Genomic DNA, 45,050 nt, shown 5'->3' with positions numbered 1-45,050 from the left:
CTACTTCATAACATTTCCGATACAGCGGCCTCCCGAACCATGTGCCGATCCTCTGCTCCTCGGTGGAATAGGTCTCCAAGCTGCTTCCCCCTCCAGAACCGCCGCCATCGTCCACGAAGTAGGTCCCGCTGGCTTTCTGCTCTTCCGTGAGGGCGTCCCACTCCGCCCGGGTCAGGATGCCCCGGACCGGGTTGTCCACGTTGAGGGTGTCGCCGTCTTTGCTCAGCCCGTCTCCAGCGGTGATATCGGAGCCACTGCCAGCCGGGCCGGGAGGCCCCTGTTCTCCTCGTTCTCCCTGCGGCCCCACAGGACCTTGCGGACCTGGTTCTCCCTGTGGACCTGGATCACCCTTGTCGCCCTTAATAGCTCCCGCCCCAGCCATGGTTTCGGCGGCGTACTTTTTTGCTAGCTGCAAGGTTACAACATCCATCTGCGTACCCCCTTACTGCAAAATCCACGTTTTGCTCTCACCGTCGAAGGCGTAGACGTCGTGGTTCCCGTCGATTTCGTAGAAAGTACTCCCATTTGGAACGCCCTCTGTGGGCTTCTCGTCTGTGCTCTTGCCCCGAATATCCCAGATTCCAGAGCCTGAATTTGTGGTTGCGCTGACCATTGTATCATCTCCTTTACAAAAATTTCCTTGCCTTGCCATTTACGCCGATATAGCCCTTTATCACCTGCCTGGCCTTTCCGTTTACGCCGATATAGAGCTTGTCCACCTTGCGGGCCCTCCCACTGATTCCCACATAGGCTTTCAGCTGGGAGACCGCTGCGGCGGGCCCGGTTACATAATCTTTAGAGGTAAAGCCCATATTATCGGAGGCCTGAACCCGGAACCGGATATTAGCCGTCCCTTCCGGGATGGTGTATGTGGCGGAGGTCGCTGTTGTGGTTTTCAGGTCGGTCCAGCTGCCGTTATTGCGGCTGTACTGATACAGGTAGGTTATCGTTCCTCCATACTGATTGGAGTTGCTGGGAGAAACTGAAACTGTGATTTGCTTCTCTGCCTCCAGGTTTTCGGTCGGATAGCTTATGCTTTTGGGGTCAATATTGTCGGAGCCGCGGTAGGTATACCAAAACTCTTCTTTCCTTGCACCTCCGGAATCCGTTGGGTAAGCATTGCTGACCGAGGAAGATACATTGTTTATAAATGCACCTTCTTTGTATTCAAAACTTGTAACTTTAATTGGTATGTTGGTGCCTTCGTATTCTTTTGTACTTACATAAACGCTTGGGGCCTGACCGCCTGGGTTAACATGCCAGTATCCCCCTTTTGTGTAGTCCGCAGTTACAAAGGCTTGAACATTTTCTGTTCTTCTAAATGCAAAAAACACTGTGAACGCAACATGTGGGGCGCCATCAATGTGTCTTAGAGAAGTAATGGTGCCTTTTAAATTAAATCCTTTAGGGATTCCAAATTCATCATATACTGTATCCGGTGTTTTATCGGCGATATAGCCGATTACAGTATAAGAATCTGTGTACCAGGTTTCGGGATACGTATATCCGGTTTTGGTAACCTCCTGCATCTGTGCGTCAATATGGGATGCTTTCCACACATATCTTGTGCTCATATCTTGCCCCCTTACTTATAGACCAGGTAGACCGTCCCGGTATCAAGGGAAGAGCTTCCAGCGGTCAAATCGGAGGTCCCGTAGGTAATAGGGGTCCAGGTACTGGGACGGGCGCTCACGTCGGCAGCGGAAAGGGAAATATCTGACGTAAGAGCTTTATTGTTAATTGTCCGGCTTGTGGGGACCTTCCCGTTGATGACTGCCTTAAGGGCGTCGTCTGGGGTGGCGTCAGAATCCAGGCCCAGGAGGGTGGCGGTGCTGTCCTGGAGCATGGTCTCCTTATTGAGAGGGGTGCCCTCCTCCACCGGCACATCGGCACGGACCATGTCATATGTATTGGGGGCTCCGGCTACCGGGGTCAGAGTCACCCGTCCAGGGTAGGTAGGAACTCTGTTTTTCATGCAATCTCTCCTGCGTAAATCTCGCCCGAAAACATCCAGGCGGCCTCTATGTTGTCCATAATCCGGTTTATATTCACCAGAATTTCCTCAATATCGTTTGCCTCCCGATAGGTGAGCATATCCATATCCGGGGGAACCTGTGGTGTACCGGGAAGGGTGGGAGCGGCCCCCCGAACAGCCCGGAGATTGTCCAGATACCGGCTCATCTGCTCCAGGACGGGGATATCGTCCTCAGTCCACAGGGGGCCGTCCTCCGTGGTCACGGCATATCCCCGTTCCCGCAGCCGCCCGGCAATATACTTCACGGCGCTCTCCACCCGGTTTAAGTCCTCCGCCCGGTAGATGCCTTTTTCGGTCAAAAGCCGCACGTCATCGTAGGTCCGGTCGGTCACCAGTGTATCAATGATGCTCATAATCACACCTCACCAGAATAAATGTCTCCAGCGTAGTAGAAATAGGCGGATGCGTTATCCATACCCCGGCCTTCGTAGCTGCCCCGAAAGGCCCCGTTCCAAGTGTATCTCACCGTGGTGATGAGCACCGTGGTATTGGCGAAGCGGTTCTGATTGCGCACCATATCTAGGGGGTCCAGCCGAGGGTCGGCCCGGTAATTGCCGGACAGGGTGCGCCGGTTTTGGAGGTAGTCGGCGGCCCAGGCGGCGGTATTGGGTGCCTGTTCGTCGGAGATGAGGGGGTTTGAAATTGGCTGGGTCTCCCCTTTTAAGCCAACGGCAAGCTCAAACTGTCCGTTGTTGACATTCACCGCCTTTAGCTGTCGGGACAATGCGATCTCCGCATACTCATAGCTGACAAAGCGGTCGATGGGGTAGTCAGTCAGGGCGGGATTTAGCTTTTCTATATGCAGCTTCCCGGCCCTGTCCTGATAGAACACACAGCACCCGGCATTGGAAGCGTACTGCAAAACCTCGGCCACTGAGTAACGGCTCAAGTCCAGCCCCTCCGGAGCCTGAATATTTTCCAGGGAGGAGCTTACTGCCCAGCGGTCTGTTCCGTCTGACATTTTGGATAGACCAGATTGTGTAAAAGCCGCCTCCGCAATCTCCTTCAAGGTCCCGGAAGAAGGGCCTGTATAGGGGTCTCCCATCAGCTCCAGGGCGTCCCGGGCGGTAAAGGTGGCGGTGATACCATTTTGGGGGGCGTCCCACTGGCTGAGGTAATATGTACCGCCGGAAATCCACTCGTTTGCCCCCTCCAGCTTATAGCCGTACCGGACGTTTACCTCCTGCCGCTCCATGAGATACCGCCCCTCCCCCTTAAGGTTGTCCAGGTTAAACCTGCCGTCTCGGTTGTCCAGCTCAAAGGTGATTTCCGATTTGGGCAGTGCGGCGGACAGGGGGTCGGCGAACATAGAGACGGAATACTGGATGATATCCTTTTTGGTGTAGGTGCTCTCGATGCCCAGGAAAACACTCTCAATTCTGGCCCGGCGGCGGGGGGTGCTCCACTTCAGGACCTCTATGGTGAGCTTGTCGTAGCCGCCGATGTCGCCCTCTAAAATGGTCTGGGGGGCGGTGCCCTCCATGGTCCCGGAGAACACCGCGCGTCCGCTGTGGTAGGCGGTCACCCGGAAGAGGCTGGCCCACTCGTCGTATACCGTAGACCAGGTTAGGGTAAGGCCGGGGAGGGTTTCGGGGTAGGATTTGGAGAAGGTCAGGGTGATTGTGGGAATGGGGGCAAATACGCCGTCTTCCCCACATAGCCAGGTGCCTATGTAGCCGTTGTTGCCGTAGTCCATTCCCTCACCACCATCTCACTGTATTTCCTGTGGGACCCGCCCAGGGGGGGCGGGTCATCCCCTCTCTTGGATTCCTCTTTGCCTGTTGGCCCGCCGTGGGCGGCGGGCCCCACTTGTTGCTTGGGTTTTTATTTCCCGGGCCCAAGTGCGCTGCTGTAGGCGGCATTGCTACTGTTATAGCCCGATACTGCAACAAACGTTCCGCTTCCGTAGGTAACGTTATCCCAGGTTTCGGAGAACGGAAGTGTCGTCGCTGTCCACGTCTTCCCGTTGTCCGTGCTGTAGGCGGCATTGCTACTGTTATAGCCCGCTACTACAACAAACATTCCGCTTCCGTAGGTAACGTCACTCGAGTTTGTGGAGAACGGAAGTGTCGTCGCTGTCCATGTCTTCCCGTTGTCCGTGCTGTAGGCGGCCTTGCTGTTGCTGTTGGCTACTGCAACAAACGTTCCGCTTCCGTAGGTAACGCTGCCCCAGCTTGCGGAGGACGGAAGTTTGGCTTCAAACCAATCTATCCCCGCTCTTGTCAGCGTTCCGGTCAGCTTCACGCCGTTCACGTAAGCGGTTTTCCCGTAGACAATCTCTGCGGCGGAGGCGGTGGCGTCGCTGGTATCTACTCCGCTCTCAATCGCCAGAATATTGTCGTGCATGGTCTGAAAGCTTGCGTCCGCTGATGTATCCACTCCCTTGTCAGTGACAGCGGACGCAATCAGGGCTTTGCCCTCACTGACAGAGGTTTTTAAATCGCTGATGTCAAAGGAGTCACCGGACAACTGAAACCGGACATCTGGTGCTTTGATGACAAGGGATTCAATTTCGCTTAATGTAGTAAGCTGGATAGAATCGCCTGCCCCCAATACAATCTTAGGGAGAGGGTCTACGATTACACCGCCCGCTCTGGCGGAAGCTGCGGAGGGGTTGATAATCAGGTCTCCGGTCAATGTACCTCCGGAAATGGGAAGAGCCCCCACCATATCGGCGGTGTAATCGTTATTGCCCGGGGTGACCGCCCCGTCCCGTCCGTTAAAGGAGGACACGCCTGCGGTAACTTCTCCGCCACTGGAGCCGCCCTGACCATCCATGACGTCGAAGGCTTTGGGGCCGGAGGCGTCTGTGATGGTCACCCGGTGTCCTCCAGCGATATCGGAGACGGCCACTGTGGGGGAGAAGCCGTCCTCCCCAGGGTCGCCCTTGGCTCCAGGGTCCCCGTCCGAACCGGGAGGGCCCTGGGGCCCTGGAGCTCCGTCCTTACCGTCTAACCCGGGAATCCCCTGAGGGCCTGGAGGCCCTACTAGGTCGTCGGTGTCCTGTGCCACTGCGTTCCCGGCGGCATCGAAGCCCACCACCAGCCCAGGGGAGCCCACAAGCTTCTCCTGCTTTCCGCTCCAAATAGTCTTGTTGTCCCGCACGGCCTGGACTGCTTCGTCGATCTCCTGGCCGTAAAACTTGCTCTGGTATGCCATGCAATCACTCCACTACTAAAAATTCCTGCCCGTCCGCTGTTTTCAGTGCGGCAGTCTCCCTCGCCGGGATAAACAGCCCCCGATTTTCAATGGGCGGGTCTACGGGCGTCCAGTCCCCGCCTACAATGCGCCGGGTGCCGTTCAGTATCCATATTCCTGGCTCTAAGGTGGCGTAGGGTACGGGGCTGTTCACGGTCTCCTCCACAATCTCCTGAGGGGTGGCAAAGAACTCAGACCCGTTGCTGGATACCTCCGCGTCACTCTGGGCCTCCGGATTGCCGATCTGGAAGGAAATCTCCACAAAGCTCTCAGAAACTAGGGTTTGCCGCTGATTATTTTTCCACGCCTGACTTGTTGCTTGCATAGACTACACCTCAATCAGAGCCAGTCTGGCCCCGGTATGTCCCCGGATACTGCCATCAGGGCGGCGGAGGAATACGCCGCCGGTCCTGTCGGACACATACATTTCCCGGGTCTCCCAGTCGTTGGAGTCCTGGCAGTAGAAGGTGACGGAGTTGACGAACTTCCCGCCCCGCTTCATGCTGAACAGGCGCAGGATATTGGCCCACTCCTCGGCGGAGATATACTTCCAGGTGGCCTCCACCTTCCCTACGTCGTCCCGGATCACCGATCCAATCATCTTCCCCTCGGCGTTGCGACCGCTGTCCACTAGGGTGGAGGTGGTCCCATTATAAACGGAGGGGTCGGGGATGGCCGCCCCCGCGATGGTAATCATCGGTCTCATCCCAAAATACCTCCTCCCATAATGTTGGCCCCCCGCTGCCGCTGGGCCCGTTCAACGGACTGCATTAAGGTCCTTCCGTCCAAGTGCGTTCCGTAGTCCTGGCTGTTGATTGTCTCAATGAGAGCCTGAAATCCTGCGTTTAGGGCGGCAATTACGTCGCTGTTGTCGTTCCCCTGTGCGGAGGGCGGGGAGTAGCTGGAAATGCTGTTCCCGCCCGCTTGGGCATTGGAATAGCTGCCGGACAGCTGAAGTGTGGGCAGGCTGGAGAATTTCGGCTCCACCGGCCCGATGTTCCCCAGGGCCTGAGACATTTTCCCGGCCAGTTCGTTGGCCGCCCCCACAGCCTTGTAGGTGTTGTCCTTAATGCCCCGGGACATCAGGTCCAACATATCGGGCATATAGGTATGGAAGTCGCTCAACGGCCCAACGTCGGGCTCAGAAAAATGGAGGCGGTCACGGATACTCTGGGCCAATCCAGTCGCTGCGCCGGCAACCAGGCCTTTTCCAATCCCTTCCATGCCATCAGAAAGGTTTTTACAGATATCCTCGCCCCAGGACTTGGCGTCCTTTACTACGTCATCAATGGGACTCCTGATGTTATCCGCAACTCCCTTAAAATCCGTGGTCGCCTGGGTCTGGATTTCTCCGGTCTTTTCGTGAATGTCGGTCTTCATGTCCTCGAATGCGCCGAAGGTGTCCTTTCTTGCATTATCCCAAGCGGTTGTAATGGCCGTCTTTACCGTGTCAAACTGGGTGTTCACGTCAGTGTTGATACCGTCCAGGCTGTTATTCAGGTCTCTGGTAATATTGCTCCACTCAGTATTGGTGTTAGTGTTAGTGTCTTTCCAGGCTTGCTCAACGGTCCCCACGATCTCGCCCATGGTCTTATCCATTCCGGTCTTCATCCCGGACACAGTGTCGTTAGCAATGGTGGACATTTCAACCAGCTTCAGCTCTGTGTCGCCGTTGATCCAGTCCCAAGCCTTGCCGATGGCGTCGGCAATGGGGCCGAATGCGCTCTGGAAGAATTGGACAATGCTGTCCCAAACAGATTCAATTCCATCGCGAAGTCCTTCTATCAGGTTAACCCCAATGTCCGAGAATACTTTTGACGGAGAGTGGATACCGAAAAAGTCAAGAATCCAATTGAGCAGCGCTCCGAATATATTACGCTGAATCCACCCAAAAACTCCGCCGCCGGCCTCCCACTTGGCCAACATTCCATCCCAAAGTCCTTTTACGATATTTGCGCCTACGTCAAGAATCCCGGAAACGTCAATCAGTTTCATCTTTGCGGTCATGAACTCGCCCAGCAGCTGACCCCACTTGGTCAGCAAAGTATCCCAATCTATGTTTTCTAGGAACTCTGCAATATGTCTTCCAATAGAATCCCAATCAACCTTCTGCATGAACTCAATCATGAAGTCAAGGGCCGATTCAATCCCCTTACTCAGCACCTGGCCCGTCTCGGCCCAGTCTATCTTGTCGAAGAACTCATTGACCTTTTTGGCGATTCCGGAAGCAATTTCCTTCATCTTCGGGGCAATCGTATCAATCAAACCGCCTAATGCTCCAACCGCCGCTGTAATGCCGGCCGCGATCACATCGGTCAGACCGCCAAATACCTTCACCCAATCAATGTTGATTAAAAAGTTTCCGATGTCCCGCCCGATTTTCGGCCAGTCGATATTGGAGATGACATCTACTGCGAATTTCAGGGCGGTAATAACCATATCGCCCAGCGTTTTTCCAAGTCCGGGCCAGTCCACGTCTTTCCATGCGTTGTTGATAGCGGTATAAATCTGCTTAGCTGTTTCATTCCACTTCCAGTTCACAAGGAAAGAATCAATGGCTTTTTTCAGCGCCGCAAGGCCCTTGGTAATAATGTTTAGCCCGCCGTAGATAGCTCCGTACCAATCCACCTTATTGATGAAATCGGCCAGCTTTGTACCCAGCACGTCCCATTTGGTCTCCGTAATAGCAGTGCTGATGGTATCAAAAATACCAACAACAAACTTTGATACTGCCTCTGCCGCCTGCACGGCGTCCAGCTCGTCTAAAAATCCGTTGATTGCCTTCGCAATGTCAAGGCCTATCTCGTGCCACTTCAAGGTGGTGGCAAATCCGTAGATGAAGTCGAAGAGGGCGTTCCACTTGGCGGCGAAGGTGCGGCCCAGCAGGTCCCAATCCACGGTGTCGAAGATTCCGTTCAGCCCGTCAGCCACCTTGCTGCCCAGTTTTTCGAAATCAAATTTAGTCAGGAAGCCATAAGCCACATTGAGCCCGTTGTTAATAAGGCTGCCCAGCTTTTGACCCCAGGAGTAGGAATCCCAGCTTTCCACAACCTCGTTGAGCTTTTCTGCCACCAGCTCTCCCACAGACCGCCACTCACCGTTTTCGATGGCCTCCCGTATCTGCTTCACCCAGTCGAACTGGTCGGTGGGGACCTCTACCTCTTCAAACATAGAACCAAAGTCGGTAGCAGCGCCTCCACCGCCGCCAGCGGAGTCGTTGAGCACATTGAGCTCGTCAATGCCAAGCAAAAAGTCCTTGGTGGCCTTCGACGCCTTATTGGCCGCCTCGCCGTATTCCACGGCGTGCTTCTTGGCCTGGGTGTACACGCTCTTTCCGGTGAGCACGGCAAACGCCTTGCCGATGACGTTGATGAGGGCCACGAACTTGTCAATGAGGAAGTCGATAGCCGGGGCCAGGGCCTGGACCAGAGGAGCGGCCATAGCCCCCAGGCTGTTCTTTAAGTACAAAGCGCTGGTTGCTAGCGAATTCATAGCCGGGGCAAACTCTGTGCCTACTAACCGGCTGTATTCATATAGATTTGTGGCCCCTTCTTTTAAGCCGTTTGAAATAATGCTCATGCCTCTAAAAACTGTACTATAAAATAGAGCACTACTGAGCATTTGTTTCCATTTTGATATTTTTTCTGCGGATTTTGTAAATGGGCCTGTTACATTTTTTATGATTGATTTCCCCAGCGATTTCAGCCCGGATATCGCCTTGCCGATCCCGCTGGTCACAAGATTTATCAGCGCAGAGGTTAGTTTTTTTACCCCGGCGGCCAGAAGCTCAAAGCCCTTCCTCGCCGCAGATGCCGCAGACTGGGCTAGACTTTTCATCCCTTTACCAACTGTTTTTGTGGCGATTGTCACACCAACCAGTGCGGCGGCTAGAATCGGGTGAGCGGCGGCCACACCAAGCATTTTGTCCCGGAGACCTCCGAAGGCCCCGCCCAAGGCGTTTACCCCGGAGGCGGCCCCCTTGGGGATTAGCGATTGCATAGATAGGTCCTTGCCTAAAATGCCTTTTAAGCCCTCCACAGACCCTAGGCTTTTCCCGATAGAGCCGTTGGCGCTAATCCCCTCAATGGTCTCCCGTATTTTTTGCAGGACACCAAGCTTCTTTTGAAGGGAGGTCTCAGACTCCACCATCTCCGTCTCGGGCTCCACAGCCTGGCTTGCCGTATCCTTCAGCTCGGCGATCTGACTCTGGAGCTTTTGAATCTGGCTGGTGTAGTTGGCGATCTGGGTCTGGTTGCCCTTCTCAAAGGCCCCGGTCAGCTTCTCCCGCAGACCCTCCATCTTGACCTGGAGGATAGATGCCTGATCCCCCAGCTCCACCATTCTGCTGACGGCCTCGTCGATGGTGGCGGCGTCCCCAATAATCTCCCCCAGGGTGGAGTCCTTCATCTTCTCCTTAATCTCCGCCCAGGGGTCCGCAGTCTGCGTTTTAGTCTCCGGCGTCGTCCTTGCCGCATTTGCCGCCTCTATCTGCTTCCTGAGTTCATGGTATTTATCAGAAAGCCGGTCTACCTCTTGTGCGGCTTTATTTATCTCTTTTGCTTCATCGTCATACAAGAAACGGGTTTTGTGGATTTCCCGCTCGCTAGCCTTTAACTGCTCAAACTTGCTCAGAGCGGCGTCAAACGCCTCGCCGACTTTTCGATATTCAGCTTGCAATGCTTCAAGGTCAGGGGTATTATCCAGCGCACCATTGGTCTTGCTTCTGCCTGTCGCCCGGTCCAACGCCGCCCGCTTCTTTCTGGTCCTGGCTACCGCCGGGGATACCTCGGCGGAATCGCCCAGCCCCTGAATCTGCCTCTGGATATCGCCGAACCTTCCTTTTGTGGCGGCCTGGAGGCTTTTCAAAGCGCTGGTGAGCGCATTCAACTTCTCCACGGCCTTCTCGGACGAGGCTTCAATTTCAATTTGCAGACTGTCTACGGTCACGTCGGCCATGCTGTCACCTTCTTTTACTGTGGAATTATTTGTGATATGATTTAGGCGAAAGGGGGTGAAAACTATGCCAGAAACTAAAAAGTCTCAGTACGAAGCCGGGGAATTTCCGCCGCTTGGTGTCTATATCTGCATGAACTGCGGCGGGCATACTGTGCTTGTCCCGGAAATGGTTAAGAAGCTTCCAACATGCAGTAAGTGCAAAGGAACGATCTGGATGAAAATCTAACTTCCAGCGGTGGCCGGTGTCTCGGTCACCGCTCTTTTTTCTCTATAATGGAAGGACCTAAACCCAATTTCTTCCCAATTTGGTTCCTGGGAATTTGGATCAAACTCTTTTACGATCTCAAACTTTCCAATAGCTTTTGCTCCAAAAATGCTTTTTTGTACCACTACGATTTTTCTTTTCCCGTTGCAATCGGTCAGTCTGGTTATAAATACCGGATTTTTAATGCTGGATAAAACAAAACGTATTCTTTTTATGGCTTTTTTGAGTTCCATTCCTCCACCTCCTTTCCTTGAAAGACAGAGTAATGTGTTATACAATACTTTTGCCGGGTGTGCAGAAAGGAAAAATTTTGTTTAAACTTGCTTCTGGGTTTTGCCCCGTCCAAAACAAACAATGCTCTATAAAAGCAAAATACATAGACGGGTCTACACTTGTTGAAACTCTCTTTGTAAAAGATACTTTTGAATGCGATTTTGTAAAAATCGGGGAGAAATGCACCGCAGATGAATGCCCTATTTTTTCGGAGCTTCCACAGGAAATTCATCCGTAGTCTCAATAGGCCTATAAAAAGACTTGAAGACTTCCGGAAGGGCTGGGATAAACCCATTCCCATCTATAAATAGGTCTGTCCCAATCAAATCTAACCTTACCATTGGAATGCTACCTGCGTCATGGTGAACAGAATAACTGCGCACACCCGGCATTTCTTTCCCGTCCACCAGAACTTTTCCTTTTACGCCTTCCGTTTTGATTTCAATTTTCGCCATATTCACACCTCCAAACGCAAAAAATCCCCACCACCTGAATACAGATAGCGGGGATTTCGATGTATTTAATTAATGAAGCAGTTCCCGGAGCCGGGCCACAGCCTTTTCGTTGTAGCGCCATGTTGGGACTTGCTTTGCGCTGTGCTTGGACTTGTCCCAAACTTCGATGCCGTACTCATCGGTTTTCAAACCGTGCTGGTTTGCCACTCGGCCTATCATGTTTGCGCTGATGCCGCCCAGAAGCTCGCCTACCTCGGCGGCGCTGTAGGTGCGTTCCTTCACCTCCGGCAGGGGCAGGACCGCCTCTCCGCCGGTTAGCTCGGCGCTGGCGTAGTGGGCACATATCTGCTGGAAGGTTGGGATTGGGTTGGTCTGTGCCAGCTTCAGCCAGATCGACGCTACCCGTGCCCGGGCGTTCTTCACCTTCGCCTCAGCAAGCCCGGCCTTCGGGTCAGGCAGGGCGTTCGTGCTGTATGTACCTGTCTTGCGGATGGTGGGAAGGACGGTGCCCGTCACCCACTTGCGGAAGGGCTTGGCCTCCGGCTTGTCGGACCGGAGGATGACGTTGTAGAGGCCGGATTCGTTGATGAACCAAGTATCCTGTTTCCCACCAGGGGTCGGAATCTGATTCCGCCCCTTTTCATCAGGGTCCAAACGCTCAGCCACCTTATGGGGGCTGCTGAGGTCCAGCACCCGGCACACATCCACCAGACAGAACCACGGTTCCCCGTCCTTCATGATGGTGCGGACCTCGTTGCTCTCATAGTTGAAGATCTGGAGGTCGTTCATGCAGACACCTCCTTGATGGGCTTGGCAGCAATGTGGATCTCAAAGCAGTCCGGCTCGCACGAGTTCATGATCTTACTGACCTGGTACATCCCGAAAGCGTCCATCATAAGTGCGTCTTCCGTGTCAAGCTCACGGACTGTACCCTCCCAGGACAGATAGAGCTTCTTTGCTCCAACGAGAATGTCTGCGGCTTCTCTTACTGTCATACCGCCGCCCTCCTCTCCGCCTTGGCGGCTCGGTAGCCTTTGGACATACCGTAATCGAACGCAAGAGAAATGATTTCAATGGGGAGATCGCCACAGGCATATGCTTGATGTGCAAGTTCAAACGCCTCTGAAATATTCATCTTGTAGGGACTGGCTCCGGCTATGTTCATCTTCGTCCGCTCAATGTACCGCTTCATTTTCTCGATTTCGCTCATTTTCTTTTTAACCTCCTTGATTTTCACGGGGAGGTCTGATATAATCGTGGTATCAAACCTCCGGTTTGTGGACACTCGCGTTTGCTTGTCAGGGCGGCGGGTGTCCTTTTTTATTTGCCGAGTTCTTCGTCTGCCTTTTCTTCAAACCATTTTGTTTTCGTTTTCCCTTGTTCTTTAAGCCTCTGTTCAAGGGCCTCAACCCTTTCCCTATCACTCAAAACGGAAAACTGCTTCTTTAGTTTTCTGCGCTCTCGAAAATACTCGGCCCTGCTTTCCGGGGGCATTGGCTCACCTCCTCTTGTAGCGCAATACAATAATACATGTAGTGCGATACTTTGTCAAGAGGTTTTTAGAAAAATTTTTGCGGAATCTATGGACAATTTGTGGACAGCGTGCTAAACTTTTAATACATATTTAATGGAGGTAGAGAGAAATGGCCCTGTACACTTGTAGTAAATGTGGGAAGAAAGTACCTTGGGAATATCCGGTGTGCCCTTATTGCCACACACCAAGACCAACTACACAAGCATCTACTGAATCTAAAAAGCCAGAGGCAAATAAGAAAACGAACGGTGGAAATATGAAAACCTGGAAATTAGTTTCTGGCATCCTTTGCATTGTGCTTTCTTTTTTTGTTCTACTCCAGTCCTGCGCTGCTGGGCTGAGCAATACCTTGCAGGATAATGGTGAGGTGGGTGGCTCCGCTGGTGTTATTGTTGCTATCATGCTTTTAGCTGGAGGTATTGTCTCTATCGCCACAAGAAAAGGTGGTAAGGGCGGCAATATTGCTCTTATTGTAATGTTCGGAATTGCCGCTTTTCTTGGATTCACCCTCGCTGGTAGCTATGGCGATTTGGTCATTTGGTCTGTATGGTGCCTAATCTGCGCTGTACTTGCTATCATTTGTTTGGTTAAAGGAAGTGGAGGAGAAAGCGACGATTAACCAAAATCTTAAATAAAGTATAACAACAACCTCCGCTGATTTTTCAGCGGAGGTCGTTTCTTATTGATATGACTCCCATTGCTGGGCTGTTCCCCCAAAGTATATTTCGGTGACAATCGGATTGTCAGGGTCGCTAGATATCCCGCCTACAAGTCCATTGATTGCACCGGCGAAATTGCTCCCCAATTCTCCGGCTTGACTCATGTCGTCTTGCTTCTCATCATAATCCTTTGTATCTCTTTCAGCCGGTATAACTGCCTTTGAATCACAGAAAATCTTATGCTCATGGATGTAATCCAAAAAGCTCATTTCCATATCTTTCATCGTTGACGGAATATACAAATATTGGAGAGAAGAACATGAGTTGAAACAGTTATTACTAAAATGCGTCACACCTTCCGGAATATATATACTTGTTAAGGATATTTCTCCGAAAAAGCAACCGTCATCTCCTAAAGACGTCAACTTGTAATCTTCTCCGCCAATAGTATACACTGGTGACAACATTATTTTTTCCTCATCCCCGCTGTAGCGAATTAGAGTGATAGTCTTTTCCTGCTTATCCAAAGTGTAACGAAAATCATTGATAGGCGTGAACTTATTTGCCCAAATCCCATTTTCTTCCTTCTCGCTATCTTCTGGCTTGATATAAGGCGTCCCACTTATAGTCGCTTTATCATCGGAAGGATTTCCAACAGCTAAAAGCATACCGGATGCCATATCCAAAACATCGGAATAGCCAAGGTATTGGAAATAAATTCTTACTTGCTCGCCCTCTTTTAATTTATCCCATTCATCCTTTGGAGTGCCTAACGGTACAGATATAATTTGTAATTTTCCATCTTCAGTTACAAATTCGCAATACTTTACACCTTTTTTTGAATCAAAGGACTTTACCGTTCCATCGACATACATATTTGTGTCGCCCAGTCCGTTTTCGTCGGCGGATGTGTTGTATATTTTTGTCGGTGCAGGGATGTAGTTGCTCTTATCCGGATTGCTCTGATCCACCGTACTCTGGTCCCCCGTACTCTTATCCGCCGTTGGATTGTCCTCTCTGGTAATCATGAATACGGAGCCTCCAACCACCAAAATAGATACCAGCATCAAGACCAGAGGAATAATGAACGGTTTGTCCCTCATTGCCATGACGGCCATCAGAACTGCGGATACAACCGCTAACACAAAACCAGCTAGGGCAGCATAAACAAACAGCATCTTTCTCTACCTCCCTCAAATTGGGCTGTGCCCTATGGGCATTATACCACATAATGGCGGGGAGGGCAACCGAAAGAGATGGCCCCTCGTGTAGAAATGTGGTAGAATTAGGGTGGAAGGAGGTGAATACGATGGAGCTTAACGAGTACGCAATGATTGTTGCTCTCGCGCGTCTCTGTGGTGTTACCGGCACCAAAGAGGAGGTATTCCAAAAATTTAAGGAAACATACGATGCAGTATGCCGAGAGCCGTCAGACACAAAGCCGAAAACGGAAATATTCCAGCGTCCAATTTAGAGCCCGCCAATAAGTTCGGTATTAACACAGATACCCAAAGACTTCTCGCACGCTAAAAGAATTTGCTTCGCATGGGCCATGCTCGGGTTCCCGATTTCAAGGATTCTGAGTATGGCCCCTACTTTTGACCAGGAATCGTTACCCAATGTGGATTTCATAAGCTCCAACTCTGTGCGGTCTTGTTCAGTCATAATTTCACCTCGTTTCATGTTTTATTCAAAATCTCCGCTATCTATATTCAGTTGACAAGGTACACGGGATTACGCCACTCCACTGCACCGGGCATCCCGATGCAATGGACTGGCGGCGGCAATCAGCCGCCCCAGTTTTTACCTGCCTGGACCATCTGCCGCATATACAGCTCAGCCCGGAGGGATTCCTGTTTTTCCTGTTCCTCCAGTTCCTCTGGAGTAGGTCCCTTTGGAAAGAGGGGCCGAAGCTCGGGGTAAGGCAGGACCTTTGCGTTCTTCTTTGGCACTGTCACCAGCACGGGTACGAAGGACCCCAGAACGCTGTAGAAATACTGCCCTTGGAGCCAGAGCATCTGATTCTGCTGCTCTAGCCGCAGGTTGTGTGCCTCCCGAAGCGCCCACGTCATCCGCACATCGCCGTACCAGTACTGGTCCCAAGTCATGCCAATGGACAGATAATAAGGGCACTCCTGGGCAAACACCTCTCGGAAGGACTGCGGAGTGCTTACATCTCCACAGTCGCAGCCCCGTTTTTTTCGCTGCCCTCTTCCACCTGGATGGTGTTGGCGGTAGCCGCCTGGTTGTAGAGGTCAAACAGCCGGTTCAGCACACTTTCGGGAATACCGCCCCATGCCTCTCGCAGTTTGTCTACCTTCTCCCGTGCCACGCTCTTGTGGTTCTTTCGGAAGGAGTAGAAGAAGAGGTTGGCGATCCCGGTCACCGGGAAGCTAGGCACATCCTCCAGCTTGAAGCCCCTGGACTCCGCGTATACCACGCTCTCCCGGCTGAAATCCAGTTCGTAAACATCGCCGGGATTTTTGATAATCCCGTTGTTATCGGTCAGACGGATGGGGTTGATCTTCTCCTCTTTGGCAATAGCTTTCTCACTCATGGCTGTTCCTCCTTACACTGTAGTGGTAGATTTTGTTGCCGTCCTGGCGCTTACAGGCTCTGCGGAGTCTGTAGCAAAGGTAGGTTTCGCCTCCAGGATGGGGGCGCTGGTAGGTGTGATGTAAAGGGTGGTCTCCGCCATAGCCCCCACAGCAGCCTCGTTAAAGCTGATGGGGGCGGGGCTGCCCTTAAAGAACAGGGCCTTAGCCAGCTTGGGATGTACCACAGTCCACCACATGGACTTTTTCCCTTCCACGGCGGTGTCGTAGTCGGTCAGCACTGTATCCCAGAAGTCCATCAGGTCGTCGGTAAGGTTGGCCCCGTACTCAAGAGCGCCGCCCAAGTCCTTCAACCCCTGGACATAAGTCATGTATTCGGTTTCCTCCAGGGTGGTGCTGTCAATGGTATTGGGGGCCGGGTTAAAGCTGGGCATGGACTTCACCTCAGGTACAGCTTTGTACCCTGTGGTAGGCCGCTCCCCCGCAGTGGTCTCGACGGCGTAGGCTAGCCGCATCCCGGCGGTGGATACTCGTTCAGACATTTCTTTCACTCCTTGTCATAATGTTCAGCTCTGGTAAATCCAGAGGTCTTTGTCAACATCCGCCTCATACCGGGCGACAATCCGATAAATCGAGGCGTCCTGCAAATTGGAAATGGGATTCATCATGGTCCGGGTAAAGCCAAGGCGGGTCATCTCCCTGTCTGCTGTGGCCATAATTTTCTTTGCCTCCGACTTCCGATACCCCACCTTGTTGGAGTAGACATTGACCTCATACATCACGCCCACGGCGTTTTCGATGTTCAGAGTCCGCATATCTTTCTTGACTGCGTTGTCCTGCTCCACGATGGTTACGGCGGGGAACCGGGCTGGAAGGTCCGCATCCTCTCCCGAGGTCCAGATACCGGGAAACTCCGCTTTCAGGGCGGCGGAGACGGCGGAATAGATATCCGATTCCACATCAATTATGGATAACCACCTCCCTGTAAAACCTCTCTAGCGACCTTCAAAAGGTCGTCCCGCATGGCCCGGTCGGCCCGGTAGAAAGGCATATGGGGCTTGTTCCCATAGGAGTGGCCCCAGCCCTGTCCGCTCTTGTCCCGGCGGATTATGAGACGTGGGTCCTCTGTGGGAAACCACCAGCCATTTGGATCGTCCCAGTGTCCGTTACCCGGGTAGGTTCCCGGACCGAATCCAAAGTCGTCATCCCAGGGGTGGCCCGCGCCCTGCCGGGCCCCCGCACCAAACTCAAAGAACAGCAGCGCCTGAGACGCGGCCATGAGGATGTAGCGGTTGGGCCCGTCCTCCACCACGTCCAGGCTCTCGGAGGTCTCCCCCGAGAACACGTGCCCCGACATAACGCCGTAGGCGACTTCATATCCCAGGTAGGCCAGCTCCCGGGCGATTCTGTCCCCGGCCTCGGCCACCCGCTTCTGGTACTCCTCCACCTGAGCGATGGCCCCCGCCACAGAATCCGGGGTGAGCTTCAGCTTGATTTTCAAACCTCATCCCTTTCCTGCAGCAGCCGCTTGATCCTCTGCGCCGTCTCCCAGGCCTCGTTGTCCCTCTGGGCGATGGACACCTCCACTCGCTTGATAGCGAAGGAGATGCTGTTCTTCCAGGGGGCAACCCGCTTTACGGTGTAGTTCCAGGGCCCGTCGGTGGGAGCCCCGTCCACCCACAGAACGGCGTTTTCGTTGATGGCAAAGGCTTCCCCATTCTCCGGGCCTATTGAGGTATCCCCCAAAGTCATGGTGCGGTCGTAGTCCTCCAGGGTGCCGAACTGCTCTACCTCAGAGTTTCCCTTGTTTGGGGACACGCACAGCCAGGCGTGGCGCAGACGGCCATAGATGGGGTAATACTCTCCGGTGACATTGCCAAACTCGTTTACGACCTCTTCCTCCCCCTCATAGAGGCGAAAGGATATCTTTTGCTGATTGCGTTTGAGGCTCCGCATCAAACCACCCCGCACATTGGCGTCACCTCGTTGAGCAGTTGCTGAGATATCCAGGATGACTCATAGCTCCGGGAGATTCCATTTTCGCTGTGGGCTGTCTCCCCCTCAGCGCCAGTCTTGTTGAACAGGTCCATGGCAATCCGGTATTGCAGGTCCAGATACTGGGGTTCCAGCTCGTTCGGCCAGGGCTGGAAGGGGAAGCGCCGGGACATGATGGCGGACCGGGCGCTCTCCAGACAGTCCAGCAGGACGGCCTCGTCCTCTTCCTGGGTACGCAGCTTCATTCGTTCCAGGTTATCCATTTTCAGTCCTCCGGGGACGGCCCCGTTTTGGCTTTAACTCCGCCGGGGCCTCCACAGGTTCTTGGGGCTTGTCCACGACGGTCTTGGAGATAGCCAAAATTGTCCCATGGCGTGACATTTCCTCCCGGTCCTCCGGATCGATCTGAAAAGGCTTTCCAGCCTCGTGGAAGTCACCGTGGTAGCTCACCCGGTAAAAGGGGATCAGCTTCACGCCATCCACCCCCTTATGCGATGACCTTCAGCACCGCCACCTCGTCCATTTGTTCATAGCTGGGCAGTACAATCTCACTGGCGAAAATATTCACGTTCACGGGGTGGGTGTCCACGATCCTGGTAATAGCCACACCGTTGTTGACAATGGATACCTCAGCCTGTCCGTTGCTCTGGAGGTCCGCTTCCTCGGGGGTAGTGCCTCTCCAGGTGTATCCAAGCGTCCGGCCGGGTGTCAGTGCCACATAGCCATCAGGAACAAATGAGTGGGTTTCCCGGCTCTCGTCCTGGTACTGTTTGTCGTATACGGCAATGGACACGCCCACAGTTCCGCTTACTACCGCTGCCGCCTCCTGTGGCGTCAGATAGCTCAGAGCAACGGTATTGGTGCTCAGATAACGGTCCCGGATTGCTTTAGCTTTGATCATCATGTTCAGGGTGTTTGTATTCATCCATGCCATAGTCAAATTGGTCCCCGTTCGGTTCCGTACCCCATCCTTAGCCGCCTGAATAGCACGGAAGGGGTCCGCCGTGTCTGTGGCGGTCCACAAGTCAGCGCCAGTGAGGGCGGTGTAATTTTTGGCCTTCCATTTCCCGTTGGGGTCGTAGTTGTAGGTATAGTCCACTCCGTTTGCCTTTATGGAAATACCAACATTTCCGTTCTCGGGGAATAGCAGCTGCATCCGCATCCGCTCAGCGGCTACCTCCGCCCCCTCAATCAGATTGGCTGCATCATCAAAAATGCGGTCAATGATGGCCTGAGCGTAGGGGTCATTGGCGTCCTGTACCCGAAGCAGCTCCTGACGGTCTCGCTCCTTGATTTTGAAGCCCTCACGGAAGAAGGGCATCTCAGTCTCCAGCTTTTCAAAGCCGATGCGGTCCCGGAAAGTGGCCTTAGCGTCAAATGCGGAGGGCATCAGGGTAATAGGAAGCCCTCTAGACCCCTTCAAGAACGCCAAATCCAGTCCAGCTTTTTGCCGGGCGGGGAACAAGGTTTGTCCGGCGTAATCCATAGTATTGGAATAAAGATCGTTCCAAGTTGCTTCAATCACAGCCGGAGTGAAAAATTCAGTAATGTTCAACGGCATATGTATCCCTCCTTAAACCGTGTCGTCGGCGTTTACGCCGATGTTCTCCCGGAAGGTGATGGCCGGAAGAATCTCCTTCATGGCGGCAGCGGTAGCGGTTGCCCCGCTGTGTTCCTTGCACTTTGCCCAGTCCACGACCCCCTCCACCACAAGGGCGCAGTTTGGATTGGCGGTGGGGTCCACGTCGTACAGCAGGATACCAGCGGCTCCGGTCCCTGCGGCGGCGGCGGCTCCTGCCAGGGTAACGGGCATCCCGGCCTTGACCACCTCAGCCCCGGTGATTTTGGCGGGGATGGCCTGGAAGTCCTTGGACGCAAGGATTTCCACCGTCCCGCCTACGCTGGTGGTTTTCATTTTCATTGGTGCTTTCAGCTCCTTTACAAGATAAATTTTTTCATCGCATCACTTCCCGCCGACATTGCGGCGGCTCTCTGCTTTGCCCGGTCACGGGCCCACTTCACGTTGTCCGGCTCACCTTTTCCACCGCCCCCGGCCCCGCCGGGCTTGGGGTCTCGTTTGACCAGCTCTGCCTGGACCTGCTTCTTATAGTCCTCGTTGGCCTTCTGCTGGTTGGCGAATACCTTGTCCATGTCCCCGGCGGCCATAGCCTTGGCGGTCTCCTCGGCCAGCTTCTCGTCAAAGCCTGGCATAGCCAGATACCTTGCCTTGTAGGCCGCCTCGGTGCGCTCCCGCTTGAGCTTTTCGTTGTCCGCCTGGAGCGCTTTCATCTGCTCCTGCAAACTGTCCCACTGGGCCTGTTTCTCTGCGGCAGCGGCTTCGTCCTCGGTCATCTTCCCTTGCAGCTGCTTTTTCAGCGCGGCCACCTCGGAGGAATATTTGTCTGCCGTGGCCTTGGAGACATATTGGGTCATGTCTACTCGCTCGGGGATGTCCAACTTCAAAAGGGCCTCGACCTTCTGTTCAGGCGTAAGGGCCTCAAACCCCTCAATGGTTGTGGTGTCGATGTTCGCCATAACAACTTCTCCTTTGCGTTTTTTTAGGTGTTCTCTCACCATTTTTCTGCGTTTGTTTACCCTCTGTTCTCTCAGAGCTTGCGATTTACGGTTTCTCTACCGTGATTAACTGACAAATCGCCAGCAAAATCCATAAGCGTACTTAAATACACAAATGTCTCAATGGTACAAATACGAAGTTTTCCCGCACGTTGGACATTTGCATTTTGCAACAATCCCATCGTGCATATTCTCAATCTGGTCAGCGTAAGCGTACTCCTTGTTATCAGCCTCAAATACGCATCCGCAGTTTTCACATGAAAACCGCTTAATGTCCTTTGGTTTCATCGGATTTCCTTGCTTGATGATGTTCAAGAATATCACTCCTTTACAGCCTCTAACCAACAGCGACAATTTATATGTGGTTTATCTGGAACCTTATTGATGGGATATACTTTTTTATCCCTTGGCCCGCATACAGGACAAACCTTATCGTCGTCCTCCGTCCGCCAGCGCACTTTTTTCACTCCAGCGTCTCGGAACGCCTTCAGCGTGGCCTCATCGGTAACTCTGTCCAGCTCATGCCCTGTGAAGCGGCTCCACAGCGACAGTCCCCGCCGAAACTCCACTGTTTTGCTGGACGTTGCAATCACGCCCTCAATCAGCCGGTCACGCTTACGCTCCACCTCGTGGGTGTAGACCACTAGATATACTGGGTCGTAGCTGTCCAGCAGGGCCAGAATCCAGCTCATGTCCGGCTCTTTCTTTCCATGGGGCTGTGCGTCCTGATAGGCCATCACAGCAAGGTCGAAGAACGCTTTCTTGTTGTCCGCTGCAAGGTCTTTGTAGAGTGCGGTCAGCACCTTAATGACGTTCAGCTCGTCGACATGGAGGAGATTGCAGTCCCGCTTTGCCTTGTCAAACCGTCGGATTGCTTTTCGGTTTAGGAGTTTGCTTGCCTTGTCGGATAACTGATACGGATTTTCAGTCATAGTTCTCCGTTCCTTTTTCTCTTTTTCAGATTATCCGCCGCTTCTTTCTCATTGCTCCAACCACAAATACAACTAGAGGTATCTGTAACGGGGTCCCATTTTATTGACGGACTACCGCAGTTAGGGCAAACTCCATATGCCCAAAGTGGTCCTATGGGGTCACGATGTTCAGTGCTCATTCTTCCTCAGTTGCCTCTTCATCTTCGATAATCGAAATGGGGCTAAAGTTTCGTTTTCTTTCCTGCGCTACACACTGGCACCCACACGCCGGGCAATCAAATGTATCGTAAATGCGCTCTTCTTGATTGGATTGAAGTGAACAGAACAGCCCAAGTCTTCCTCCATCTCTAGAAATATAGTGGCTTTCGGATTTCGCTTGAAATTCAAGACCACAAATCTTACATTTCAGCATTTTCGTTTTCTCCTTCCTCACTCACAATAGTCTCTATCGGCTTTTCCCGTTCAAGCCGTTCCTCCATTTCTGCTTGCTGCTGCTCATAATGCTCCATGGAGATACGATACCACTCCTCAGCATTGGGCATCCCGGAGATGACCCACGGGATCTTCGGGTGGATCTTATCGTTGTTCAGGCCCTCGCAGAGAATCTGCATCCGGCTCTGCATGTTGGACAGGTTGTTGCGCGTGTGCTCGATCTTGATATCGGACACCGCCAAATCTAGGTTGGTCGTTGTCCGGCAGATATAGAGGGCGATTTTTAGGAACTGCCGCTCAGAGCGGTTGAACATCTTCTCCGTGTCCTCTGCTCTACTCTCTGCCGCCTGCCATCCGTCCCGCATGATGGTGGCCCGGCCCGTGTCGCTGGTGGAGCTTCCGCCATTGCGGTTTGGCATACCGCAGATGGTTAGAACAGCGTCGTACAGATCATCCACGATGGTCTGTACCCCGCCCTGGTCAAGCTGCCCGTCCACCCGGTATACCTTCGCAGGCTTGCTCGGGTCACTGGAAATCATTAGACCTAACTTCTCCCGCAAATCGTCGGCTTTTTCCTGGTCGATCTCGCAGTTTTCAAAGACCAGAATAGACTCCACGAACTGTTGGACATCGTCCACCCGGCTGCTCTCCAGCTCGTTTATGGCATTCAGAAGAGAAATTACAACCTCAAACGACCCCATCCTGGATGTGTTGTTTTCATACTCAATAATTGGGATATATGGGACTGTCCTGGGCTCACTATTCTGAACCTTGTCCCCCTTGATTTCGCAGTAGAATTCTTCGGTGTAAACACAGTGCATCCACTGTCCGTCCTCGTCCTTCTGGCAGATGACCCCCGCCATAGGCTTGTGGCCCAAGCCGCTGTGGTAAATGACAAAGGCCTCCCGGGGGTCCAGGCTGTAGATCAGCAGAGGGGAACCGTTTTCCTCCGGCTGTTCGTCCGAGGTCACCATCCGCACCCCCACGCCGCAGATGTGCATCCAGTCCACGATCTCCTTGTCCAGGGAGACCTTGTCCTCGGCAACCATATAGTCGTTAAACTGCTTGACCTTCTTAGATGTTTCGTCGTCCCCACCGTTGGAAATATACTGAATCGGCTCATCCAGGAAATAGGCGGACTTAAAAGTTACGATCTCATTGGCCCGGTTGACTACGACCTTGTTGTTGATCTCCGGACGAATCTGCTTCTGCTTGCAACGGATGTCCTGTTTCCCTCGTAAATAGTCGTAAAGGTATTGAATCTCCCGTTTGTTTTTCTGATGGGTGGAGTATGCGGCGGCGACCACATCCACCACGTTATCCGGCGTAATCTCCTTTTTGTCGGTGAAGCATTTACGCCGACCATGCAAACCATCATCTGGCCACAGGGAGAGCACAGTATCATGTTCGGTCAAGTCATCACCTCCAAGGAAAAATAAAAAGGGCCAGCCGTCAAGTATTCCTTGACAACTGACCCTGTGGTCCTCACTTCCAACGCCAGTGCGTTGGCGCTTACGATATTTTCTTTTTCTCCACCAGAAGGACGATTGGCTCACCATTGTCACAGCGCACAACAGCTTCCGTCTTTCCTTTGTGGTTCAGAGCTTTCTCAATCGCCTCGATATGCTGAGGCGTAAGTTTTACCGACACGGCAACGCTCCCCAATGCAATTTCTTACTTTTATTTTATACTTTTGTTGACCGAAAGTCAATACATTTTTTTGAGTTTTTATTCTGATTTCCGCTTCTTAAACCAAGCTCTTTTCGAGGTTGCTCTACACTTCTCCCCGCAATATAACTGCCTGGATATTTTCGGAATAAACTCTTTTCCACAAACCTTGCATTTCTTTGGAGGGAAATTCTTGCCATAGGTATCTTATTATAACGGTCTTTGAAAAACCTCAACCTTATTTCCAACTAACGACCTGATTTCGTTTTCTAGGAGGCTTAAACCGTCCGGTGCATCGTCGTGAGGTACTTTCCCCGTTCTGGTGTAGGTCACAAGCTCCCGCATCATCAATCCATACTGGCTCTGCGGCTTATAAAGGGATTTATCCTTGAAGTAAAAATGCTTGATGATACCATCGGAGGCCATTTCAATCCGGGTCTGCTTGTTACTGATAGTCCGCTTCGACCGCATACTGATTTTCCCGCCCTGCTTCTTTACCAGCTCCTTCACGTCACGAGCATAGTAAGAACCGGCGTTATTGCTCTCGAAGGTCGCCACGGATACCTTGTGGTCTACCAGCTTCTTTGCGCATTGAGGTTTTGTATGCTCCGGGGTGCTGTTGTCAAATACCACATCTTCGATAAACACATCCTCGCCGTAAATATAAGCTATCGGCAACATCACACTGTCTCCCCCGCCCTCCGCAGTATCACACACGGCAATAATTGCGTCCGGGTCACGGTCAACCGGAAGTTCAAAATATCGGTTCAACTCATTCTCTGGGAACAGTAGGCCCTTTGCCTCAAACGGCTCCTGTTGGAATTGGCTAGCCCACTGAACAGGGGTAACAAGTTCACGCTCCCGGCGGTAATACTCTGTCGTGAACATTGGCTTTCCGTCCAACACAACAGAAAAATTGCTTTCGTCTGTCACAGGGTCAAGGGCCGGGATTTCCAAAACCTTCGTTCTCCATCTCATTGTCGGAGCTATCTCTTGCAAGCGCCCCAGTGGGTCATAGAGGCTATAACGGGTGCCTTGCGCCACAATCGGGCATCCTTCCAACCGGCGGCCCAGAAGATCGCCGCGCACTTTATCCCACAGGGTATCAAGGCGGCTCCTGTTATTCGCCTCCACTTCATCAGATACAAGATCATCCAGGTACATAAATCCTTTGGGTGTTGCCTCTGTTGAACCAGTCAACGCCCCGTCAATACTTCGACAAGTGAAGGTTGCAAACCGCTTCTTCTTTCCAAGGTGGATAGTCTTTTCATCTGCATTGGTTGCTATCAGTTTGGCTTCCGGGAATACTTCATAAAACAAGTATTCTTCCGGCTTTTGCAAAACGTCAAGCATCCCATTGTAAAATGATTTCACCAGGTCATTGCCAGCACCGCAAAGGACGGAAGAACCATTTGGCTCCCGTCCACCAAGAAATAACCCGAACCACGTGCCAATCGTGCTCTTTCCTGTTCTTTTCGGCTGGCTCACTGTAAGTAGATCGAGTTTCCCGTCTGCAACTTCCTGGAACGCTGTGACAATAGGTTGCAAAACCCGTCTACGTGGCATATAAAACCGTTTGCTTGGTTCTCTGCCCCATTCTATGTATCTCAAAAAGCAATCGAAGTCATAGGGCGCATCAAACAGCAGCGACCGCTTGTTCAGCTCCAGCATCCGGGCGCTGCCTTGCTCCACGGCATACTTTCCGGACAGCCGCCGTACTTCCTTATTGCGCCGGTGTGCAGCGTCGAAGTCGTCAGCCTCCAGCAGCCTGATGATCTCGAAGTAGTCCCCCAGCGCCGAAGGGTCGGACAGGTCTTTCCCAGCGGCTTTTATAGCTAGTTCCTTTAGGTTCATACTTCACAGTTTCCTCCTTGCGTATTCTGCCATCAATAGCGCCTCCGCATATCCGTCATCGTCTTTCCTGCATCGGTCCGTCCTCCGCAGAAACACGTCCGGGAACAAACGTCTGCACACGGCAATGGAACTGTTCTTATCCCCAGTTACCTGAAACTCCTTTTTCCATTTCTGAGGAGTTACCAGCTCATACGGAATCGAGTAAGCCGCAAGCAGCCCCTGTATGAATCCGAAGTTCTCTCCAAACTTGAACATAGAGGTCACGCCCTGGCCCGGCATCGCTCCAACACGTTCCAAGCAGCACCTGCATTCTGTTCCTTGCAGATAAGACAGTGATTCCTTATACGTATCCTCTGAAAAACCAAATAGCTCCACCGTACCGTTTTCAAGGATCGTCGCCAGCGCCCCGCTCTTTCCGGGGTCTATCCCTAAGTAGTTCACATTCCACCACCTTTTTGTTTTTTGAAAAATTTTTGAAAAATGCTATTCCCAACAGGAACGCAGCTTTTGGATATCCTTCCACTCTCCACGGGCAAAAAATACCGGGTTAAACTGATATAGGCCTCGGTCCATTCGAAGCAATACTCCGCATTTCAGAAAGTCAGAAACGGCGTGGTCTACCCGGCTCACGCTGACGCCAAGTTCTCCAGCGGCCTTCCGACGCATTGGAGCACCAAACTCAAATACCTGTTCTGCGTTGGCGTAGGGGAGCATCCGAATCATCCACCACAGTATTGGCCAGCAGTACATAGGCATTTCCGTAAGATTGGGCAAACTGTCCAGATAGACCTTCACGTAGGGTGGCTCACTCTTTGCCGGAGAGACATAGACCGTGGATTGGCTCTTTATCTCACCTGTTAGATCGCTCAACTCTATCACGGTCCGAACCGGCCTCACTGAGCTACCACCTCACTCCTTCTTGTCAAAAAACGCAGTATGTCTTGTCAAAAAACGCACGAATCCTTGTCAAAAAATGACAAGATGAAAAAACCGTAAATCCGTTGCGGCAGAATGGATAGACCTGATTTTTCGGGGTCAATTTCCCTCTTTTCTATAACGGCAGCTTTTTTCGCCTCAATCTTCTGCCGTTCCCTTCTTCCCAACTTGGTCTATCACAATCGGCTCCTCTGGCTCCAGTTGGTGTCTGCGCACCAACAATACGTCGTACCCGGCAGCGTTCGCCAACTTCACCAGCGTCGATACTTTGCTGTCATTGCGGTTTATCGGTGAAGATATAACGCCGTATGTAACACAACCAGCCTTTTCTGCCCATAATTTATACGGCAACTTCGACCGCTTTGACATCGTTTTTAACGCCTCTGAAAGGGTCACTTCTCCTTCACCACCTATTTTATACCAATTATATTATATCACTCGTTTGGATGTTAGTCAAGGGGCTTTTTTATTTTTTCGGTGGTTGAGGGGTTAACCAACACCAAAAGAAAGCTCAGATATCCCCCAGGGGTGCCGGTAGTGGGTCCCCAACAAAAAATAGCTGTGTCACAATGAGTTTAACCGCATCAGATCAACAAAAATATAATTTTGTTGACCGAAATAAGCCTGATTTACCAATACATGGAAGTATTTATAGCATAATGCACAAGAGATTTTAGTATTCATTCGTTCGCATGATTTTATGCAAACCGCCCCCTTCAAATATAGTTTTATACACCATGTAATCCAATATTAAAATTATATTATATAATTTACAAAATCACGTTCTTTTTGAGCACCTCCACTTTGTTAATGGATTAACAATCTCTCCATCTCCACCACATCCACAAAATAAAAGCTGTGACATATTAATATTACCACAGTCATACAGTCGCAAGGTATGAATATGCGCCTATAAGTTAGCCCGCAAGGCCGACGGCATCCGCCGCCGCTGGTGCAAGCCCAGCCGCCGGAGAAATCCAGCGGGCGCTCATGGGTAAAGGATACCATCACCGCAAGGTGCAGCTTAAACCGGCAGTAACAGCACGTAAGAGCGCAACGGGCAGCCGGAAGCCCGCACAAGACGCAACCTGGAGACCTGCGAACGCTCCAGAGGAAAACAGATTGACGCAGGCCAGCCCCGCCAGAGAGGGCAACAGAGAGCACCGCAGAAGTGAGAGCGGAAAGAAATTTAAGAACCTTGAAAAAACCATTGCCATACTGCTAGTAGTATGTTACAATTAGACCATCTTAAAGAAAGGAGGACTAAGTAATGACTGAATCCGAGAGACAGGATGCCAAAAAGTCGATGGCGTACGATTTGAAGCTTCTTTTTAAGGAGAAGCAGGACGAAGAGACTTACAAGGCAACCGAAGCAATTATCGACGCTTATATTGCAGGTATGCAACAGTAAGACAAACGGGGCCGGGGAACCGGCCCCGCTCCCTAAAAGGAGGGAAAAGCCATAGAAACAGAAACGAAGCGCAAGACCCACACCAGCAGCGAGGTAAAAGCCCGATACAACAAAAAAGTATATCGGCAATTTTCCGCCAGAGTGAAACCAGACCTATCTCAGCGAATAGAAGATTACACCACAAAAGAGGGCATCAGCAAGCCTGAGTTTCTCCAAAGGGCAATAGAGGCCCTGGACCAATAATAACCCGCCTCCGTGCCGCAAACACGTAATGAGGCGGGGCCACCACCGAAGCACTACACAAACAGAGGGGGCAAGCTATATTATAGCCGTTCTGCCTCCAAAAATCAAGGAGAAGTTATAATGACAAGAGAACAGCTTAACGCCAAACTTGACCGCAAGGATATTTCCGGAATTGGCGTGGAATGTGTCAGCCCAAACGGCAACACAATCTATTATTTTTACGAGGACTTCGACGGCCCTGCTGATGGCATCAAAAGAGCCATGAAACAGCTCTATCCCCTGATGAACAAGGGCAAGATCGCAAAGCTTACATTTATTGAGCGGCATAGAGAGGAGGCCACAGCATGAAAGTCGACAACGAATATCTGGAATTTTTGACCGATGCCATAGCTGGTATCGACTTGACCCAAGGGGAAAAAAGGACTTTAGAATGGGTAGCAGGCTGGGAGAAATCCACGGTTAAAAATATCGCAAGCATTATTATCAAAGCAAAGGCGGCCGCACAATGAGCCGCACATGGACAACGCCCGCAGGAGAGCGTTATACCCTATATCAAGATATGCTTTCCCAGCCTCATTTAATGGTAGCTGGAGCCACCGGAAGCGGTAAAAGCGTGGTTATCAACGCGCTGATCTATACCGCCCTCTGTAAGTTTCCGCTGAGCGCCGAGAGCAAGAACAGCGTCGGCTTTATCTTCATCGACCCGAAGCGGGTCAAGCTGGTGGACTACAAGGAACTCCCACATACACTCAGATACGCCTCAGAGCCCGCCGAAATGGTTCAGGCATTGGAGCATGCCATGAGCCTGACAGAGGACAGATACCGCCTTATGCAGCGCCAGAGGGCCAAGAAATGGGGCGGAGGACAGGTCTACGTCATCATTGACGAGTTTGCCGACCTGATGACTACAAACCGCAAGCAGGTCCAGCCTCTGATTCAGCGCCTTGCCCAGGTAGGTCGGGCCGCTGGTGTCCATATCATCCTTGCTACTCAGTGCCCCCTTGCAATGACGGGAGATTGCATCATAGGGATTACTATATCCCAATGCCCTTGCTACATCTGTAGCCGAAAACAGCACTGCGCCGTTCTCTTTCAGTGTTCGGACAGTCCCAAACTCTGGGTTGTTAAAAATCATAATCTCATTTATGTAATAGCCTCCTTAAATTACCTATGCGGTTTTCTTCGCCTCAGAAACATCATCCGAGCAGTCGATATCCGCCTGGAAGTCCCGGCAAATCATCGCTAGTAGGTCGCTTATACCGCTCAGTGCGTCCACCGGAATAGAAGATACTTCCGCAACTTCCATAAGCATATTTACCAGGGAGCGGCATCCGTTCAACCGGTTCATGATGTCTTCGAGATTTCCAATAGACATAAGTTTGTTCATAGTGAAAATCCTCCTCTTGATTTCCACCGAAAGAGAGGCTATAATAGATTTAGCCTCACTTCGGTGGTGGTGATTTAGGGTTTCGGTCGTTCTTGTCACGGAGGGCCGAACCCCTTTACTTTTTATCCGCCTTTATCCCAATTTTTATCAAATCCAAACAAGTTTTCTTTGATTCCTTGCAATATTCCATAATTTCATCCTTTTCTACTTGGGTTACTCTTATGTGAATACTTGCACTCCTCGGGTTTTCTATGGGCGGTCTTCCTGTTCTGGGGGACACTTTCATCACCTCACTTTCTGCGTCCGCACTTAATATAATACTGCGTCCGCAAAAAGTCAAGAGGTTTTTAAAAAATTTTATGCGGCGAGCTGGTTGAGGGAATTGTTTTTCTGAATGAACGCCTTCACTTGGTCATATTCCCATCCACAGTCTACCAACCCGCTGACCAGACACTCCATGGACTGGACTGCCCGCAGTTCCTCTGTAGTGAAACAGTCCCGCAGGTTTTCCTTTTTCCCAATACCGAACTTTTCCCGCAGTTGGTTGGCGTTCATGTTGAATAGGACCTTATAAATGCAATTAGTATAGGTAGAGTAGGCATGTCCGTGCATCCTGGCGTCCTCAGTAGACTGCTGGAGGGCTTTGGTCAGGGCCTGCCGGACGGCGATGCCCTTTTGCCGCTCGATAAGCTTACCCCGGAGCGCTTCCTCCATAGCATTGAACTGCTTGATATATGCCTCTTTGAACTTCATAGCCAACTCGCCGGTGTAGCCCATGACCAAGAGAGTGAATCCATCACGGGTCATCACAATAGCGTCTTGTTTTCGGTTCATACTGTCGGTGTAGGAGATCGGCCCAAAATTGGACTGATTAAACTCCTCGCTGCAACCCAATTCACGGATGTCACGCAGGACGTGCTTATGCTCTTTCCCAAATGTCTCCGCCACATCCAGGCTTGTGCATCCGACGCGCTCTTCACGGCCAAATTTCATAATTTCTACGTACATATCTTTCAATCCTTTCGTTGATTTGAAAAATTTTTCCGCTATCTCGATATGAGGTTGTCAAGGTGCAAAATCTAGTCCTATTCCTTTTCTTCCTCTATGATAACTGTTCCCTCAATCCGCTTACGCAGCTCTTCGAGATTCTGCAATTCACCAAGCGGGTTTTTCGGGGCTACAACAAGGTCTTGCACATCCTTGTAGTTGAACCAGTTCTTCAGCAGAAAGATCCCGGATGGTGGGCTAATCGCCCCAGTCCTCAAACTATTTACCAAATCCCCTTCAATGCTGTCCCAAGCGTCCTCTATCAACTTCTGATGTGTTGAAGATCTATATTCTCCGTTTCTCCATCTTCGTAAAGTTCCAGAACTTATTTTCAACCATTTTGCAAGGTCAGCGGGTGAAATTGCAATATCGTTTTCGTTGCAGAAATGAAAATAGCTGTTTATTCTGTTTTTTACCTGGGAAGGGTCGTCCTGATCGTATGGCGGGATATTTTTAAGCAAGTTTTTATATCTCCGATACCTTTGCTGAGGTTTTAATTTATCCAAATCAGGGTCAAGTTCTAAAGAAAACCAGCCATCTCCTGGCATTATTTCAACTTCTGATTTATCCTGCGACTCTTCCAACTTCTTCTGCATGTACTCTTGTCGGAGCTGCACCCAATTCCCCGCCTTAGAATGGCTGTTAAGTGACGGGACAGAGATACCATACTTTTCTGCAAGAGGACGCTGTCCAATGGTGGTTGTTATGTATTCCTTCTTGATTTCTTCCCAAGGGATTGCCACATCCCAACCCCCTCTCCTATGTATTTTCTCTTTGTCCGTGTCATGGATAAGTACGGGATAATAATGTTCTCCGTGGCGCTTCCAACGGTCTTTCCGCAGATACCAAACCGACGCCCGTTAAACTCCCGCATGGCCCAGTCGATGAACGCAACCATCATGAGGGAGGTCTTGCCGGACCGCACCGCACCATCGCATATCAGGGCGTCGTAGGAACTGTAGGGGAAAGATAAAATCTCAAGTTGTTTTTCGCTAATCGGAAAATTGTCGAACTTTTCCAAGATTTTCTTTTGCTTGTGGCTAATCACGTCTTTTCCCCCAACTGCAAAATCCATCTTCGTTTTCCCAAGACCATTGTCCACCGCAGACCTTACAATTATATTGCATTGCGCAATTCTCTGTCCCTCTTAATGCGCAATCCTTGCACCTTACAACTTGAGTTGCCCCCTTATATATTTCACACACTTCCACATGAGAACAAGCAATAAATCTTTCATATTCTCCACAGCAATATGATACCGTTCCAATTCCTTGGCTTCCAGATGGGTCAAAGTGGTCACAGGTCAAGCAGCAATCTTTAAGTCTGATTTCAATTTTCTTCATCGCTCTCCAACCTCTCTCCCAATTCTCTCAGGCTCCGGCTCAGGTCATCCTCGGTGGTTTCGTCCTTCGGGCCAATATCCTCAACAGGCTTATCTCTCCACTTATCAGGACGTCGGTTCTTCAGCCAAAATATCTGCGCGGTGGTGTTGCCATCAATCGCAGATTTCAGCAGAGCATTTTCCACTTCAAAGTCTACAATTTCTTTTCCCTTTTTTAGGACCTGCGAAATCTGCGGATATCTGATTTTCCAATCATACAAAGTCCGAATACCAATACTCATTTTTTCGGCTAATTGTTCATCGGTCAAGCCGTCCCTGGCCCAACCTTCCAGCAGGGTCAGCCCGTCCTCCGTCAGCCAATATTCAAACTTTCCTCGGGCCATCCCCACCACCTCTCCTCAAAATCAAAATTCCTACAGCTTTACCCTCTGGACAAAACCACACTTTTTACAGCGGTATATCTGACAGTGTTCCGTCCCGACCCATGGATCAGTAGTCCTTACCAGTGCTAGAAATTCAAATTCATGCTTGCAGGCGCACTGTCGAAAGTAATTACAGATTGTTCTTAGCATTGGATGTTTCCTCTTTATCCCATAAATTACAGCAACATCAATGCAACGTCCACCAACCATAGAAGTAATTTGAATATTGCGCCGGATACTGTACACAGCACTGTTGCAGCGAGTTCACCAACTGCATTCTCTGTTGCGCCTGCAATGCTTGCATTCGCAAGCTTTCGTTTTGTGCCATCAAAGCGTCTATTGATGCCCTTGTGCTCTGCGTCTGGGCAAGCAAATCAGGATTATATGCCGGCACAGATTGACAAGGCTGATAAAACACATTTTCCTGAACAGGCTTCGTTTTTCTCCTGCTTACCCACTCCAGGGTGCCATCCTCATTCAGCCGCAGCCCGTCCAGCCCCCACCAGAGAATGATAATCTGGTCGACCGGTTCCTGCTGTTCCAGAATATCAAGGGCGGCTTTCTCCATTTGGTCGTAATATTCAGAAACGATAAACGGTTTAGGCGGTTCCAATTTCTTGCTCTCATATGGTCTCTCGTTAATCAGATAAATGAGCGTGCAAATGATAATTGCTACCGACATTCCGATTACCCAAGCAATCATTTCAAAAACTCCTCCCACAGCCGCAGGAACAGAAACCGCAGTTTCTCCGGGTCAACCTTGCGCTCTATCATCCAGGCCCGGAAATCCTGCCACAGCGCTTCGCTCTCAGCTGCGTGTTGCTCCAGGTCACGCTCAAACAATTCGGGCTGATAGCCGTATTTGCTGGAGACTTCTCCCACACGGTGGGAAGTTTTGATTTTTTGGCGGTTCATTTGGGCGGGCTTGGAAGAGGCATCCAGTGAGATACATATTGTCCAAACCAACTCATAGGGCCTTGCGGTGCAACCCACGAATATTGGGTCTTGTTATTTCCGGACACCTCATCTTTTATAAATTTTGCTACTTCAACCCCTCGTCCCCAGTGGCTTTCCTCAAAAATCAGTACAATATCTCCATAATTCGGGAGACATTCCGTCATGCTGATCCACTTCATCGTCCTTTTCCTTCCTAAATCCTCTGTCCGGTTATCTTCACCGCATAACAGTAACTTTCACAATTATCAAGGCTGAATTATCACAAAACCCACTCCGCCGTCTGCTACTCAACACCTAGACACGTGACTATGCCGTTGGTCTGCGTTGCCACTCCACCGCGCCTCGCTCTTACTTCGCAGGGACAGCCTTGATAATCACGGTACATCTCAACCCCTCCGCAGGTGTCGTCTGTCGGAACCGTAAAACTTTACAAAGCCGGGGTCAGCCAAATAAATAATTCAATTTCGTTCACCCTGCCGCTTTCGCACAGCGCATAGGGAAGACTCGTCTAGGGACTTACGCATCGTGTGCGGCCGCAAGGTGATGTCGTACCTCTGGAGCCACCGCCCGGTATCGCCCCGGTGGGTGGCGTGTCTGGTGGCCCATCCAGGAATCGAACCTGGGCCAGCCGGTTATGAGCCAGCCGCTCGACCTTCGAGCTAATGGGCCGTAGTGACTGGCTTTTTCTCACCAGCTTGCGGCAACAAGCACCAGTCATGAGGATTTAGACTATCACATTTAAGGAGCGTACAGCCCCTGGCTCCTGCGCCGGGTGGCTGCGTATGTGCCCCGCCCCCCCTACTGATACCCCACGTAGGTACGCAGGGCTTCGGAGGCGGCAGGGCCGGTGCTGGATACTCTCCCTCTCGACCTCTCCAGCGTTGCGCCCTCCCTACTAGGTGGCCACCCTTAACAACGTCGTGCGCGTCCCATATTCCCCGCTTAGATTTTCACACGCCTTCCGATTGAGACACCGTGTACTTTAGCGTCTCCAGCGCAGTTTTCAGCGGAGTTTGCCCCATTCTGTCCCGCAGGGCTTGCGGGTGCTCCGTGGCCTTTGGAGCGCAGCCGCTTTCTATGTGTCGGCACACCGTGGGAAGTGCTGGCCTCCCACGCTTGCCCCTCCAGCAAGGGGTCCGCCGTTACCCTTCTCCGGTGCATAACTGACGGTCTAAGCCTCCGGTATAGTGTCTTTCCACAGTCAGCTCCGTGGCCTTTGGAGCGCAGCCGCTGGCCGGGGTCGAACCGGCATCGCCCACAGTTTTGCTTCCGTGCTGCTCTACCATTGAGCTACAGCGGCATAGGTGCGGCGGGGGAAAGAGGCAAAGCCCCGCCGCCATAGGAATGGAGGTCTGCGGGCATGAACGAACCCGCAAGGCTATTATCATCCTGGTGGCCTCACCATTTGGTGCCATTTGGCACCATTTTTGTTTAAAATCCGTTTTACGATTAAGATTTATGTATTTCTCTCCGGATTATTGGTTAGACCAGCCATATAATCAAGAGATACATCAAAATGATCGGCTATACTGATAAACTCTGTCAGCCCCGGCTCTCTCTCCCCCCGTTCATAGCGCCTGATAGTGCTTCGATCCAGGCCGCAGAGCTCAGCTATCGCATACCGCTTTCGGTGCCTTTGTTCCTTTCGAACAAGCGATCTCAGCCGCTCAGGGAACTTGGTTTCTGGCATGTGTCCACCTCCTCCGGTTTGCGGCGGTAGGCCAGCCATGTCTTGCCATAATCGGCAAAATCGAATGAATTACAGATAACACAGCCATTCATCCCAACGAGCATCCTTCCAAAAAACTGCCCATCCACACTGCCACACTGTACCATCCTACCTATCATCTCCCGCAGTTCCTCCAGGGTCAGGGGGTCGTTGGGCGGCAAGATCATCAGTTGGCCGTCCTTTTCGGCCTGGGCAAGTTCGCAAATTCGATTGATAGATACACCATCCACATCCGTTATCTTTGCAAGTTCTCTCCCTAAAAGGACAATTTTCATTGCGACTACTTCCCCTGGTTCCAGCCCGGTGTCCTCGTAGGCGGCAAGTTTCAAAAATCGTTCTTCCGGAATGGTGCGTGGGTATCCATTTTTTAAACGGTTTTCATATTCTTGGCGTTGAGTGTCCGCTTCTTTTTTATTGGTCAGTCGTTCCATCGTTTCCTCCAATCCTCAGATGCTCCGGGTAGGTCTCTGTCACCAACATCACCCGGCGGGCGGGGGTGATTTTGTGGCGGTTCATTTGGGTGGCTCAGGAAGCGGCATCCAGTAGGTGGGTGTATATGTCATCCGCTGGTGCCATGTATCCATCCACACATTCTTTCCTGCATAATTGGCAACAACGCCATAATCCCAATACGGATTGCAAATCAGCACTGGAACGCCTGTCTCCGGCAACCTATCCTTCACGCTAATCCATTCCATCTTTCTTGCCCTCCCAATTCTCTGTTGGTTATCTTCACCGCATAACAGTAACTTTCACAATTACTAGGGATGAATCGGTCAGTCATTGAATTCCGCCGTTGCAAAATCAATCTCAGGCATACCCAAGCATTGAACAAAATCTATCGCTTGGTCCATCATCTTCCGATCTTGCGCTTCCTGAGATTCTTTTTCATCATCCACCAAAATCTCTATTGTTGCCGTCATGTATATTTTTACAGGTCTATAGCGTTCCATTGTTTCCTCCAATCTTACGTTCCAGTTCCGGAAGTTTCATAAAGCACCCCCAAAATGTACCTGATTTTTTCCCGCTGTGATGTCCAAACAACGGTTTTTGCCCAATTGCTCTCCAGACTTTTTCAGCAGAAATATCATACTCCGACCACTTGAAAATCAGCACGCCATCCGGTTTCAGGACTCGCATACATTCCAAGAATCCATCATGTAACATCTGTGGCCAGTTATCGTCCAATTTCCCATATTTCTTGACCAACCACGCCGTTTCCTTTGCTCCTGTAAGATGGGGCGGATCGAACACAACCAGAGAAAAAGAATTATCAGGAAATGGAAGGGCTGTAAAATCGCACAGAATATCAGGTTCAACTTTCAGGGTACAGTTCCCTGCGTTTTTCCAAAGGTGGTTGTATTCCTCCTGCCGCCGGTCACAATACACAGCGGCAGGGTGGTGCTTATCAAACCAGATAGTACGGGCACCGCAGGTAACGTCCAATATCTTTTTATCCATCGGTTATCCTCCTCTCCAGCTCCTCCCAGGCCTCCTCGGTGAGGGGGCGGCCACACGATTGGCAAAAATTGTTGGGCTTATGTTTGGAATGGTTAATGCAACTAAATGTGCAAATAGTATCCATATTTCGCACGTCATATCTAATGCACGTTTTGCACCACGGCGGGACGCATTCTTTGCATCCCACCCACCGGCTCCTGTCCAGCTTCTTGGGCTGGGCGCGAAGAGCGGCAATGGCCATATGGCAGGCTTCTTTCAGCTCGTGCACGCTAGTATCCTCCATCTGTTCCCCTGGCTCATAAGTAACAACAATGCTTTCTATTTGCTCCATCAAACCAAGGGCTTTGATCGCTTTTTCTCTGGTCATAGGTCACACTCCCATCAAATCAAACAAAGTTTCTTGTCCACCCTCCAGGGCGTCCTGACGCTCCATATCCACAAGCATTTCGCTCCAGGCTCTGCCGCAAAACTCTTTTGATATTTCAAATCCATAGCTGTTACGGCCCAGTTCGTATGCCGCCCGGAGGGTTGAGCCGCTGCCGGCGCAGGGATCAATCACCACATCTCCGGGATCGGTAAAAATTTCAATCAGCCGTTTCAGGAGTTTCACCGGCTTTTGGGTATCGTGGATCTTCGGGACACGGTCTCCGTCTCTCTCCCACGGGAACCAGTTAAACACCATTCTGCCATCGTTGTTGAATTTCGGGAGCTTGTCCCGGTAGAGCAGAAGCCCGTACTCCGTAGCGCCGACTATCTTCATATTTGCCTTGAGCACCTGCGGGGAGTAATTCTTGATGAACACCAGTGGAATATGATGAGAAAATCCGTATTTTTCACCGTACTGCACCACTGTCTGAAGCTGCTGAAAGGAGCAGAACACCAGCATGGCTGGAGCTTTTCCTTTCTCCTTTGGCTCCTTGATTAGCAGCCGGTTGCAAAAGTGGAAATATTCCGCAATGTTGAATTTGAAATCCGTGTGGAAGAACGCTTTTCCAGCCTTCTCGCTCTCACCATTGCGCCGGTCTCCGTCCTTCCACCATAGCGGAGAGCTGCCAAAAGCGTCTGTCCCGACGTTATATGGAATATCCGCGATCACCAGCTGAGCTTTCTGAATGTTGTAAGATTTCCAGTTTTGGAAATTATCATTGTAAAGCTCGCATTTGACGCTCATGCTTTTCCCTTTCTATTCAATTCTGACCTTATGAAATCTACTGGATGGATACACCCCATTCAGATATTTACTCCACGTGGATGTCACGGTTGTCTCAGTAGTTCCGACAATCAAGCCGATTTCTCTCGCCGTGTTCGCCACAGCCACTGGAAGAAACGGAGGTTTCTTTGAGTAAAGCACCCATACAAAGTTTTTCAACTTATTTCGCCTCCAAAATCTCAATTTCCACCCTGGGACGGGGCTTGTCCACTATAAAGCGGTCTGAGAAGCTGTCAATATTAGACCATCCGTCATTCCTCAAGACTTTCAGGTCCTTCACAAGAGCGTCCTGTATAACCTTCCTGCCAAAGCTGGATATGTTGTCTTTATCTCTGCATTGGTTCTTTTCCACCCAGGTGTACCGCATAATCACCGGTTCCCGCAGTGGCTGGCGCAGCTGCCGCCGCATGACCAGCGCCACATCCCGCTGCCACTTTCGCTTCATGGCCGCGCCACTCTGCCGGTGGGAGCGCTCCGCTGTTATGTAATCGTTCAATCCGGGCAGTGTCATAGGCAGGACCAGCCTTTTCGCCGCTGTCCAGTCCGGTGTCCGCCCGTAGGCATCCAAAGCGGCGGCGAGAGCGTCGGCCACTTCCAAATGTTCGGCCACTTCTGCGATTCCACACAGCTTCGCCCGGTTCAGTTTCCGCATGATCTCAGCCTCTACCAGAGCGATAATTCGATCTTTATCCATTGCGCATTTTCATCTCCCAACTGTACAGTTTCGCCGGGCTTCCGCCCTCAGGGAAAAACCTCCGGGACGGCTCGTTGAAATCCAGTTTGATCGTCCCTCTTGCCCCGTACTCCCGGTTCTTCATGATGGTCACCAGGGCGTCGCAGCCCTTCTCCTCCGGTGTGACCCGCTCGACCTTGAACACGTTATCGGCCCGGTTTGTGATATCCCCACTTCCACCCACGTCATCGGCCTCCAGAGTACGCTTCCCCTCTGTTTTTCTTGGGTGAGCTACCAGGTGGACATGTACATTCAGTCGCTTGCAGAAGTCAACCAGACGGCCTGTAAAGACCGACTGAGCCCTCCAGAAGCCCAGGCTCGCCTCCTCCCGCAGCTGGGCCGTCATGATGTTATCCACCAGGAATACATCCGCCCCATAGCGCCGGTTGGCGTATTCAAACAGCTTCAGGATCGTGTCCTCCTCATGGGCGTTCTTCCGCCCGATGTCTGTAAGATAGAGCCGTCCATCCCACCACTCGTTAATCCACGGAACAACCTCTCGCCTCACGTTGTAAATCGTTCGGTCCGAGGCCGGGTCCTGAACCTGCTCAACGTTGAGATAGCCCGCAGCCTGCTGTAACAGGGCCAGCTTAAAATCCTCTTTCGGCAGCTCCCCGGAGTAGGCGCAAACCACATGATTCTGATTGACCGCCTCCAGCAGGATTTGACCCAGCAATGTGGACTTTCCTTCGCCGCGTTTGCCTGTCCAGACAGACAGCGCTCCACCGGAGAATCCCCCTACCGCCTTGTCCAGCTTTGGCAGCCCGGACACAACCCGGACGGCGTTCTTCCGCCTCGACGTATCAATCTCGGCAATGTTCAAAAGCCCGGCTATAGGGATTTCCTCGGCGTCCAGAAGCAGCTTGTCCGCTGCGGCAGGCCCCACATTCTCGTACAATTCACGGACACTTCCGGCCCCGTACCACGCGTTGTCGGACGGGATCATCACCGGGACCGGCGACCGGGCGGAAAGCTCCCCGGCAATTTCGTCCTGAGCCGGGCCTGGCGGGACCGCGACCAGGATATACGGAAACTGAGCCAGCCAGTCGATCCAGGCGTTAATATCGCTCCAGGGCGACGATTCCGGCTTGCACACAGCGTTGACAGATATCAGATCCATGTCAATCACGTTCTGGCACCACCAAAGCCCGAACGGCGCCTGATTGGGGTCAATAAACCTCTCAAGAAACATGATCGCTCCGTTGTCACAGGTATTCATACCCGTCGCTCTCCCCCTGTTTTTTCTTTTCTCTCTGGGCCTCTATAGCGTCCCAATCCGCCAAACACCGCACCCCCTGGGCCTGTTTTGAGCGCAGAATCCCCCGGACGTAGGACCATTGGGTCTTTCGTTCATCCTGTGCGATCTGAATTGCTCGCAGACAGCACTCCTGCCCCATCACCTGGATGAATCCCAGCATTTCCGCCACAAGCTGCTCTGAGACGTTGGGGTTGATCCGGTCCATGTAGGCCGACATGACGGCGGCGACGGCGGGGTCTTTCTTTACATCCCCGTCAGGGGATGTTTCTTTCTCTTGTACTGTACTGTACTGTGTCCCTGGAATTTCCTCGGAATGTCCGTAAATTTTCCGTGGAATTTCCGTGGAATTTCCAGAGAGCTTATCAGGATTTTCCATGGAAAAGGCTTTCTTTTTTCGGTCATTATCCTTGCGCTTTTTCTTGGTAAAATCCCCGTTCAATTCCGCCCACCCGTGCAGAAAATTTCCGCTGCCGGATGCATCCAAAAAGCCGCAGTCAGTCAGAGCGGCCAGCAGAGCTTTGGAGCTCTTTTTCCACCGCATGATGTCGGCGATCTCCTGGGCTGGAAGCTGCCCTATGTTGCCGTCCTCGTTGCCAGACAGCTTTGCCCAGGCCCAGAGGCGTCCCAGTTTGCCAACCAGCGTGTCCACATCCGTTTTCAATGTGGCGGACAGTTTCAGCATTTTGGGGTGCGTGTACAGGTTGCAGTCTATGGCAAACCATGTAATCTTCATATTTCCACCTAGAATGGAAGATTTCCGTCATCGGTGGTCAGGTCCGCAAAGGGTACATCCGGGTCAGGCTGAGCGGGGAAGCCTCCGGCGGGGGCGGAGTACCCGCCATAGCCGCCGGAATAGCTCTCCTGCCCGCCGGAGCCGCCCTCCCGCTTGCTGTCGCCAAAGTAGACGCTGTCGGCCACCACCTCGGCGGAACGGCGCTTGTTGCCATCCTTGTCGGTCCAGTCCCTGATCTGCAAGCGGCCCTCCACCACGGCCATGCGACCCTTGGAAAAGTAGCGGCTGACAAACTCGGCGGTCTGCCGCCAGATCACGCAGTCAATGAAATCCGTGGCCCGCTCGCCGGTCTGCTTATCCTTAAAGTCCCGGTCCACCGCCAGCGTGAAGCTGGCAACAGAGGCGCCGGTCTGGGTGTGGCGCAGCTCCGGGTCCCGGGTTAGACGGCCCATAATGAAAATCTTGTTCAGCATTTTGTATCCTCCTTTCTGAGAAGTTCTGGGTTGTCGTGGATGTTTCCTGTGACCTCAAATTCGTAATCTTCAAGCCAATCCTTAAACGGTCTATAATACCCTTGCTTTCTATGCAACCCAAAAGCACCGAATTTCATTTCGACATCTCCTTTTTCGATATGGTAATCAACAAAATTCCCACCTAAATATTGTCTGCAAGTGATGATATCCCCCTCAAAGATCTTCACGCCGTTCTTGTCGGTCAGACCGGTGTACTGGCCGATAGTGGCGGGGTCAACCTCATAAAAAACAATCCTAATCTCATACCTGTCGCTTGTGGTGTCTTTGGCGTCTGTCACGACCAGCCCGCCAACAAAGGCTCGTTTTCTATCGATAAGCCCATCGTCAAATAAGTATCCAAAGGCCCATTTTCCGTTGTTCGCCTGTTTCCCCCGAAACAGAATTTCACGCATTTCCATTCCTCCCGTACTTAACGTAAATCACAGTCTTGTTCCCGTCCTTCCGCCGCCGTTGCCAGACGGTGTACCCGGCGTGGAAAAGTGCCAGGCACACCGCGTCCCGCTCAGCGGGGGTGTTGATGTCGAGGGTTGTCCAGTCCACTATTATACCTCCTCTGGTGGAATCGGGAGCGGCATCCAGTGAGTAACCGGAAGATCAATATCGCAATTGTATACCTCGTCTGGGTTAAAATGACGATATTCCCACCAGCCAACTGGAATTAAATATTGGTCGTTTTCTTCGTCGTAATCAAAATCTAAGTCGTACCAAATCCAAATACTGTCATCAGTAGAAACCTTTCCGTCCTCATATATAGCGGTTGTGATAATCTTGTGACCGCTTTTGTTCACAGTAAGAACAAGAACTTCAACCTCCGGCTCCGGCATTTGCTCCTTTACACTAATCCAGTCCATCAGACATCCTCCGAAAACGCCGTATATTCGGTCCACAGAATGACATCCATTTCCTGCGCTGTAAAACTATCTGAAAGCGTCCATTTGCCGTCCCTGTAATTGCACAGCCACATGGAATTTGTATCATCCTTTTTCCCGTAATACAAACCGGGAGATTTGGGCGGGTCGGTCTTGGCGTCGTGCCAAATCGTGGGCTTCTCAACCGCAAGGGCACTTGCGTCCCCATCTATTACACAAAGAATATGGGCATAAGGTATTTTGTTCTTCACGCCGTTGCGAAACAAGTCGGCGCGCCCGGCCTCTTTGACCAGTTCGTAAAGCTGGCTGACCGTAATTTCGGTGCGATCCTCCTTAGAAAATGCGTCCATGATTCCCATTTAGACTTCCTCCTTGTCCATTTTGGCCCCGCAGTTGGGGCAGTATTTGAAACTATATGCTCCACAAGTGAACCCACATTCTGAGCAGCCACTCAGCATAGAGCCAGGAATACCGTTATCAATCCACCGCCCATGCACCACCGGGGCAACGTCGGCGGCGGGAATAACGTCAATGTCGGAAACGTGCAACCTAACAACACCACACCCATTATTAAAATAGCGACGATAAATCTCACTCTTTTCAATGTATTCAGCCATCTTTATTCCTCGCTTTCAGGTGCCAAATGCGGCACAATGTTCTGTCCAGCACAATCCCGCCGGGGAGGTGGTATTTTTCGAAAAACTCCTGATCGGACATGGTGTGGGCCTCCTCATGCAGCTCCGGGCAAAGGGGGAGGGCTTCCAGCCCCTCGTGAAGGATGTCGGTACGGTCCCGGCCCATGCCCACCCGGTCCACGTGGTGGAGCTGGGCAGGTCGTCCCGTAACGCAGCACTTCTTAGCGATAAGACAGGCGTAGATGTAATCCTGTACGTCGTCCACGAAGTTTAGAAGCGGGAAAGAACAGGGGATATCCCAATCCAGAATGAACCGCACCAGGAACCGCTGAAAGCCGCACACCAGGGACATGGGGGCATTGCTCAGGCTGAATATCTTGTCCGCAGTCTCGTTCAAGTCCTCCGCAATGAATTTCAGCTTCATCCATTCTTTTGTAGGATCGGCCCCCATGCCGGTGTAATTGGATATCTCCCGAAGCAGGGCGTAGCAGGTCTTGCGCTGCCTGCCAGAGAGGGGGCGGCTGTCCACCAGCTGCACCAGGCAGGACTTGTACTCCCGCTTGCAGAGGGTGAAATAGTCCTCGTACCGGGCCCGGATGAGCACGTCCCCGGTGCGCTCATCGTAGCCAACAATCCGGCCCTTTACGGTATCAATGGGGGATTTCATTGGGCCGCCCTCCGCTTCCTTTCCCGTTCATTATCCATACTCCAAAATGCTTTGTAGATATCCAGACCTCCGGCATCGGTCAAAAACCGGATAAATTCAGCAATCGTTTGCGCGATGGGCCGGAAATCACCTCGGCGATAGGTCTCAACATAGCAATTTGAGCCATCGAAGATCAGATAATCAAACCGCTTTGCCTCGGGAAGAAGATGAAGATACAGGGGGTGCTGGGGGCTGTTTTGGTATTTCCCGTACTCATAGCGGACAACCTTTTTAATATCCATGATGACACCGGCCTTGATATAATCGCATACGCCGTAAAGGCAGAAGTCCATTCCATCCACAGACAAGCTGCCTGTAATGGGGACTTGGGACAGACCGCCATCACACCTTTTGGCGACCCGAATAGCGGCTTGAATCCATTTTTCATTTACAGTCTCGTCAAAGCCGGCTCCCGATACAATACGGTTGACCATATCCTCAAACAACGTTCCATCCTGCATGGCTTTTGTGGGGTCCTTTTTCTCCCGCCGTAACGTGGACAGGAATGAATCCCAGGCCGTTGCGGCATGTTCCTCCTCCGCGCCGAGGTAATAAATCCAGGCGGACAGAAGGCTTTGCGTCATCCAATAGGTCATGTGGGATCAACCTCTTCCTTCTCATAGGCCCCGTTCTTTATGACGATACCCTGATCCTTCAGCCTTCGCATAAACAACGTCCGCAGCTCCGTTTTACTTGTCAAGGCATGCTCCAGGTCAGTGATATCTTTTGCGGCGTCTCGCGCAGTTTCCGGGTCAATCACCCTCTCAATCATTTCCTTGCCGGCCGACATAGCAGCTTGATACGCGTCCCGTTCAGCCTGGTATACCTGGGCCTCCTCACTGATCCGCTGCTGGGCAGAGTGAAACAGATCAGTCAAAAACACGTTCGGCTGTCCAGGGTGGAGGACAGGGACCTGTATTTCGCCGGAGATACCAAAACAACCCTTTGCGAAATACTCATCAGTTGGCGTAAACCCGATCACAGGTTTCCCTGCTGAAATAAACATGTGGCCTCCAAAGTCCGCCGGTGTCCAAACAATATCCTTTGCGGAGCCCTCGCAGGAGAGGCGGGTCTGTATGGTATCGCCCTTCTGCTGCTCGGTGGTATGGAATACGACCACCAGATTTTTACAATCCTGTGACCTGATCTGAGCGCACAGCCGGTCAAATTCCTGCTTAATCACGCCGAACATAGCCATGCCATTTGTAGCGGCCCGCTTGTCCTGCCGCTTTGCCCAGGGCTTCATGAGTTGGATGAGGGTGCCGCCGGTGTCAATCACGATGGTCTGAGAGGCCTTGTAATCGGGGCTCTGCATGTCCTCGAGCAGCTCATCATAAGTAGTGGTAGTGGACACACCGACCAAAGAATCCCGGTGCTCCGCCTTTACCCGTGCAATCCCATTGTCTGTATCAAACAGGAACGGCTTCGGCGCGGAAAGAGCAAGGGTCGTTTTCCCTAAACCGGGAGCGCCGCTGATAATCATCATAAATTTCTTGTTTGAGAAATCCAATTCGTTCGGTTTTCTTACTGCCATTTTGCTTCCTCCTCAATTCTTGCGCACACCCCGCATAACGGGGCAGGGTCGAAAATATTGAGCCTGCACCCGCAGACCTGACATAGTTCATCCCATACAGGCTCCGGTTCATCCAGCGGCGGCTCCGGGGCGTTGAAATACCCGGTCGGGTTGGTGGGGTGCATCATTCCTCTACCTCCACAAATTCGCCGTTTTTAAGCTTGTACCGAACATTCGGCTTGACCTTCTTGCCGTCGACCAGGGCACATTTCCCATCCTTGATATCCCATTTTCCATCGATTTTTTCCCACTCATAGACCGTAATCCATGATCCTACCTTCTCAGCCATTGCGGTTCCGTCAATCCCAAATGAAGCCGCAATAGAATGTTCTCCATGCACTTCGGCGTGGCCCCAGTCACCCTGTGCGGCGGCGTGGCCCCAGTCACCCTGTGCGGCGGCGTGGCCCCAGTCACCCTGTGCGGCGGCGTGGCCCCTGTCACCCTGTGCGGCGGCGTGGCCCCTGTCACCCTGGGCGGCGG

The 45,050-nt window shown here is 51.7% G+C and carries 67 protein-coding genes, 1 tRNA gene and 4 pseudogenes; 7 read left to right on the top strand and 65 right to left on the bottom strand.

The genetic code is table 11. The annotated features are described in order from the left end of the window. From D1641_RS19685 to D1641_RS09685, 10 genes and pseudogenes are all read right to left on the bottom strand, one after another. A pseudogene (locus tag D1641_RS19685) lies at positions 1-430 on the bottom strand (hypothetical protein); the annotation flags it as partial. Between the two features lie 12 nt (positions 431-442). Continuing rightward, a complete protein-coding gene (locus tag D1641_RS09725; RefSeq protein ID WP_160665135.1) occupies positions 443-613 on the bottom strand; it encodes a hypothetical protein in 171 nt (56 codons plus the stop codon). Between the two features lie 13 nt (positions 614-626). After that, entirely contained in the window at positions 627-1,574 is a 948-nt protein-coding gene (locus tag D1641_RS09720) for a hypothetical protein (RefSeq protein WP_160665133.1), read from the bottom strand. 11 nt (positions 1,575-1,585) lie between these two features. Continuing rightward, positions 1,586-1,975: a hypothetical protein gene (locus D1641_RS09715; protein ID WP_160665131.1), complete on the bottom strand. Its 390-nt coding sequence runs from the start codon at positions 1,973-1,975 to the stop codon at positions 1,586-1,588. After that, positions 1,972-2,388, bottom strand: coding sequence for a hypothetical protein (locus D1641_RS09710; protein ID WP_160665129.1), 417 nt, complete (start codon positions 2,386-2,388; stop codon positions 1,972-1,974). The genes D1641_RS09715 and D1641_RS09710 overlap by 4 nt, the downstream gene beginning before the upstream one ends. Positions 2,389-2,390: 2 nt before the next feature. After that, positions 2,391-3,731, bottom strand: coding sequence for a hypothetical protein (locus D1641_RS09705; protein WP_160665127.1), 1,341 nt, complete (start codon positions 3,729-3,731; stop codon positions 2,391-2,393). A gap of 128 nt (positions 3,732-3,859) precedes the next feature. Then, a complete protein-coding gene (locus D1641_RS09700) occupies positions 3,860-5,194 on the bottom strand; it encodes a hypothetical protein (RefSeq protein ID WP_160665125.1) in 1,335 nt (444 codons plus the stop codon). Positions 5,195-5,198: 4 nt separating this feature from the next. Next, positions 5,199-5,558, bottom strand: coding sequence for a hypothetical protein (locus D1641_RS09695; RefSeq protein ID WP_160665123.1), 360 nt, complete (start codon positions 5,556-5,558; stop codon positions 5,199-5,201). A gap of 3 nt (positions 5,559-5,561) precedes the next feature. Next, a complete protein-coding gene (locus D1641_RS09690; RefSeq protein ID WP_160665121.1) occupies positions 5,562-5,939 on the bottom strand; it encodes a DUF6711 family protein in 378 nt (125 codons plus the stop codon). After that, positions 5,936-10,189, bottom strand: coding sequence for a hypothetical protein (locus D1641_RS09685; protein WP_160665119.1), 4,254 nt, complete (start codon positions 10,187-10,189; stop codon positions 5,936-5,938). Before D1641_RS09685 ends, D1641_RS09690 begins: the two co-directional genes overlap by 4 nt. 64 nt (positions 10,190-10,253) lie before the next feature. On the opposite strand from D1641_RS09685, the gene D1641_RS09680 reads away from it, so the two are divergent. After that, on the top strand, positions 10,254-10,415 hold the full coding sequence (locus D1641_RS09680) for a zinc ribbon-containing protein (RefSeq protein WP_160665117.1): 162 nt from the start codon (positions 10,254-10,256) through the stop codon (positions 10,413-10,415). Here the strand turns inward: D1641_RS09680 and D1641_RS09675 are convergent. The 6 genes from D1641_RS09675 to D1641_RS19155 form a co-directional block, all read right to left on the bottom strand. Beyond that, positions 10,412-10,687 (bottom strand): hypothetical protein, encoded by a 276-nt coding sequence (locus tag D1641_RS09675; RefSeq protein ID WP_160665115.1) that lies wholly within the window; start codon positions 10,685-10,687, stop codon positions 10,412-10,414. The two genes, D1641_RS09680 and D1641_RS09675, sit on opposite strands and share 4 nt — an antisense overlap. Before the next feature lie 240 nt (positions 10,688-10,927). Then, complete coding sequence (locus tag D1641_RS09670) at positions 10,928-11,182, bottom strand: hypothetical protein (RefSeq protein ID WP_160665113.1); 255 nt, start codon at positions 11,180-11,182, stop codon at positions 10,928-10,930. 69 nt (positions 11,183-11,251) lie between these two features. Next, positions 11,252-11,971 (bottom strand): Bro-N domain-containing protein, encoded by a 720-nt coding sequence (locus tag D1641_RS09665; protein WP_160665111.1) that lies wholly within the window; start codon positions 11,969-11,971, stop codon positions 11,252-11,254. Then, positions 11,968-12,177, bottom strand: coding sequence for a hypothetical protein (locus D1641_RS09660; protein ID WP_160665109.1), 210 nt, complete (start codon positions 12,175-12,177; stop codon positions 11,968-11,970). The genes D1641_RS09665 and D1641_RS09660 overlap by 4 nt, the downstream gene beginning before the upstream one ends. Next, positions 12,174-12,392 (bottom strand): hypothetical protein, encoded by a 219-nt coding sequence (locus tag D1641_RS09655; RefSeq protein WP_160665107.1) that lies wholly within the window; start codon positions 12,390-12,392, stop codon positions 12,174-12,176. The genes D1641_RS09660 and D1641_RS09655 overlap by 4 nt, the downstream gene beginning before the upstream one ends. 110 nt (positions 12,393-12,502) lie before the next feature. Next, on the bottom strand, positions 12,503-12,676 hold the full coding sequence (locus D1641_RS19155; protein WP_201757319.1) for a hypothetical protein: 174 nt from the start codon (positions 12,674-12,676) through the stop codon (positions 12,503-12,505). Positions 12,677-12,825: 149 nt separating this feature from the next. Here D1641_RS19155 and D1641_RS09650 point away from each other — a divergent pair, with 149 nt between their 5' ends. Next, positions 12,826-13,335, top strand: coding sequence for a hypothetical protein (locus tag D1641_RS09650; protein ID WP_347707413.1), 510 nt, complete (start codon positions 12,826-12,828; stop codon positions 13,333-13,335). A 60-nt stretch (positions 13,336-13,395) separates the two neighbouring features. Here the strand turns inward: D1641_RS09650 and D1641_RS09645 are convergent, their stop codons facing one another. Continuing rightward, positions 13,396-14,553 carry a leucine-rich repeat protein gene (locus tag D1641_RS09645; RefSeq protein WP_160665105.1) on the bottom strand — a complete coding sequence of 386 codons (1,158 nt, stop codon included), beginning with the start codon at positions 14,551-14,553 and terminating at the stop codon, positions 13,396-13,398. Positions 14,554-14,684: 131 nt separating this feature from the next. Here D1641_RS09645 and D1641_RS09640 point away from each other — a divergent pair, with 131 nt between their 5' ends. Further along, complete coding sequence (locus tag D1641_RS09640) at positions 14,685-14,849, top strand: hypothetical protein (protein ID WP_160665103.1); 165 nt, start codon at positions 14,685-14,687, stop codon at positions 14,847-14,849. 313 nt (positions 14,850-15,162) lie between these two features. On the opposite strand, the gene D1641_RS09635 is transcribed toward D1641_RS09640, so the two are convergent. The 17 genes from D1641_RS09635 to D1641_RS09555 all read right to left on the bottom strand — a co-directional run bounded on the left by D1641_RS09635 (position 15,163) and on the right by D1641_RS09555 (position 25,826). Next, complete coding sequence (locus tag D1641_RS09635; RefSeq protein ID WP_160665100.1) at positions 15,163-15,522, bottom strand: hypothetical protein; 360 nt, start codon at positions 15,520-15,522, stop codon at positions 15,163-15,165. Positions 15,523-15,545: 23 nt separating this feature from the next. Then, positions 15,546-15,932, bottom strand: coding sequence for a DUF5055 domain-containing protein (locus D1641_RS09630; RefSeq protein ID WP_160665098.1), 387 nt, complete (start codon positions 15,930-15,932; stop codon positions 15,546-15,548). A gap of 12 nt (positions 15,933-15,944) precedes the next feature. Next, positions 15,945-16,472 carry a hypothetical protein gene (locus tag D1641_RS09625; protein ID WP_160665096.1) on the bottom strand — a complete coding sequence of 176 codons (528 nt, stop codon included), beginning with the start codon at positions 16,470-16,472 and terminating at the stop codon, positions 15,945-15,947. Between the two features lie 24 nt (positions 16,473-16,496). Continuing rightward, positions 16,497-16,889 carry a hypothetical protein gene (locus D1641_RS09620; protein WP_201757318.1) on the bottom strand — a complete coding sequence of 131 codons (393 nt, stop codon included), beginning with the start codon at positions 16,887-16,889 and terminating at the stop codon, positions 16,497-16,499. 5 nt (positions 16,890-16,894) lie between these two features. After that, positions 16,895-17,431: a hypothetical protein gene (locus tag D1641_RS09615; RefSeq protein WP_160665094.1), complete on the bottom strand. Its 537-nt coding sequence runs from the start codon at positions 17,429-17,431 to the stop codon at positions 16,895-16,897. Continuing rightward, entirely contained in the window at positions 17,428-17,886 is a 459-nt protein-coding gene (locus tag D1641_RS09610; RefSeq protein WP_160665092.1) for a hypothetical protein, read from the bottom strand. The genes D1641_RS09615 and D1641_RS09610 overlap by 4 nt, the downstream gene beginning before the upstream one ends. Then, entirely contained in the window at positions 17,886-18,188 is a 303-nt protein-coding gene (locus D1641_RS09605) for a phage head-tail connector protein (protein ID WP_160665090.1), read from the bottom strand. Before D1641_RS09605 ends, D1641_RS09610 begins: the two co-directional genes overlap by 1 nt. Further along, a complete protein-coding gene (locus D1641_RS09600) occupies positions 18,181-18,399 on the bottom strand; it encodes a hypothetical protein (RefSeq protein WP_160665088.1) in 219 nt (72 codons plus the stop codon). Before D1641_RS09600 ends, D1641_RS09605 begins: the two co-directional genes overlap by 8 nt. A gap of 13 nt (positions 18,400-18,412) precedes the next feature. Continuing rightward, positions 18,413-19,486 (bottom strand): major capsid protein, encoded by a 1,074-nt coding sequence (locus D1641_RS09595; protein WP_160665086.1) that lies wholly within the window; start codon positions 19,484-19,486, stop codon positions 18,413-18,415. 12 nt (positions 19,487-19,498) lie between these two features. Continuing rightward, on the bottom strand, positions 19,499-19,846 hold the full coding sequence (locus D1641_RS09590; RefSeq protein WP_160665084.1) for a hypothetical protein: 348 nt from the start codon (positions 19,844-19,846) through the stop codon (positions 19,499-19,501). Positions 19,847-19,863: 17 nt separating this feature from the next. Next, on the bottom strand, positions 19,864-20,460 hold the full coding sequence (locus tag D1641_RS09585) for a hypothetical protein (RefSeq protein WP_160665082.1): 597 nt from the start codon (positions 20,458-20,460) through the stop codon (positions 19,864-19,866). A 159-nt stretch (positions 20,461-20,619) separates the two neighbouring features. Further along, complete coding sequence (locus tag D1641_RS09580) at positions 20,620-20,814, bottom strand: hypothetical protein (RefSeq protein ID WP_160665080.1); 195 nt, start codon at positions 20,812-20,814, stop codon at positions 20,620-20,622. Between the two features lie 5 nt (positions 20,815-20,819). Then, entirely contained in the window at positions 20,820-21,431 is a 612-nt protein-coding gene (locus D1641_RS09575; protein ID WP_160665078.1) for a hypothetical protein, read from the bottom strand. Between the two features lie 175 nt (positions 21,432-21,606). Beyond that, the gene (locus D1641_RS09570) at positions 21,607-21,843 is read right to left on the bottom strand and encodes a hypothetical protein (protein ID WP_160665076.1); all 237 of its coding nucleotides are present in this window, start codon (positions 21,841-21,843) and stop codon (positions 21,607-21,609) included. After that, entirely contained in the window at positions 21,830-23,278 is a 1,449-nt protein-coding gene (locus D1641_RS09565) for a phage portal protein (RefSeq protein ID WP_160665074.1), read from the bottom strand. The genes D1641_RS09570 and D1641_RS09565 overlap by 14 nt, the downstream gene beginning before the upstream one ends. A gap of 463 nt (positions 23,279-23,741) precedes the next feature. Beyond that, positions 23,742-25,385, bottom strand: coding sequence for a phage terminase large subunit (gene terL, locus D1641_RS09560; protein WP_160665072.1), 1,644 nt, complete (start codon positions 25,383-25,385; stop codon positions 23,742-23,744). Positions 25,386-25,388: 3 nt separating this feature from the next. Beyond that, positions 25,389-25,826, bottom strand: coding sequence for a hypothetical protein (locus tag D1641_RS09555; RefSeq protein WP_160665062.1), 438 nt, complete (start codon positions 25,824-25,826; stop codon positions 25,389-25,391). Positions 25,827-27,591: 1,765 nt separating this feature from the next. Between D1641_RS09555 and D1641_RS09550 the strand changes: the two genes are divergently transcribed. From D1641_RS09550 to D1641_RS19430, 4 genes and pseudogenes are all read left to right on the top strand, one after another. Continuing rightward, positions 27,592-27,732, top strand: a complete 141-nt coding sequence (locus tag D1641_RS09550) for a hypothetical protein (RefSeq protein ID WP_160665060.1) — start codon at positions 27,592-27,594, stop codon at positions 27,730-27,732. Positions 27,733-28,095: 363 nt separating this feature from the next. Then, a complete protein-coding gene (locus tag D1641_RS09545; RefSeq protein ID WP_160665058.1) occupies positions 28,096-28,323 on the top strand; it encodes a hypothetical protein in 228 nt (75 codons plus the stop codon). Continuing rightward, positions 28,320-28,484, top strand: a complete 165-nt coding sequence (locus D1641_RS09540) for a hypothetical protein (protein WP_160665056.1) — start codon at positions 28,320-28,322, stop codon at positions 28,482-28,484. Before D1641_RS09545 ends, D1641_RS09540 begins: the two co-directional genes overlap by 4 nt. Beyond that, positions 28,481-28,960 (top strand): annotated as a pseudogene (locus D1641_RS19430) (FtsK/SpoIIIE domain-containing protein); the annotation flags it as partial. The gene D1641_RS09540 and the pseudogene D1641_RS19430, both read left to right, overlap by 4 nt. A gap of 15 nt (positions 28,961-28,975) precedes the next feature. On the opposite strand, the pseudogene D1641_RS19855 reads toward D1641_RS19430, so the two are convergent. The 31 genes and pseudogenes from D1641_RS19855 to D1641_RS09385 form a co-directional block, all read right to left on the bottom strand. Next, positions 28,976-29,122: pseudogene (locus tag D1641_RS19855) on the bottom strand (BRO family protein); the annotation flags it as partial. Between the two features lie 597 nt (positions 29,123-29,719). Beyond that, the gene (locus D1641_RS09530) at positions 29,720-30,370 is read right to left on the bottom strand and encodes a Rha family transcriptional regulator (protein ID WP_160665054.1); all 651 of its coding nucleotides are present in this window, start codon (positions 30,368-30,370) and stop codon (positions 29,720-29,722) included. A gap of 77 nt (positions 30,371-30,447) precedes the next feature. Further along, complete coding sequence (locus D1641_RS09525; RefSeq protein WP_160665052.1) at positions 30,448-31,152, bottom strand: hypothetical protein; 705 nt, start codon at positions 31,150-31,152, stop codon at positions 30,448-30,450. Next, a complete protein-coding gene (locus tag D1641_RS09520; RefSeq protein WP_160665050.1) occupies positions 31,113-31,484 on the bottom strand; it encodes a hypothetical protein in 372 nt (123 codons plus the stop codon). Before D1641_RS09520 ends, D1641_RS09525 begins: the two co-directional genes overlap by 40 nt. Positions 31,485-31,738: 254 nt before the next feature. Further along, positions 31,739-32,134, bottom strand: coding sequence for a helix-turn-helix domain-containing protein (locus D1641_RS09515; protein ID WP_160665048.1), 396 nt, complete (start codon positions 32,132-32,134; stop codon positions 31,739-31,741). Between the two features lie 226 nt (positions 32,135-32,360). Next, positions 32,361-32,876: a hypothetical protein gene (locus D1641_RS09510; RefSeq protein ID WP_160665046.1), complete on the bottom strand. Its 516-nt coding sequence runs from the start codon at positions 32,874-32,876 to the stop codon at positions 32,361-32,363. After that, entirely contained in the window at positions 32,873-33,088 is a 216-nt protein-coding gene (locus D1641_RS09505; RefSeq protein WP_160665044.1) for a hypothetical protein, read from the bottom strand. Before D1641_RS09505 ends, D1641_RS09510 begins: the two co-directional genes overlap by 4 nt. Next, entirely contained in the window at positions 33,085-33,309 is a 225-nt protein-coding gene (locus D1641_RS09500) for a DUF551 domain-containing protein (protein WP_160665042.1), read from the bottom strand. Before D1641_RS09500 ends, D1641_RS09505 begins: the two co-directional genes overlap by 4 nt. A 416-nt stretch (positions 33,310-33,725) precedes the next feature. Beyond that, positions 33,726-33,799 (bottom strand) — tRNA-Met (locus tag D1641_RS09495). A 556-nt stretch (positions 33,800-34,355) separates the two neighbouring features. After that, a pseudogene (locus D1641_RS09490) lies at positions 34,356-34,430 on the bottom strand. 156 nt (positions 34,431-34,586) lie between these two features. Next, the gene (locus D1641_RS09485) at positions 34,587-34,820 is read right to left on the bottom strand and encodes a helix-turn-helix transcriptional regulator (RefSeq protein ID WP_160665040.1); all 234 of its coding nucleotides are present in this window, start codon (positions 34,818-34,820) and stop codon (positions 34,587-34,589) included. Continuing rightward, positions 34,790-35,290 (bottom strand): hypothetical protein, encoded by a 501-nt coding sequence (locus D1641_RS09480; RefSeq protein WP_160665038.1) that lies wholly within the window; start codon positions 35,288-35,290, stop codon positions 34,790-34,792. Before D1641_RS09480 ends, D1641_RS09485 begins: the two co-directional genes overlap by 31 nt. Before the next feature lie 81 nt (positions 35,291-35,371). Next, positions 35,372-35,557 carry a DUF551 domain-containing protein gene (locus tag D1641_RS09475; RefSeq protein WP_160665036.1) on the bottom strand — a complete coding sequence of 62 codons (186 nt, stop codon included), beginning with the start codon at positions 35,555-35,557 and terminating at the stop codon, positions 35,372-35,374. Positions 35,558-35,635: 78 nt separating this feature from the next. Next, the gene (locus tag D1641_RS09470) at positions 35,636-35,812 is read right to left on the bottom strand and encodes a hypothetical protein (protein ID WP_160665035.1); all 177 of its coding nucleotides are present in this window, start codon (positions 35,810-35,812) and stop codon (positions 35,636-35,638) included. Further along, entirely contained in the window at positions 35,799-36,320 is a 522-nt protein-coding gene (locus D1641_RS09465; protein WP_160665033.1) for a methyltransferase domain-containing protein, read from the bottom strand. The genes D1641_RS09470 and D1641_RS09465 overlap by 14 nt, the downstream gene beginning before the upstream one ends. Then, a complete protein-coding gene (locus tag D1641_RS09460) occupies positions 36,313-36,687 on the bottom strand; it encodes a hypothetical protein (protein ID WP_160665031.1) in 375 nt (124 codons plus the stop codon). Before D1641_RS09460 ends, D1641_RS09465 begins: the two co-directional genes overlap by 8 nt. Before the next feature lie 3 nt (positions 36,688-36,690). Then, positions 36,691-37,491 carry a site-specific DNA-methyltransferase gene (locus D1641_RS09455; RefSeq protein ID WP_160665029.1) on the bottom strand — a complete coding sequence of 267 codons (801 nt, stop codon included), beginning with the start codon at positions 37,489-37,491 and terminating at the stop codon, positions 36,691-36,693. A gap of 199 nt (positions 37,492-37,690) precedes the next feature. Further along, positions 37,691-38,224: a hypothetical protein gene (locus tag D1641_RS09450; protein WP_160665027.1), complete on the bottom strand. Its 534-nt coding sequence runs from the start codon at positions 38,222-38,224 to the stop codon at positions 37,691-37,693. After that, the gene (locus tag D1641_RS09445; RefSeq protein ID WP_160665025.1) at positions 38,217-39,482 is read right to left on the bottom strand and encodes a DnaB-like helicase C-terminal domain-containing protein; all 1,266 of its coding nucleotides are present in this window, start codon (positions 39,480-39,482) and stop codon (positions 38,217-38,219) included. Before D1641_RS09445 ends, D1641_RS09450 begins: the two co-directional genes overlap by 8 nt. After that, positions 39,469-40,254 carry a hypothetical protein gene (locus D1641_RS09440; protein ID WP_160665023.1) on the bottom strand — a complete coding sequence of 262 codons (786 nt, stop codon included), beginning with the start codon at positions 40,252-40,254 and terminating at the stop codon, positions 39,469-39,471. The genes D1641_RS09445 and D1641_RS09440 overlap by 14 nt, the downstream gene beginning before the upstream one ends. Before the next feature lie 8 nt (positions 40,255-40,262). After that, the gene (ssb, locus tag D1641_RS09435; protein ID WP_160665021.1) at positions 40,263-40,727 is read right to left on the bottom strand and encodes a single-stranded DNA-binding protein; all 465 of its coding nucleotides are present in this window, start codon (positions 40,725-40,727) and stop codon (positions 40,263-40,265) included. Beyond that, complete coding sequence (locus D1641_RS09430; RefSeq protein WP_160665019.1) at positions 40,721-41,179, bottom strand: YopX family protein; 459 nt, start codon at positions 41,177-41,179, stop codon at positions 40,721-40,723. The genes ssb and D1641_RS09430 overlap by 7 nt, the downstream gene beginning before the upstream one ends. After that, complete coding sequence (locus tag D1641_RS09425) at positions 41,172-41,327, bottom strand: hypothetical protein (protein WP_160665017.1); 156 nt, start codon at positions 41,325-41,327, stop codon at positions 41,172-41,174. The genes D1641_RS09430 and D1641_RS09425 overlap by 8 nt, the downstream gene beginning before the upstream one ends. A gap of 2 nt (positions 41,328-41,329) precedes the next feature. Beyond that, positions 41,330-41,638, bottom strand: coding sequence for a DUF551 domain-containing protein (locus D1641_RS09420; protein WP_160665015.1), 309 nt, complete (start codon positions 41,636-41,638; stop codon positions 41,330-41,332). Next, entirely contained in the window at positions 41,638-42,015 is a 378-nt protein-coding gene (locus D1641_RS09415) for a hypothetical protein (protein WP_160665013.1), read from the bottom strand. Before D1641_RS09415 ends, D1641_RS09420 begins: the two co-directional genes overlap by 1 nt. Beyond that, positions 42,016-42,273: a hypothetical protein gene (locus D1641_RS09410; RefSeq protein WP_160665011.1), complete on the bottom strand. Its 258-nt coding sequence runs from the start codon at positions 42,271-42,273 to the stop codon at positions 42,016-42,018. It abuts the gene before it with no gap. Continuing rightward, positions 42,266-42,958 (bottom strand): putative HNHc nuclease, encoded by a 693-nt coding sequence (locus D1641_RS09405; protein WP_160665009.1) that lies wholly within the window; start codon positions 42,956-42,958, stop codon positions 42,266-42,268. Before D1641_RS09405 ends, D1641_RS09410 begins: the two co-directional genes overlap by 8 nt. Further along, positions 42,955-43,593, bottom strand: coding sequence for a hypothetical protein (locus tag D1641_RS09400; RefSeq protein WP_160665007.1), 639 nt, complete (start codon positions 43,591-43,593; stop codon positions 42,955-42,957). Before D1641_RS09400 ends, D1641_RS09405 begins: the two co-directional genes overlap by 4 nt. Further along, complete coding sequence (locus D1641_RS09395) at positions 43,590-44,531, bottom strand: AAA family ATPase (RefSeq protein WP_160665005.1); 942 nt, start codon at positions 44,529-44,531, stop codon at positions 43,590-43,592. The genes D1641_RS09400 and D1641_RS09395 overlap by 4 nt, the downstream gene beginning before the upstream one ends. Next, the gene (locus tag D1641_RS09390; protein ID WP_160665004.1) at positions 44,522-44,698 is read right to left on the bottom strand and encodes a hypothetical protein; all 177 of its coding nucleotides are present in this window, start codon (positions 44,696-44,698) and stop codon (positions 44,522-44,524) included. Before D1641_RS09390 ends, D1641_RS09395 begins: the two co-directional genes overlap by 10 nt. Next, positions 44,695-44,859 (bottom strand): hypothetical protein, encoded by a 165-nt coding sequence (locus tag D1641_RS09385; RefSeq protein ID WP_160665002.1) that lies wholly within the window; start codon positions 44,857-44,859, stop codon positions 44,695-44,697. The genes D1641_RS09390 and D1641_RS09385 overlap by 4 nt, the downstream gene beginning before the upstream one ends. Positions 44,860-45,050: the final 191 nt, after the last annotated feature.

The organism is Colidextribacter sp. OB.20 (assembly GCF_009911595.1).
In the GTDB taxonomy this organism is placed as follows: domain Bacteria; phylum Bacillota; class Clostridia; order Oscillospirales; family Oscillospiraceae; genus Lawsonibacter.
This window is presented reverse-complemented; position numbering and strand designations above follow the sequence as displayed.

Coding starts and splice junctions, on each gene's coding strand:
- D1641_RS09725 (WP_160665135.1), bottom strand. CDS start 613: ATGGTCAGCGCAACCACAAATTCAGGCTCTGGAATCTGGGATATTCGG.
- D1641_RS09720 (WP_160665133.1), bottom strand. CDS start 1,574: ATGAGCACAAGATATGTGTGGAAAGCATCCCATATTGACGCACAGATG.
- D1641_RS09715 (WP_160665131.1), bottom strand. CDS start 1,975: ATGAAAAACAGAGTTCCTACCTACCCTGGACGGGTGACTCTGACCCCG.
- D1641_RS09710 (WP_160665129.1), bottom strand. CDS start 2,388: ATGAGCATCATTGATACACTGGTGACCGACCGGACCTACGATGACGTG.
- D1641_RS09705 (WP_160665127.1), bottom strand. CDS start 3,731: ATGGACTACGGCAACAACGGCTACATAGGCACCTGGCTATGTGGGGAA.
- D1641_RS09700 (WP_160665125.1), bottom strand. CDS start 5,194: ATGGCATACCAGAGCAAGTTTTACGGCCAGGAGATCGACGAAGCAGTC.
- D1641_RS09695 (WP_160665123.1), bottom strand. CDS start 5,558: ATGCAAGCAACAAGTCAGGCGTGGAAAAATAATCAGCGGCAAACCCTA.
- D1641_RS09690 (WP_160665121.1), bottom strand. CDS start 5,939: ATGAGACCGATGATTACCATCGCGGGGGCGGCCATCCCCGACCCCTCC.
- D1641_RS09685 (WP_160665119.1), bottom strand. CDS start 10,189: ATGGCCGACGTGACCGTAGACAGTCTGCAAATTGAAATTGAAGCCTCG.
- D1641_RS09680 (WP_160665117.1), top strand. CDS start 10,254: ATGCCAGAAACTAAAAAGTCTCAGTACGAAGCCGGGGAATTTCCGCCG.
- D1641_RS09675 (WP_160665115.1), bottom strand. CDS start 10,687: ATGGAACTCAAAAAAGCCATAAAAAGAATACGTTTTGTTTTATCCAGC.
- D1641_RS09670 (WP_160665113.1), bottom strand. CDS start 11,182: ATGGCGAAAATTGAAATCAAAACGGAAGGCGTAAAAGGAAAAGTTCTG.
- D1641_RS09665 (WP_160665111.1), bottom strand. CDS start 11,971: ATGAACGACCTCCAGATCTTCAACTATGAGAGCAACGAGGTCCGCACC.
- D1641_RS09660 (WP_160665109.1), bottom strand. CDS start 12,177: ATGACAGTAAGAGAAGCCGCAGACATTCTCGTTGGAGCAAAGAAGCTC.
- D1641_RS09655 (WP_160665107.1), bottom strand. CDS start 12,392: ATGAGCGAAATCGAGAAAATGAAGCGGTACATTGAGCGGACGAAGATG.
- D1641_RS19155 (WP_201757319.1), bottom strand. CDS start 12,676: ATGCCCCCGGAAAGCAGGGCCGAGTATTTTCGAGAGCGCAGAAAACTA.
- D1641_RS09650 (WP_347707413.1), top strand. CDS start 12,826: ATGGCCCTGTACACTTGTAGTAAATGTGGGAAGAAAGTACCTTGGGAA.
- D1641_RS09645 (WP_160665105.1), bottom strand. CDS start 14,553: ATGCTGTTTGTTTATGCTGCCCTAGCTGGTTTTGTGTTAGCGGTTGTA.
- D1641_RS09640 (WP_160665103.1), top strand. CDS start 14,685: ATGGAGCTTAACGAGTACGCAATGATTGTTGCTCTCGCGCGTCTCTGT.
- D1641_RS09630 (WP_160665098.1), bottom strand. CDS start 15,932: ATGAGTGAGAAAGCTATTGCCAAAGAGGAGAAGATCAACCCCATCCGT.
- D1641_RS09625 (WP_160665096.1), bottom strand. CDS start 16,472: ATGTCTGAACGAGTATCCACCGCCGGGATGCGGCTAGCCTACGCCGTC.
- D1641_RS09610 (WP_160665092.1), bottom strand. CDS start 17,886: ATGCGGAGCCTCAAACGCAATCAGCAAAAGATATCCTTTCGCCTCTAT.
- D1641_RS09605 (WP_160665090.1), bottom strand. CDS start 18,188: ATGGATAACCTGGAACGAATGAAGCTGCGTACCCAGGAAGAGGACGAG.
- D1641_RS09595 (WP_160665086.1), bottom strand. CDS start 19,486: ATGCCGTTGAACATTACTGAATTTTTCACTCCGGCTGTGATTGAAGCA.
- D1641_RS09590 (WP_160665084.1), bottom strand. CDS start 19,846: ATGAAAATGAAAACCACCAGCGTAGGCGGGACGGTGGAAATCCTTGCG.
- D1641_RS09585 (WP_160665082.1), bottom strand. CDS start 20,460: ATGGCGAACATCGACACCACAACCATTGAGGGGTTTGAGGCCCTTACG.
- D1641_RS09575 (WP_160665078.1), bottom strand. CDS start 21,431: ATGACTGAAAATCCGTATCAGTTATCCGACAAGGCAAGCAAACTCCTA.
- D1641_RS09570 (WP_160665076.1), bottom strand. CDS start 21,843: ATGCTGAAATGTAAGATTTGTGGTCTTGAATTTCAAGCGAAATCCGAA.
- terL (WP_160665072.1), bottom strand. CDS start 25,385: ATGAACCTAAAGGAACTAGCTATAAAAGCCGCTGGGAAAGACCTGTCC.
- D1641_RS09550 (WP_160665060.1), top strand. CDS start 27,592: ATGACTGAATCCGAGAGACAGGATGCCAAAAAGTCGATGGCGTACGAT.
- D1641_RS09545 (WP_160665058.1), top strand. CDS start 28,096: ATGACAAGAGAACAGCTTAACGCCAAACTTGACCGCAAGGATATTTCC.
- D1641_RS09540 (WP_160665056.1), top strand. CDS start 28,320: ATGAAAGTCGACAACGAATATCTGGAATTTTTGACCGATGCCATAGCT.
- D1641_RS09530 (WP_160665054.1), bottom strand. CDS start 30,370: ATGTACGTAGAAATTATGAAATTTGGCCGTGAAGAGCGCGTCGGATGC.
- D1641_RS09520 (WP_160665050.1), bottom strand. CDS start 31,484: ATGGATTTTGCAGTTGGGGGAAAAGACGTGATTAGCCACAAGCAAAAG.
- D1641_RS09515 (WP_160665048.1), bottom strand. CDS start 32,134: ATGGCCCGAGGAAAGTTTGAATATTGGCTGACGGAGGACGGGCTGACC.
- D1641_RS09510 (WP_160665046.1), bottom strand. CDS start 32,876: ATGATTGCTTGGGTAATCGGAATGTCGGTAGCAATTATCATTTGCACG.
- D1641_RS09505 (WP_160665044.1), bottom strand. CDS start 33,088: ATGAACCGCCAAAAAATCAAAACTTCCCACCGTGTGGGAGAAGTCTCC.
- D1641_RS09500 (WP_160665042.1), bottom strand. CDS start 33,309: ATGAAGTGGATCAGCATGACGGAATGTCTCCCGAATTATGGAGATATT.
- D1641_RS09485 (WP_160665040.1), bottom strand. CDS start 34,820: ATGCCAGAAACCAAGTTCCCTGAGCGGCTGAGATCGCTTGTTCGAAAG.
- D1641_RS09480 (WP_160665038.1), bottom strand. CDS start 35,290: ATGGAACGACTGACCAATAAAAAAGAAGCGGACACTCAACGCCAAGAA.
- D1641_RS09475 (WP_160665036.1), bottom strand. CDS start 35,557: ATGGAATGGATTAGCGTGAAGGATAGGTTGCCGGAGACAGGCGTTCCA.
- D1641_RS09470 (WP_160665035.1), bottom strand. CDS start 35,812: ATGGAACGCTATAGACCTGTAAAAATATACATGACGGCAACAATAGAG.
- D1641_RS09465 (WP_160665033.1), bottom strand. CDS start 36,320: ATGGATAAAAAGATATTGGACGTTACCTGCGGTGCCCGTACTATCTGG.
- D1641_RS09460 (WP_160665031.1), bottom strand. CDS start 36,687: ATGACCAGAGAAAAAGCGATCAAAGCCCTTGGTTTGATGGAGCAAATA.
- D1641_RS09455 (WP_160665029.1), bottom strand. CDS start 37,491: ATGAGCGTCAAATGCGAGCTTTACAATGATAATTTCCAAAACTGGAAA.
- D1641_RS09450 (WP_160665027.1), bottom strand. CDS start 38,224: ATGGATAAAGATCGAATTATCGCTCTGGTAGAGGCTGAGATCATGCGG.
- D1641_RS09445 (WP_160665025.1), bottom strand. CDS start 39,482: ATGAATACCTGTGACAACGGAGCGATCATGTTTCTTGAGAGGTTTATT.
- D1641_RS09440 (WP_160665023.1), bottom strand. CDS start 40,254: ATGAAGATTACATGGTTTGCCATAGACTGCAACCTGTACACGCACCCC.
- ssb (WP_160665021.1), bottom strand. CDS start 40,727: ATGCTGAACAAGATTTTCATTATGGGCCGTCTAACCCGGGACCCGGAG.
- D1641_RS09430 (WP_160665019.1), bottom strand. CDS start 41,179: ATGCGTGAAATTCTGTTTCGGGGGAAACAGGCGAACAACGGAAAATGG.
- D1641_RS09420 (WP_160665015.1), bottom strand. CDS start 41,638: ATGGACTGGATTAGTGTAAAGGAGCAAATGCCGGAGCCGGAGGTTGAA.
- D1641_RS09415 (WP_160665013.1), bottom strand. CDS start 42,015: ATGGGAATCATGGACGCATTTTCTAAGGAGGATCGCACCGAAATTACG.
- D1641_RS09410 (WP_160665011.1), bottom strand. CDS start 42,273: ATGGCTGAATACATTGAAAAGAGTGAGATTTATCGTCGCTATTTTAAT.
- D1641_RS09405 (WP_160665009.1), bottom strand. CDS start 42,958: ATGAAATCCCCCATTGATACCGTAAAGGGCCGGATTGTTGGCTACGAT.
- D1641_RS09400 (WP_160665007.1), bottom strand. CDS start 43,593: ATGACCTATTGGATGACGCAAAGCCTTCTGTCCGCCTGGATTTATTAC.
- D1641_RS09395 (WP_160665005.1), bottom strand. CDS start 44,531: ATGGCAGTAAGAAAACCGAACGAATTGGATTTCTCAAACAAGAAATTT.
- D1641_RS09390 (WP_160665004.1), bottom strand. CDS start 44,698: ATGATGCACCCCACCAACCCGACCGGGTATTTCAACGCCCCGGAGCCG.
- D1641_RS09385 (WP_160665002.1), bottom strand. CDS start 44,859: ATGGCTGAGAAGGTAGGATCATGGATTACGGTCTATGAGTGGGAAAAA.